This is a genomic window from Algibacter pacificus (assembly GCF_008033385.1).
Lineage (GTDB): Bacteria > Bacteroidota > Bacteroidia > Flavobacteriales > Flavobacteriaceae > Algibacter > Algibacter pacificus.
Window position 1 is genome coordinate 1 of record NZ_VOGY01000002.1, and the last position, 57,671, is coordinate 57,671.

47 protein-coding genes and 1 pseudogene (1 of these 48 running past the window's edge) are annotated in these 57,671 nt (G+C 33.0%); 31 read left to right on the top strand and 17 right to left on the bottom strand.

What is annotated here, in order from left to right; all coding sequences use genetic code 11:
* Positions 1 to 266 (bottom strand): hypothetical protein (locus tag FQU21_RS17540; protein ID WP_222707988.1); only part of this gene is annotated, 266 nt, incomplete at its 3' end.
* 40 nt (positions 267 to 306) lie between these two features.
* Between FQU21_RS17540 and FQU21_RS03170 the strand changes: the two genes are divergently transcribed.
* The 11 genes from FQU21_RS03170 to FQU21_RS03220 all read left to right on the top strand — a co-directional run bounded on the left by FQU21_RS03170 (position 307) and on the right by FQU21_RS03220 (position 14,512).
* Positions 307 to 972, top strand: a complete 666-nt coding sequence (locus FQU21_RS03170; protein ID WP_147676585.1) for a response regulator transcription factor — start codon at positions 307 to 309, stop codon at positions 970 to 972.
* Between the two features lie 428 nt (positions 973 to 1,400).
* Positions 1,401 to 2,819, top strand: a complete 1,419-nt coding sequence (locus tag FQU21_RS03175; protein ID WP_147676586.1) for an MFS transporter — start codon at positions 1,401 to 1,403, stop codon at positions 2,817 to 2,819.
* 133 nt (positions 2,820 to 2,952) lie between these two features.
* Positions 2,953 to 6,474: a nitrate reductase gene (locus tag FQU21_RS03180; protein ID WP_147676587.1), complete on the top strand. Its 3,522-nt coding sequence runs from the start codon at positions 2,953 to 2,955 to the stop codon at positions 6,472 to 6,474.
* Positions 6,475 to 6,476: 2 nt separating this feature from the next.
* Complete coding sequence (locus tag FQU21_RS03185; RefSeq protein ID WP_147676588.1) at positions 6,477 to 7,901, top strand: rubredoxin domain-containing protein; 1,425 nt, start codon at positions 6,477 to 6,479, stop codon at positions 7,899 to 7,901.
* Between the two features lie 476 nt (positions 7,902 to 8,377).
* Positions 8,378 to 8,788: a response regulator gene (locus FQU21_RS03190; RefSeq protein ID WP_147676589.1), complete on the top strand. Its 411-nt coding sequence runs from the start codon at positions 8,378 to 8,380 to the stop codon at positions 8,786 to 8,788.
* A complete protein-coding gene (locus FQU21_RS03195) occupies positions 8,789 to 9,331 on the top strand; it encodes a heme NO-binding domain-containing protein (RefSeq protein WP_147676590.1) in 543 nt (180 codons plus the stop codon).
* The gene (locus tag FQU21_RS03200; protein WP_147676591.1) at positions 9,328 to 11,295 is read left to right on the top strand and encodes a PAS domain-containing sensor histidine kinase; all 1,968 of its coding nucleotides are present in this window, start codon (positions 9,328 to 9,330) and stop codon (positions 11,293 to 11,295) included. The genes FQU21_RS03195 and FQU21_RS03200 overlap by 4 nt, the downstream gene beginning before the upstream one ends.
* On the top strand, positions 11,292 to 12,425 hold the full coding sequence (locus FQU21_RS03205; RefSeq protein WP_147676592.1) for an FIST signal transduction protein: 1,134 nt from the start codon (positions 11,292 to 11,294) through the stop codon (positions 12,423 to 12,425). Before FQU21_RS03200 ends, FQU21_RS03205 begins: the two co-directional genes overlap by 4 nt.
* Entirely contained in the window at positions 12,425 to 13,474 is a 1,050-nt protein-coding gene (locus tag FQU21_RS03210) for a sensor histidine kinase (protein WP_147676593.1), read from the top strand. Before FQU21_RS03205 ends, FQU21_RS03210 begins: the two co-directional genes overlap by 1 nt.
* Entirely contained in the window at positions 13,475 to 13,792 is a 318-nt protein-coding gene (locus FQU21_RS03215) for an Hpt domain-containing protein (protein ID WP_147676594.1), read from the top strand.
* 6 nt (positions 13,793 to 13,798) lie between these two features.
* Complete coding sequence (locus tag FQU21_RS03220) at positions 13,799 to 14,512, top strand: LytR/AlgR family response regulator transcription factor (RefSeq protein WP_147676595.1); 714 nt, start codon at positions 13,799 to 13,801, stop codon at positions 14,510 to 14,512.
* Positions 14,513 to 14,536: 24 nt separating this feature from the next.
* Here FQU21_RS03220 and FQU21_RS03225 read toward each other — a convergent pair whose 3' ends face one another.
* A complete protein-coding gene (locus FQU21_RS03225) occupies positions 14,537 to 16,936 on the bottom strand; it encodes a T9SS type A sorting domain-containing protein (protein WP_147676596.1) in 2,400 nt (799 codons plus the stop codon).
* A 457-nt stretch (positions 16,937 to 17,393) separates the two neighbouring features.
* Here FQU21_RS03225 and FQU21_RS03230 point away from each other — a divergent pair, with 457 nt between their 5' ends.
* The 8 genes from FQU21_RS03230 to FQU21_RS03265 all read left to right on the top strand — a co-directional run bounded on the left by FQU21_RS03230 (position 17,394) and on the right by FQU21_RS03265 (position 29,975).
* Positions 17,394 to 17,945, top strand: coding sequence for a sigma-70 family RNA polymerase sigma factor (locus FQU21_RS03230; RefSeq protein WP_147676597.1), 552 nt, complete (start codon positions 17,394 to 17,396; stop codon positions 17,943 to 17,945).
* Positions 17,946 to 18,067: 122 nt separating this feature from the next.
* Complete coding sequence (locus FQU21_RS03235; RefSeq protein WP_147676598.1) at positions 18,068 to 19,009, top strand: FecR family protein; 942 nt, start codon at positions 18,068 to 18,070, stop codon at positions 19,007 to 19,009.
* 85 nt (positions 19,010 to 19,094) lie between these two features.
* On the top strand, positions 19,095 to 22,454 hold the full coding sequence (locus tag FQU21_RS03240) for a SusC/RagA family TonB-linked outer membrane protein (protein WP_147676599.1): 3,360 nt from the start codon (positions 19,095 to 19,097) through the stop codon (positions 22,452 to 22,454).
* 13 nt (positions 22,455 to 22,467) lie between these two features.
* The gene (locus tag FQU21_RS03245) at positions 22,468 to 23,955 is read left to right on the top strand and encodes a RagB/SusD family nutrient uptake outer membrane protein (RefSeq protein WP_147676600.1); all 1,488 of its coding nucleotides are present in this window, start codon (positions 22,468 to 22,470) and stop codon (positions 23,953 to 23,955) included.
* Between the two features lies 1 nt (position 23,956).
* Positions 23,957 to 25,141, top strand: a complete 1,185-nt coding sequence (locus FQU21_RS03250; RefSeq protein ID WP_147676601.1) for a hypothetical protein — start codon at positions 23,957 to 23,959, stop codon at positions 25,139 to 25,141.
* Positions 25,142 to 25,502: 361 nt separating this feature from the next.
* Positions 25,503 to 26,354, top strand: a complete 852-nt coding sequence (locus FQU21_RS03255; protein ID WP_147676602.1) for a tetratricopeptide repeat protein — start codon at positions 25,503 to 25,505, stop codon at positions 26,352 to 26,354.
* Between the two features lie 35 nt (positions 26,355 to 26,389).
* Positions 26,390 to 28,000 (top strand): metallophosphoesterase, encoded by a 1,611-nt coding sequence (locus FQU21_RS03260; RefSeq protein ID WP_187269310.1) that lies wholly within the window; start codon positions 26,390 to 26,392, stop codon positions 27,998 to 28,000.
* A gap of 103 nt (positions 28,001 to 28,103) precedes the next feature.
* Positions 28,104 to 29,975, top strand: a complete 1,872-nt coding sequence (locus tag FQU21_RS03265; RefSeq protein ID WP_147676604.1) for a cytochrome-c peroxidase — start codon at positions 28,104 to 28,106, stop codon at positions 29,973 to 29,975.
* Between the two features lie 127 nt (positions 29,976 to 30,102).
* Here FQU21_RS03265 and uvrA read toward each other — a convergent pair whose 3' ends face one another.
* A complete protein-coding gene (gene uvrA, locus FQU21_RS03270; RefSeq protein ID WP_147676605.1) occupies positions 30,103 to 32,886 on the bottom strand; it encodes an excinuclease ABC subunit UvrA in 2,784 nt (927 codons plus the stop codon).
* 234 nt (positions 32,887 to 33,120) lie between these two features.
* Here uvrA and FQU21_RS03275 point away from each other — a divergent pair, with 234 nt between their 5' ends.
* Together FQU21_RS03275 and FQU21_RS03280 are read left to right on the top strand one after the other, a co-directional pair.
* A complete protein-coding gene (locus FQU21_RS03275; protein WP_147676606.1) occupies positions 33,121 to 33,705 on the top strand; it encodes an RNA polymerase sigma factor in 585 nt (194 codons plus the stop codon).
* Positions 33,706 to 34,111: 406 nt separating this feature from the next.
* Positions 34,112 to 34,639, top strand: a complete 528-nt coding sequence (locus FQU21_RS03280; protein WP_147676607.1) for a DUF5004 domain-containing protein — start codon at positions 34,112 to 34,114, stop codon at positions 34,637 to 34,639.
* 98 nt (positions 34,640 to 34,737) lie between these two features.
* On the opposite strand, the gene fahA is transcribed toward FQU21_RS03280, so the two are convergent.
* Positions 34,738 to 36,021, bottom strand: a complete 1,284-nt coding sequence (gene fahA, locus FQU21_RS03285; RefSeq protein WP_147676608.1) for a fumarylacetoacetase — start codon at positions 36,019 to 36,021, stop codon at positions 34,738 to 34,740.
* A gap of 204 nt (positions 36,022 to 36,225) precedes the next feature.
* On the opposite strand from fahA, the gene glyA reads away from it, so the two are divergent.
* The 6 genes and pseudogenes from glyA to FQU21_RS17650 form a co-directional block, all read left to right on the top strand.
* A complete protein-coding gene (gene glyA, locus FQU21_RS03290) occupies positions 36,226 to 37,497 on the top strand; it encodes a serine hydroxymethyltransferase (RefSeq protein ID WP_147676609.1) in 1,272 nt (423 codons plus the stop codon).
* Between the two features lie 199 nt (positions 37,498 to 37,696).
* Positions 37,697 to 37,957 (top strand): hypothetical protein, encoded by a 261-nt coding sequence (locus FQU21_RS03295; protein ID WP_147676610.1) that lies wholly within the window; start codon positions 37,697 to 37,699, stop codon positions 37,955 to 37,957.
* A gap of 127 nt (positions 37,958 to 38,084) precedes the next feature.
* Positions 38,085 to 38,483 carry a hypothetical protein gene (locus FQU21_RS03300; RefSeq protein WP_147676611.1) on the top strand — a complete coding sequence of 133 codons (399 nt, stop codon included), beginning with the start codon at positions 38,085 to 38,087 and terminating at the stop codon, positions 38,481 to 38,483.
* A gap of 81 nt (positions 38,484 to 38,564) precedes the next feature.
* A complete protein-coding gene (locus FQU21_RS03305) occupies positions 38,565 to 42,902 on the top strand; it encodes a CusA/CzcA family heavy metal efflux RND transporter (RefSeq protein ID WP_147676612.1) in 4,338 nt (1,445 codons plus the stop codon).
* 10 nt (positions 42,903 to 42,912) lie between these two features.
* Entirely contained in the window at positions 42,913 to 44,058 is a 1,146-nt protein-coding gene (locus tag FQU21_RS03310) for an efflux RND transporter periplasmic adaptor subunit (RefSeq protein WP_147676613.1), read from the top strand.
* A gap of 42 nt (positions 44,059 to 44,100) precedes the next feature.
* A pseudogene (locus FQU21_RS17650) lies at positions 44,101 to 44,223 on the top strand (VIT1/CCC1 transporter family protein); the annotation flags it as partial.
* A 65-nt stretch (positions 44,224 to 44,288) separates the two neighbouring features.
* Here FQU21_RS17650 and FQU21_RS03320 read toward each other — a convergent pair.
* From FQU21_RS03320 to FQU21_RS03365, 10 genes are all read right to left on the bottom strand, one after another.
* Complete coding sequence (locus tag FQU21_RS03320) at positions 44,289 to 44,786, bottom strand: CIA30 family protein (protein ID WP_147676614.1); 498 nt, start codon at positions 44,784 to 44,786, stop codon at positions 44,289 to 44,291.
* A 52-nt stretch (positions 44,787 to 44,838) separates the two neighbouring features.
* Entirely contained in the window at positions 44,839 to 45,126 is a 288-nt protein-coding gene (locus tag FQU21_RS03325; RefSeq protein WP_147676615.1) for a TIGR03643 family protein, read from the bottom strand.
* Positions 45,127 to 45,133: 7 nt separating this feature from the next.
* Positions 45,134 to 45,535 carry a DUF2452 domain-containing protein gene (locus FQU21_RS03330; RefSeq protein ID WP_147676616.1) on the bottom strand — a complete coding sequence of 134 codons (402 nt, stop codon included), beginning with the start codon at positions 45,533 to 45,535 and terminating at the stop codon, positions 45,134 to 45,136.
* A gap of 10 nt (positions 45,536 to 45,545) precedes the next feature.
* Positions 45,546 to 45,710: a Lacal_2735 family protein gene (locus FQU21_RS03335; protein ID WP_147676617.1), complete on the bottom strand. Its 165-nt coding sequence runs from the start codon at positions 45,708 to 45,710 to the stop codon at positions 45,546 to 45,548.
* A 153-nt stretch (positions 45,711 to 45,863) separates the two neighbouring features.
* Entirely contained in the window at positions 45,864 to 46,922 is a 1,059-nt protein-coding gene (locus tag FQU21_RS03340) for a PAS domain-containing sensor histidine kinase (RefSeq protein WP_147676618.1), read from the bottom strand.
* A gap of 223 nt (positions 46,923 to 47,145) precedes the next feature.
* Positions 47,146 to 48,711 carry a choice-of-anchor Q domain-containing protein gene (locus tag FQU21_RS03345; protein WP_147676619.1) on the bottom strand — a complete coding sequence of 522 codons (1,566 nt, stop codon included), beginning with the start codon at positions 48,709 to 48,711 and terminating at the stop codon, positions 47,146 to 47,148.
* Between the two features lie 32 nt (positions 48,712 to 48,743).
* Positions 48,744 to 49,472, bottom strand: a complete 729-nt coding sequence (locus tag FQU21_RS03350; RefSeq protein ID WP_147676620.1) for a DUF6048 family protein — start codon at positions 49,470 to 49,472, stop codon at positions 48,744 to 48,746.
* Positions 49,438 to 49,983: a DUF6452 family protein gene (locus FQU21_RS03355; protein WP_147676621.1), complete on the bottom strand. Its 546-nt coding sequence runs from the start codon at positions 49,981 to 49,983 to the stop codon at positions 49,438 to 49,440. Before FQU21_RS03355 ends, FQU21_RS03350 begins: the two co-directional genes overlap by 35 nt.
* Positions 49,984 to 50,044: 61 nt before the next feature.
* The gene (gene rlmD / locus FQU21_RS03360; protein WP_147676622.1) at positions 50,045 to 51,457 is read right to left on the bottom strand and encodes a 23S rRNA (uracil(1939)-C(5))-methyltransferase RlmD; all 1,413 of its coding nucleotides are present in this window, start codon (positions 51,455 to 51,457) and stop codon (positions 50,045 to 50,047) included.
* A 219-nt stretch (positions 51,458 to 51,676) separates the two neighbouring features.
* A complete protein-coding gene (locus tag FQU21_RS03365; protein ID WP_187269311.1) occupies positions 51,677 to 52,846 on the bottom strand; it encodes a mechanosensitive ion channel in 1,170 nt (389 codons plus the stop codon).
* 216 nt (positions 52,847 to 53,062) lie between these two features.
* Between FQU21_RS03365 and rocD the strand changes: the two genes are divergently transcribed.
* Positions 53,063 to 54,307, top strand: coding sequence for an ornithine--oxo-acid transaminase (rocD, locus tag FQU21_RS03370; RefSeq protein ID WP_147676624.1), 1,245 nt, complete (start codon positions 53,063 to 53,065; stop codon positions 54,305 to 54,307).
* Between the two features lie 70 nt (positions 54,308 to 54,377).
* Here rocD and FQU21_RS03375 read toward each other — a convergent pair whose 3' ends face one another.
* A complete protein-coding gene (locus FQU21_RS03375; protein WP_147676625.1) occupies positions 54,378 to 54,710 on the bottom strand; it encodes a CCC motif membrane protein in 333 nt (110 codons plus the stop codon).
* Between the two features lie 16 nt (positions 54,711 to 54,726).
* Positions 54,727 to 55,014, bottom strand: coding sequence for a DUF2752 domain-containing protein (locus FQU21_RS03380; protein ID WP_147676626.1), 288 nt, complete (start codon positions 55,012 to 55,014; stop codon positions 54,727 to 54,729).
* Between the two features lie 184 nt (positions 55,015 to 55,198).
* Between FQU21_RS03380 and FQU21_RS03385 the strand changes: the two genes are divergently transcribed.
* Both FQU21_RS03385 and FQU21_RS03390 read left to right on the top strand, forming a co-directional pair.
* A complete protein-coding gene (locus FQU21_RS03385) occupies positions 55,199 to 55,387 on the top strand; it encodes a hypothetical protein (RefSeq protein ID WP_147676627.1) in 189 nt (62 codons plus the stop codon).
* A gap of 11 nt (positions 55,388 to 55,398) precedes the next feature.
* Positions 55,399 to 55,962: a Smr/MutS family protein gene (locus FQU21_RS03390; RefSeq protein WP_147676628.1), complete on the top strand. Its 564-nt coding sequence runs from the start codon at positions 55,399 to 55,401 to the stop codon at positions 55,960 to 55,962.
* Here the strand turns inward: FQU21_RS03390 and FQU21_RS03395 are convergent.
* Complete coding sequence (locus FQU21_RS03395) at positions 55,955 to 56,857, bottom strand: hypothetical protein (RefSeq protein ID WP_147676629.1); 903 nt, start codon at positions 56,855 to 56,857, stop codon at positions 55,955 to 55,957. The two genes, FQU21_RS03390 and FQU21_RS03395, sit on opposite strands and share 8 nt — an antisense overlap.
* A 225-nt stretch (positions 56,858 to 57,082) precedes the next feature.
* On the opposite strand from FQU21_RS03395, the gene FQU21_RS03400 reads away from it, so the two are divergent.
* Positions 57,083 to 57,671 carry the 5' portion of a cysteine desulfurase family protein gene (locus FQU21_RS03400; protein WP_147676630.1) on the top strand. 560 nt of this gene lie beyond the right edge of the window, so the window shows 589 of its 1,149 coding nt (coding positions 1-589); it begins with the start codon at positions 57,083 to 57,085; the stop codon falls past the right edge of the window.

Below are 57,671 nucleotides of genomic sequence, written 5' to 3' on the forward strand. Positions count from 1 at the left end.
TTTCTCCTATCGTCGAAATGACAAAGTTGGGTTGTTTGAAGTTTAACGATTGTCATGTCGAGGAATCGAGACATCACATTAGAGTGCGTTTTTTTGGTTAGTATGATGAGATTTCTCCTATCGTCGAAATGACAAAGTCGGTTTGTTTGAGGTTTAGTGATTGTCATGTCGAAGTATTGAGACATCACATTGGAGTGAGTTTTTATGTTTGTATTATAAATTTCTTCCAAAACGTAATCAACAATCAAATTCAAATTACGTAGCATTACTTAAAAATTAGTATTTTTGTACTTCTAATTATTATGTATGGATATTATTAATGTTGTATTGGCAGATGATCATGTTTTAGTTCGTGATGGCATAAAAGCACTTTTAGAAGATCAATCTGGGGTTGTTGTTATGGATGAAGCATCTAATGGAAAAGAAGCTTTAGAAGTTCTTAAAAAAAACAAGCCACATGTGTTAATTATTGATATACGTATGCCTGAAATGAATGGTATTGATGCGGTTAAAGAAGTTAATAGGTTGTACACCGATGTACGAACACTTGTACTATCTATGCATGATTCCGAAGAATATGTGTTACAAGCTATTCAAGCAGGTGCCGATGGTTATTTATTAAAAGGCGCTAGTAAAGATGAGTTTTTAAAGGCTTTGAATAACGTCGCTTCCGGTGGGAAATATTTTACAGGAGATGTGTCGGCTATAATCATGAATAACTTTGTTAATGGCAATACTAACAAAGCGGTTGCTCCTAAAGTAGAACCTATTAAAGATCCTTTCAAACTTACCAAACGCGAAAAACAAATACTTAATTTAGTACTGCAACTTAAAAATAATAAAGACATTGCGGAGGAACTAAATATAAGTAAGCGTACTGCTGAAGTGCATCGTTTTAATCTTATGAAAAAATTAGAGGTTAAAAATTTGATGGAATTATCAAATAAAGCTAAGGAATTTGGCTTAGCCTAATAGTCTAGTTCTGTTTTTTTATTTTAAAATTATAGGGTTTATGTGTTTTTGAGCGTTTAGCTACGAATTCGAAAATCAATTAGTATGGTTTGGTTTTGTGTATTTCAATAAGTACACTTTTAGTATGAAGGGGACGAAAGTCTTAAATTTTCAAATTCATCGTGGTTTATTTTCAGAATACTTCTTTTAAGTATATTGTACGTAATTATAGAATAGGTATAAGGTTTGTGTTTACGTAATTACGTATAATGCTTAATAGTCTTATTATGAAAACCCAATATTTCTTCTTAAATATTAACCAAGTATTAGCATATCCTCAAAAAGATTATTCTAAAATTGTTAATCTAGTATTAATTTGTTAATACGTAATTTTAATACGTACAAATTAAGTAATTATACTTAGTTTTGTAAGTATAAAATTATCAATTATGGCAAATTTAGCACAAGCAAAGTCAACAACACTAAGTTTATTAGATTTTAAAAGCGTGTCTACACGTACATTTTGGATCACGTCTATATCGTTTTTTATGTGTTTCTTCGCATGGTTCGGTATTGTTCCATTTATGCCCGATGTGGTTAAAGATTTAGGTTTAACACCAGATCAAAAATGGAATTCTATTATTCTAGCTGTTTCGGGAACCGTATTTGCACGTTTACTTATTGGTAAATTATGCGATAAATATGGACCAAGATTATGTTATACATGGTTATTAACTATTGGTGCAATACCTGTTATTTTATGTGGTTTGGTGCAAACGCCAACCCAGTTTTTAATTTGTAGATTGTTTATAGGTTTTATTGGGGCATCATTTGTAATTACGCAAGTACATACCTCTTTAATGTATGCACCAAATATTGTTGGAACAGCAAACGCAACTTCTGCCGGATGGGGAAACCTTGGTGGAGGAGCAAATAGATTAGGGATGCCGTTAATTGCAGCTGCTGTTGTTAGTTTTGGAGTTGCCGATGCTGATGCATGGAGATACTCGATGGTTATTGCTGGTATTGTTTGTTTCTGTATGGGTATTATTTATTTTTTCTTTACTAAAGATACGCTTTACGGAAACTTTAAAGATTTAAGAGCTTCTGGCGAAATGGTTTCAACTAAAAAAGATCAAATTGGTTTTTTAGAAGTGTTGAAAGATTATAGAGTTTGGATTTTATTTGTAGTCTATGCGGCTAGTTTCGGAATTGAATTAACGGTTTACGGAACGATGGATGATTATCTTCAAAACACTTTTCAGTTAGAGCGTGTTACAGCGGGGAATATCGTGTTATCATTCGCATTAATGAATATTTTTGCAAGAACACTTGGTGGTTTCTTCGGTGATAAATTTGGAAAGTTAAAAGGCTTAAGAGGTCGGGTCTTATTCTTAGCATTCATTTTAGCGATACAAGGTTTAATGTTGGTGACTTTTTCAACAACAACCAGTATCATTGTGGGTGTTACATTCTTAATATTATTTAGTTTATCCGTTCAAATGGCAGAAGGCGCAACGTTTTCGGTAGTGCCATTTATTAATAAAAAAGCTATTGGTTCGGTTTCAGGGATTGTTGGCGCAGGCGGTAATGTAGGTGCTTTTTTAGCAGCTATGTTATTAAAGTCACAGTCGGCCGTAGCAGAAAAAAGCGCCATAATGGCCAGTCAAGGCTTAGGCGAAGAGGCTATTAAAGCCGCTCAATCAGCAGCATCAGCTACCGCAGTTTCTAGTGGCTATTTCATAATTGGTGTCACTGTGGTTGTTACTGCGGTAGTTTCTTTAACCATTCGTTTTTCATTAGAAGATGAAAAAATAGCGAAAGGGGAATCTATAGTTAATCCAGAAAATTTAATTCTGGCAGAATAAAAGGCAGAGTTACAAAGGATGCTTTTAATATTTTTTAAGTAAAAGCATCCTTTTTTAAAGTATTCAGAATAATAAAATTTCTATTTGTTTTCTGAAGTTAAAAGATGTTACTTAGTGTAAAATATGAATCTCAATGATTAAAAACGAAGTAAAAACAACGTGTTCATATTGTGGTGTAGGCTGCGGAATTATTGTTAAAAAAGATAGCAATGGTAAAGTATTGGTGGAGGGGGATAAAGACCATCCAGTAAACAAAGGTATGTTATGCTCAAAGGGCATGAATTTACATTACGTTGCCAACGATGTTTCCGATAGAATTCTGTATCCAGAAATGCGTTGGAGTCGTTCGCACCCCAGAGAGCGTGTTACTTGGGACGAAGGTTTAGATCGTGCAGCAAGTGTTTTTAAGTCCATTATCAAAAAGCACGGTCCAGATAGCGTGGCATTTTACGTATCGGGACAAAGTTTAACCGAAGAATATTACATTGCCAACAAACTTACCAAAGGATTTTTAGGAACTAATAATATTGATACTAACTCTAGACTTTGCATGAGTTCTGCCGTAGTGGGTTATAAAAAAACATTTGGTGAAGATAGCGTGCCGGTGTCTTATGAAGATATTGAATTGGCCGATTGTTTTCTTATCACGGGAGCTAATCCAGCTTGGTGTCATCCTATTTTATTCCGAAGAATTGAGAAACGTAAAGAAGAAAATCCGGAGGTTAAAATTATAGTTATTGATCCGAGAAAAACGGACTCTGCAAATTTTGCGGATTTACATTTACAACTCCTTCCGGGAACCGATGTTATTTTATACAATGCCATTGGAAGATGTTTATATAAAAGAGGTTTAATAGACGAAAAATTTATTAAAGAACATACTGAGGGTTTTCAGGATTATAAAGAACTCATATTTAAAACTTCATTAAAACAAGCCTCCAAAATTTGTGGTGTTGAAGAAAAAGATATCCGAAAAGCAGCCGATATTATTGGTGTTTCAAAAGGATTTATAAGTATGTGGGCCATGGGACTCAACCAAAGTGTTGTGGGGACCGATAAAAATGTGTCTTTACTTAATTTATCTTTAATAACTGGCCAGGTTGGGAAACCAGGTTCGGGACCATTCTCATTAACGGGGCAACCTAATGCTATGGGAGGTCGTGAGGTTGGAGGTATGGCTAATTTACTTGCCGTCCATAAGGATTTAGGAAATGAAGAACATCGTCGTGAAGTGGCTCAGTTTTGGGGTGTCGATAAAATTTCGCCTAAACCGGGTTTAACAGCAACGGAATTATTTGATGCTTTAGATAGCGGAAAATTGAAAGCCGTTTGGATTGCTTGTACCAATCCGTTGGTGAGTATGCCAAATACCCACAAAATTGAAAGTGCCATGAAGAAGGCGAAATTTGTAGTGGTTCAAGAAATTTCACATAAAGCGGATACTTTAGAATATGCCGATTTAGTATTACCAGCAGCAGCTTGGTTGGAAAAAGAAGGTACGATGACGAATTCTGAGCGTCGTATTTCATATTTACCAAAAGAAATAGAGGCGCCCGGAGAGGCAAGACCAGATGTTGAAATATTTTGCGATTTTGCGCAGCGTATGGGTTTCCGCGGATTTAATTTTAATAATGCTTCGGAAATTTACGATGAATATGCCTCCATGACCAAAGGAACCAATATTGATGTATCTTATTTAAATTACGATAGATTAAAAACGGAAGGTACTTTTCAATGGCCTGTTCCCGAATACCGCCATAAAGGAACACCACGTTTATTTGAGGATAAAAAATTCTATACACCTTCGCAAAAAGCGATATTTAATTTACCATCAACAATAGAGAATACTTCGGTGCAACCTAATGGAGACTATCCTTTAATTTTAACAACAGGTAGAGTGCGCGATCAATGGCATACCATGACCAAAACCGGGAAGGTGTCTCGATTAAAAACACATTACCCAACACCTGTTTTAGAAATTAATCCGGTAGATGCCTTTTTAAATAAAATTAAAGATGGCGATATTTCAGAAATAAAAAGTGCGAACGGTGTGGTTCGTGTACGTGTAAAAATTACAGATACCATCAAAAAAGGCGTGGTGTTTTTACCCATGCACTGGGGTAAACAACTTGAAAGTAATTTAAACCGTGCGAATAATTTAACCAATACACATGTAGATCCGGTTTCTAAAGAACCCGATTTTAAATTCACTTGTGTATCCGTTAAAAAATATAAAAAACCAGTCGATAAAATTATTATTGTTGGGGCTGGAGCAGCCGCTTTTAGGTTTGTTCAAAATTATAGAGAATCTAACGAGGTTGATGAAATTCATGTATTTTCTAAAGAACCTAATTTATTCTATAATCGGGTATTATTACCAGAGTACATTACCGAAGAGTTAACTTGGCAAGCTTTATTAAAAATAAAGGAACTCGAGTTAAAAAAACTTAAAATAACGGTGCACCCGGAAACCTCTATTTCTAATATAGATTCTAAGCATAATGTAGTTACAGATAGTAATGGCGAAGCGCATAGTTATACCAAACTTATTTTAGCAACAGGAAGTCGTGCTTTTATACCAAACGGTGTTCAAATAGATTTACCAGGGCGTTTTACTATGCGAAACAAGCATGATGCCGATAGTTTTAAAGCGTATTTAGAGGCCACAAATTTACCTCCAGAAGAGCAGCATGTTGTAATTGTGGGTGGTGGTTTATTAGGTTTGGAGTTGGCAGCTGCCATGAAACATAAAAATGTAAAAATTACTATCATTCAGCGAGCATCACGCTTAATGGAGCGCCAGTTGGATAAGGTTTCTAGTAAACTTTTGGCACTAGATGTTCAAGAACGTGGTATTCAAATTTATTTTGATAACGAAGTGAGTACCGTTTTTGATGATGATGATACGGGCGAGATAAACATCACTCTTAAAAGTGGTAAATCTTTAACAGCAAACGCCATTGTATATGCTATTGGTACGCGTCCAAATATAGAAATAGCTAAAGAAAACGGTATTCTTTGCGGGCGCGGTGTTAAGGTAAATCAGCATTTACAATCATCAGTTCCTAATATATTTGCCATTGGCGAAATTGCAGAATTCAACAATCAATTATTCGGGATTACATCGGCGGCAGAGGAGCAAGCCAATATTTTAGCAAACTTTATAGCAGGTGATATTAGTGTAGCCTATAACGGTTCTGTTTTAATGAATATTTTAAAATTCAACGATTTAAACCTGTGTAGTATAGGAGAAATTAATATTCCCGAAAACGATTTAAGTTACGAGGAAATTATATTCACGGATATTTCTAAGCGCTATTACAAAAAATGTATTGTAAAAGATGATTTATTAGTTGGCGCGGTTTTAATGGGTGATAAAAATGAATTTGCCGAGTTTAAAACCATGATTGAGAGTAAAATTGAAATGGCCGATAAGCGAAATACTTTGCTTCGTGGCGCTTCAAACGATGTGCCGGTTATTGGTAAATTGGTATGCTCATGCAGCCAAGTAGGCGAGGGGAATATAGTAGAAGCCATACAAAAAGGCTGTAACGATTTTACCGAACTTTGTAACAAAACAGGAGCAGGGTTAGGTTGCGGAAGTTGTAAAACTGAAGTGAAAGAAATTTTGAATAACACCAAAGTATTAGCGTAATTATGGAACCATATAGACTTAGAATAAACGGTGGTGTTTTATCGCCAGGTGAGTTAAAATATATTTGCGAAGCCGCAGAAGGTTTAGGTTTAGATGCCATTTCATTTGGATCTCGACAAGATATTATTTTTCCCGAACAAATCGATAAAGATAAGTTCACGCAATTTGATAAAATTCAGTTTATAAAACCCAAACGCGATGGTATAGAAAACATCGTGTCGTCCTATGTGTCGGCCGATATTTTACCTAGTACCTCATGGCTTACCAGCGATCGTTATTTATATATTTTAGAACAGTTTAAACACAATTTAAAATTACGAGTAAACATAATAGACCCAAAGCAACGCTTAGTACCTTTATTTACAGGAAATGTAAATTTTATAGCCTCAGAAAATGAAGATTATTGGTATTTGTATGTGCGTTTACCAGACTGGAAAAAAACAGAAATGTATCCTGCTTTAATTTACAGTTGGGATATGGATAAAGTAGAATTGGCCATAGAGCAGGTTTTACAAGAAGAGCCAGAAACCATAGAAACGCTTTTCGATTTAGTAAACGATGCAGTAGAAACCAATAATCGCACCGTAGATAAACCTTTGGAAGTGCCATTTTACCCCTTTCCATATTATGAAGGCATGAACCGGTTTGGCGATAAATATTGGCTAGGATTATACTGGAGAAATAACCGCTACGATTTAACTTTTTTAAAGGATTTATGCGATTTATGTGCCGAAAGTAAAATAGGTAAAATATGTATCACACCCTGGAAATCCTTTATTGTAAAAGGCGTTCCAATCCATTCAAAATTACAATGGGAAAAGTTTTTAGGTAGTTACGGGATTAACGTGCGTCACTCCATGTTAGAACTCAACTGGCATTTACCAGTAAACGATATAGACGCGCTAAACCTAAAAAAATATTTAGTAACCAACTTCGATCAAAACGATATAAGTACCTACGGATTAACCTTTGGAATTTCAAATTTCGAAAGTAAAGCCTATCATTTTACATCGGTGGTTATTGAAAAAAATAAAAAACCCGAACTTTTAGGCGATTTTGTAGTTCGTGACACCTATAATTTACTCTATGCTAAAAATTTCGATCCCAATACTGGCGAATACATTATGCATGTTCAAGATGTAGATAAAGTGGAGCTTCCTGGGCTTTTAATGGAGTTAAGTAAACTCTATTTTAAGCAATTAGGCACTCAAAACGAAACGGTTAAACCTAAAGAAATTAAAAAAGAAACCACCCAAGAAAACGTCTATCAATGTCAAGATTGTTTAACTATTTATAACGAAGTTTATGGAGATATTACTCAAGATATCCCACCAAATACACCCTTCGAAAAGCTCGAAGATACCTATCAATGTTCTCTATGCGAAGCACCTAAAAGTAATTTTAAACAAAAAGTATTGGTTAAATAATGTATAGTTTAGAAGCTATTTCCTGTAACCCACTATATTTTTTTATAGATAATTTTAGGGGCAGTTTTATTATAAAAAATACTTTAAAAACTAGAGTTACCACGATCTATCAATTCAAAAAAGGATGCCGATTCTATCGGAGATAAATTACCTAAAAACAACTTTTATATTGCTTAATAATGTTTTATTTGTATTTTTAGCTATATAAAAATTGGAAAAAGTTAAAAAAGAGTTTTCAAAACGATAGAAATGAAAAATTTATTTAACTGTTCCTCTTTGATAAGAATCTTTTTTAATCATTTAATATTAAAAATATTTAAGTAAGAAACGCCAAGTTTAATTACTAAAAACCATTCGTCGATACTTAATAGAAATTCAACTATATTAAAATTTAATTGAACGAATTAGATTTTTAAAGCATTATTATAAGGACTATTTTTATATATTAAAACTTAAGATTTAAGAAAGGGATGCTAATGAAAACTCTAAATATACTATTAATAGAAGATGACATGATTGAAGTTATGAAATTTCAGCGTACCATTTCGTCTCTTCAGCTAAACCATAAAATTATTGAAGCGAATAATGGAGAAGATGCTTTAAAAATTTTAGAGCGTAAGGATGAGTTGCCAGATATCATTTTGTTAGATTTAAACATGCCTAAAATTAATGGTATTGAATTTTTAAATATTTTAAAAGCCGACGAAGTATTAAAATATATTCCGACTATAATTTTAACAACCTCACAGAACCAAAAAGATTTGTTGGAGTGTTATAAAATTGGTATTGCAGGTTATGTTTTAAAACCATTAAAGTACGAAGAATACGTGTCTAAAATGGATAAACTTTTGGCGTATTGGAGTATTAATGAATTAAAACATATATAAATGAAAGGCATTGTTTTTACTGAGTTTTTAGATTTAGTTGAAGATAAATTTGGGCTAGAAATGGTGGATAGAATTATATCTGCCTCCACTTTAGATTCAGAAGGCGTTTATACCGCAGTAGGAACATATAGTTTTTCTGAAATGTTACAGTTACTGCAACATTTAAGCGAAAATACAGGGATTTCTATTGATAATTTATTACTAGTTTATGCGGAGCATTTTTTTGCTGTTTTAAAGAAAAGTTACCCCGGACTTTTAGAAGCTTATAAAGATCCTATTGAAATGATTTCATCTATAGAAAATCATATTCATATTGAAGTCAAGAAAATATATCCAGATGCCGAATTACCAACTTTTGAGGTTGTTGATAAAACAGAAGATTCATTAATTCTTATATACAAATCAAGCCGAGCTATGCATCATTTCGGACTTGGGTTAATGAACAAGACTTTCGAGCATTTTAATTCTAAAGCAACCATTGAGCTAGAAAAAATAAAAGCAGATGGAACCGAAGTTCGATTTGTTATTCAAAAGGTTCAATGAGTCAAAAGCAAATAGAAATATTACAACGCGCTCTAATTAGAGAAAAAGCTGCAAGAAAAGTTGCAGAGTCTATTCTTGAAGAAAAATCAAGAGACCTTTATGATACCACCCAAAGATTAAAAAATTTATTGGATGAGAAATCTTCGCAATTAGAAGGTGTTTTTGAAAATATTTTAGATGCCTATATGGTCATGGATGTTAAAGGAAATATTATAAAACTGAATGAGGCAGCGATAAAGCTATTTGGTTATGATATTAATGCTGAGGATGTTAATGTTATGTCCCTTATTTATAAGGACGATTATCAATATGCTATAAAGGCCTTTGCAGAGTTAACTGATAAAGGTTTTTTTAAAGATTACGAAGCCAGGGTATATACAAAATCGAAAGAGGTTAAATGGGTGCATATTAATGCAAGCATTATTTTAGATAAAAATAAAAAACCCGTTGCAGCACAAGGTGTTGTTAGAGATATAACCGACCAAAAAAAATCAGAAAAAAAGTTAGTTGAATCAGAAAAGCGATTAGCCACCTTAGTTTTAAATCTGGATAGTGGAATTGTTTTAGAAGATGAAAATAGAAACGTATTACTTACTAATAATAAGTTTTGCGAGCTCTTTAATATTAACGTAGACCCTAAAGATTTAATAGGGATAGATTGTAAAACGGCAGCAGAACAAAACAAAGTATTGTTTAAAAACCCCGAGGCATTTTTACAAAGAATGCAAGATATTGATAACGCAAAAAAAACCGTTATTGGAGACGAACTAGAAATGCTTGACGGGAAGATACTAGAACGTAATTACATGCCAATACAAATTGAGGCCGAAAATAAGGGGTATTTGTGGACCTTTACCGATGTTACATTAAAGAGAACTTATCGAAAAAGCCTAGAAGTTCAAAAGCAAAAGTATTATAATATTATTGCCAATATGAATATAGGTTTAATTGAACTTAATGAGGATGGTGAAATTTTAATGATAAATCAGAGTTTTTCTGAAATGTCTGGTTATAATGAAGCAGAGCTTTTAGGAAAAGTAGGAAAACTTATTTTTCCTATAGATAGAGAAAATAGTGATATTTTAGAAACAGAAATTAACAACCGCAAGGCAGGAAGATCCAACTCTTATCAGATAGAAGCAAAAACAAAATCGGGAGAGCAAAAACATTGGTTAGTAAGTGCGGCACCCAATGTAGATTTAAAAGGAAATACATCCGGATCTATTGGGGTTGTTCTCGATATTACCGATTTTAAAAACTTACAAATTCAAAAAGAAAACCTACTAAATAAACTTGGTAAAAGTAACGACGAGTTGCAAGAATACGCTCATATTGTATCTCACGATTTAAAATCACCATTGCGTAGTATTAATGCTTTAGTAAGTTGGTTAAAGGAAGATAACACTGGTAAACTGGACGATTTAAGTCTTAAAAACTTTGAGCTTATTGAGACAACTTTAGAAAAAATGGAGCAGCTTATTACAGATGTTTTAAATTATTCTAGCGTAAGTGCAGATGTTACAGAAAAACTCGATGTGGATTTAAATGTTTTATTAAGTGAGTTAATTACTATTTTGTATATTCCAAAACATATAAAAATAGAATTTGTAAAACCATTACCCATGGTAAAAGGTTACAAAACTAAGCTTCAACAATTATTTCAAAATCTTATAAGTAACGCTGTTAAGTTTATAGACAAAAAAGAAGGCCAAATAAAAATAGATGTAGAGGAATTAAAAACTCATTATAAATTTTCAGTTCAAGATAATGGAATTGGTATCGATAAAAACTATCATCAAAAAATATTTAAAATATTCCATTCACTAAGAAAAAGTAAAGATTCTTCGGGAATAGGATTGTCTATTGTTAAAAAAATAGTGAATTTGCATGAGGGCGAAATATGGTTAGATAGTGAATTGAATGTAGGAACCACTTTTTATTTCACATTAAAAAAACAACAATGAAAACAGTACAACTCGTTAAACATAAAAATCAGGATTGGAAATACGTTATAGAAAACCAAGCTTTAAAAGCTCCATTGGTTTTAGTCTTCGGTAATAGACTTATGTTGGAAGATGATTCTATTTATGAAACTATTAAACAGTTGTTTCCCGATGGGCATATAATATTTGGTTCTACATGTGCAGAAATATCAGCTAATACAGTGAACGAAGAGAGTATTACGGTAACAGCGATAGAATTTGAAAAAAGTACATTTGAAGTAAAAACAAGTAATACCTTAAATACAGATTTAAATAGTTTTAAAACAGGTAATCACCTTATTAATAAATTTAATAAGAGCGGTTTAAAATATATATTTGTAGTTTCCGAAGGTAGTTTTATTAATGGAAGTCAGCTTAGCAAAGGAATGAACGCCGCTTTAAACGGTAATTTATTAATTACAGGTGGCTTATGTGGTGATAATAGACGATTTGAAAAAACCATAGCGTCATACAATGAAAACCCAAAAGAAGGTGAATTGGTGGCCATAGGATTTTATGGAGAAACATTAGAAATCTCGTCGTCTATCCATGGTGGATGGACCCCTTTTGGGCCCCAACGTATTGTAACAAAATCTGAAGGAAATGTACTTTATGAATTAGACGGCTTACCTGCTTTAGATTTATATAAAAAATATTTAGGAGAGAAAGCCAAAGATTTGCCAGGGGCAGCATTGTTGTATCCGTTTAGTGTAACCATAGAAGGAGATAGGCAATCTATAGTGCGATCAATATTAAATATTGATGAAGAAAAACAAGCCGTAATATTGGCCGGTGATATTGTAGAAAATGCCAAAGTGCAACTCATGATGACCAACGTAGACAACATTGCAAACGCATCAGAACGTGCCGCAAGACAAGCTATAGAGTCTAGGATAAACAAGCCTCAATTAGCCATATTAATAAGCTGTATTGGTCGAAAAATAGTATTAGATCAACGTGTAGAAGAGGAAGTAGAAGAAGTTATAGAGGTTATAGGGGAAGACGTCGTTATTTCTGGTTTTTACTCCTATGGAGAAATAGCGCCTTTTCATGGAGAATCTGCTTGTCAATTACATAATCAAACGATGGCAATAACATTATTAAGTGAATAATGAATTCATTATTAAAAAGACAAATACGTAAGTTTTTAAGTGAAGATTTAAAAAACAATAAAGATCTAACAGCTTTTTTTAATGCTGTAGATTTGTCTTATAATAATTTTGAAGATCAATCACGAATGATTCAAAGAGCCTTGACCATTAGTTCTGAGGAATTATATACGGCTAATAGAAAGTTGCAAAACGAAACAGAAGAGCAAAAGGAAATTATTGAAAAGTTGAAAAACGTTATAAATACTTTAAAATTTTATAATTTAAATGAAAATGAAAAACCTGAAAATATAGAGTTAACAGGCGCTAATTTAGCCGATTTTATAGATCATAAAACCAAAGAGATTGTTGAAATGAATAAACAAAAACAATCCCTTTTAAATGAGTTGTCTATTCAAAATCAAGAACTTAGTGATTATGCTCATATGGTATCACACGATTTAAAATCGCCTTTACGAAGTATGCATGCATTAACCACTTGGTTAGCGGAAGATTATAAAGATGTGGTGGATGCTAATGGAAAAAAAACGCTAGATTTACTTAGAAATAATGTAGAAAAAATGGATCGTTTGATTAGTGATATTTTAGATTATTCTACTATTGGAAAAAATCAAATTCAAGTTTATGATGTGGATTTAAATAAACTTATTAACGACATTTTAGAAATAACTCCAATTCCGCAACATATACATTTCAATAAGGTAAATTTACCAATAATAAAAGGCGATAAGCATAGATTAAAGCAGTTATTTAATAACCTAATAAGTAACGCTTTAAAATATAACGATAAGCCAAAAGGATATATTGAAATAAATGTTGAAAACCAGACCGATTATTGGAAGTTTTCTATAAAAGATAATGGAAAAGGTATTGAAAAAGCTTATTTTAATAAAATATTTAAAACTTTTATAAAATTAGAATGCCATTCAGAATCTGCCGGAATTGGTTTGTCTATTGTAAAAAAAATTGTAGAATTGTATAAAGGAAAGATATGGCTTGAGTCTCAAGTTAATATTGGAACTACTTTTTATTTTACCTTAAAAAAACTGTAAATGGAACAGCCTAACCAATCCTACATAAATACCTTATCCGGAAACGATGAAGCTTTTAAACAAAAGCTAATTGGTATTATAAAAAAAGAATTTCCAGAAGAGAAACAAGTCTATTTTGATAATTTTAAAACAAAAAACTTTAAACTAGTAGCTGATAACGTGCATAAACTTAAGCATAAAATTAGTATTTTAGGGCTTGAACAAAGTTATGAAGTCGCTGTAGCATACGAGAATAATTTACTAGAAGGGTCTACCAAACTTAAAGAAGAGTTTGAAGCCATCTTAAATGCGATTACAGCTTATCTTGAAGAAATTTAAGGATTTATGAATTGTATAGTTATAGATGATGAAGCGTCGGCAAGAGCAATAATTTCTCAATTATGTTCCAATGTGCCAAGTTTACTGGTGTTAGATGAGTTTCCTAATGCTATGCAAGCCATTAAATATTTAAATCAAAATGAAGTAGATTTAATATTTTTGGATATTCATATGCCCGATTTTACCGGGTTCGATTTTATTGAAACTTTAAAAAACCCACCAAAAATAATTTTAACAACATCAGATACTAAATTTGCAATTCAAGCCTTTGAGTATAGCTGTATTGTAGATTATTTAGTAAAACCAATAACACAGGTACGTTTTGATAAAGCCATTAAAAAGGCAGAAACAAAAGAAGTTACTTCCGTAAGTTCTATTTCAAAAACGGATAAAAACACCTTACTTTCAGACCACCATTTGTATATTAATATTGACAGACGTTTAATTAAAATAGATATCCCAAGCATTTATTTGGTAGAAGCAAAAGGTGATTATATTCAAATAAAAACCGAAGATAAAAATTATACGGTGCACTCCACATTAAAAAAAATAGAAGAAAAACTACCCGATAGTTTATTTTTAAAAGTTCACCGATCTTATATCATAAATATTAAAAAGATTATTGATATTCAAGATAACAGTGTACTTATAAAAAAAGATGTTATTCCTGTAAGTCGTTCTAATAGACCAGAACTTATGAAACGTTTAAACCTACTTTAATCGGTTTTCGATAAAACGTAACGTTTAAAACTCTTTTATAAATTTTAAAATTTTATAAGCTCCAGATTCATGTTGTATTGATAATACATATATGCCATTTGTTTTAGGTAACTGATAGTTCGTTAACTCAAGAAAAGGGTTTTCAGTGCGTACCAAAACCTCTTTATTATAAATTGTTTTTCCTAACATATCTTTTATTACCAAATTATTTTTCCCAGTCATTTCAAAAGGAAACTTTATATGCAATGTTTCATTAACTGGGTTTGGGTAAAATTCAATGTTATCAGCATTTAAAATAGATCCATCAGTATGTATTATTTCGGTTGGTTTTCTTTCAGCAGATTTTGCCATATTCGATGGTAATGCATATCCATAAATAATAATTTCATTAACGGCCGCATAAACATTTTGATACATAGAAAAACGTAAATATCGGGTTGAAATATCGGTTTCATGTGTACTCCAAGTTTTAAACCTATCACAAGGATCTATAAATAGTGTGGACCAATTAGACGCCGAGCCATATTCAACGGTGAAATTATAGGTGTCATGCATGTCGTGTAAATTTATTTCGGATATATGATATTCCGCTCCTAAATCTACCACGGTATGATAAGCCGTTTCATTCATGATATAATCGGGTTTCCAAGAGGTGCTTGTCGCATGGTCGTCGGTTTCAATATTTAAATGTTGTTCATCAAATAAAAATAAGGGGGAGTTTATACTTCCGTTTTCAGTAAGGTCGGTTATCATATCCGAAGTAACGACAATTTGTTCTGTTTCTTTAATAACTGGATAGCCATAAATTATGATTTCATTTACAGCGGCATAAACATTTTGATACAAAGAAAAACGTAAATATCGGGTAGAAATATCCGTTTTATGTGTACTCCAGGTTTTAAACCTATCGCAAGGATCTGTAAAAAGTGTGGACCAATTAGATTCCGAACCATATTCAACTGTGAAATTATATGTATCATGCATATCGTGTAAATTTATTTCGGATATATGATATTCATTTCCTAAATCGACAATGACATGATAAGCCGTTTCATTCATTACATAATCGGGTTTCCAAGAGTTACTTGTAGCGTGTTCATTGGCTTGAATATCTAAATTTTGTTCGTCAAATAATAAAGATGGTGGATTTATACTGCCACCTTCAACTAAATCTGTAATGGTTATCGGGGTTATTATTTGGGGAAGCGTCATTGGTTCTTCTTCTGGTTCAATATCAAAATATTCCGGCCCACTTGGCGCACCCATATTTTGATATTCTATGGGGGTTGTACTTTTTAAGGCGTAATTATTACTGGAAGGATCTGTAAATGCTATCTCAGGAATATTTGTTAACGTATTGTTTTGTTCTGTAAAGTTATATGAGTTACCAGATTGGTTTAAAAAAAATGTAATATCAGTTTCATAATTATTATCCTGAACGGTTACATAATTAATTTCGTTATAATTTTTTATAATTTGATTGCCTTTTATGGCTCTAAAATAATTTTGTTCAATGTTTATAGGCGTTAAACTATCAGTAAAAATGCGGTTATCGACAAACATGCCCATATTCGATGATAAATAGTTATTTGTAAAAATACAAGGACCTTTTCCGTATACCGCAATACCTGTTGTTGGAGCCTCTATAAGAATATTGTTATAGACGTTTGCAACACTGTTGTCCCCAATTTGCAGTAGACTGGTTTGGTAGATCATATTTTCCAATCCAGCATTTAAGAGCGTGTTATTATAAATCTCAACATCTTCAATCATGTTGGCAATTTGTATAGATTCTCTTAAGGTGTTTCTAACGATATTATTGTAAATTTTAACGTGCTTAAAATCCATTCCAGGGGATTTAGTTTCTCCTAAATACATGCCTTCGGATACATTTTCAATAAAGCAATCATGGATTATTAAATTTTCAAAAAGTGGGTGAGGTGAAGGCGGATTCCCTTCGTAATTTTTTTTAGCCATGATACCAAAAAAGCCGTCATGACTAATTTTTACGAATTCGGCTTCACAATCGGAACTTAATTCAGAAAAAGCTAAGCCACATTGATCCGCCGATAATTCAAATCCGTATTTATAATTTGGATGTCCCGCGCCGCTAATTTTAATGTATCTACAGTTTTCAAAAGTGATAGCGCCCCAGCTGTAACTATTTGGACTTTCAATTTTTACTTGACCGCCTTTATTGATAATGACTAAAGGATTATTTATATCTCCATTGGTAAATTGAAATTTTAACGGTTTTGTTCTAAGTGAAGAAATAAAAATGGTATCGCCACCAATGGTTGCTCTGCCTAATGTTTCGTTATTTACGTAATACGGAAAACTGTCGTCAATTATAACATTTTGGTTTTGAGACCAAGCGATACAACTAATAAGTAAGGCGAAAATAAGGTGGTAGTTTTTTTTCATTTTAAAATAAATATTTTATTAGGTATCATTAAAGATGCCCTAAATTTTAGCCCGAGTGATTTTAAAATAAATTCAATTTATAATTTCTGAATGATGATTATTCATGAATAAACTTTTGTATTATTTTGAAATCGTATTTTAGATTAAAATTGATTTTATGCCGCTTATTCAGCTAACATATTAAGAGTTTTGAACTCTAAAGATAAATGTAATCTTATTTGGTTGTACATATTAATTACATTTATTTTGGTTTAACTATAAAAATAGTAGGTTTTTTAAACAAAAAAGTTTGAATGCGACTTGAAATATTAGTCTTTTATAAGTTGTTTGTTGTATAATTCCCGAATTTCAAATGTAATTTAACGAAATGGTAATACGGATTTATAATTCACCTATTTTCAAAAGCCTTTATTTTGTTATTCTCTTATAAGGGTAATGGGATTTCGATTTATTTATTATGGGTAAGAAAAAGGAGTACGATAAAGCCTACAACGATTATTGGTATCAATTATATGTCTATGCAAATAATATATTAAGATCTCACGAAGCCGCAGAAGATGTTACACAGGAAGTTTTTCTAGATTTATGGAATAGGTTAGATAGTTTAACAATAGATCATTATAGGGCTTATTTGTTTAAAGCTGTAAAATTTCAGTGTGTAAAAAAGTTACGTAAAATGCCTTTTACCGAGGTGCATTTAGAGAAAGTAGAGGCTGTTTTATCTTTAGATGATAGCGAGTATAATTTAGCTTTGGAAGAGAACAAAATATTATTGGTTAAAAAAATAGATGCTACTGCAAACGATTTATTGCCAGAACGCTGCCTTCAGATTTTTAAACTTCGTTTTAAAGAAAATTTAAGTTATAAAGAAATAGCAAGTATGTTAAACATATCTACCAGTACCGTGGATAATCAAATAAATAAAGCTTTAAAAACCTTAAGAGAATCCGGGCTTTATAATTCCGAAATGGTACTTCTACAAATTATTTTAATAGGTGTTGCTATGTAGATGTGTTAATAAAGTGTAAACTAAGTTAACAAAACTTTAAGTCCTTAAAAATAGATAGGGGCTTTTTATTTTTCTGGTACTTAATAGTAAAGGGATGTTATTTCTCTAATTAAATAAGTATTATGAAAGAGCATAGGTTTAAGGCTATTTTAAAAAAGTATGAAAAAGGAATCGCTTCTAAACAGGAAGTTGATATAGTTGAGTCCTTTTTTAATGAGATGCAAAAGGAGGCAGATCATAAACTAGATGTTAAACAAAACCTAGCGCTTAAATATCGGATATATAAAGCGGTTGAGAAAAGGAAAAGTAACTCTAAAATTTGGTTTTGGCCAGTTGCCGCTTCTATACTTTTATTGGTGAGTCTTGGTTTTTATACATCAATGACTGACGACGGTTTTTTTAATGCATTTGGCAACACAGAAATGAGTCAAATTATCAATAGGACTAAAAAGGGTGAACAAACTACGATGACTTTACCTGATGGATCTTTAGTGATTTTAAACGGAGAAAGCTCTATATCTTATCCCAAACAGTTTAATGATACCATTAGAGCTGTTACGCTTAAAGGGCAAGCCTTTTTTGATGTGACTAAAAACCCTAATAAGCCATTTGTAATTCAGTCTGGAAATATATCTACTAAAGTTTTGGGGACGTCTTTTAATATTCGGGAGACCGATTCTGTAGTTGAGGTTATTGTTAGTACAGGACTTGTTAATGTGGTATCTCAATCAGATTCTATATACCTAAATCCAAATCAAAAAGTAACGTACAGAAGTACTTCAAAAGAACTAGATAAAACCAATACCAACGCTGAAATAACAAACTTATGGTGGAAAGGCGATGTGGTATTAGCCAAAATAAAAATACAAGATTTAGCGAATGAACTTCAGAAAATATATGAGATCCCCTTCATATTTAAAAATGATGAATTAAAAAGTGTATATCTCTATTCCTTTAGATTGTCTAAAAAGGAAAGCTTAAGAGAGTTGATAGAACGAATAAATTTTATAACAGAAGTAAAACTAATAAAAACAAAAAATATGGTGGAGATTACTAAAAAGTAAAAAAAATAAAAGGGATCTGCTCCAACAGACCCCCTAATAATAAGTATTGAATTAAAACATAATTATAAAACAAACACTTAATTAAATGAAACAATTATTTAGGAAACACTTCCATTTAATAATCTTTATATGTTTTTTTAGCGCGTATAATAGCTACGCAAGCTCTCAAAACATTAATACTACAACTGTCACTTTAAATGAACAAGGCGTTACACTTGTACATATTTTAAACAAAATATCGAGTAAAACAGATTTTAATATTACTTATGGTGATTTTATTGCCAACAATAATAAAAAATATAATGCAGTTTACAAAAATGTATCATTACGTTTAATACTAAAAGATTTGGGTAAACGTGCTCAGTTTAGTTTTAAAGTTAAAGGTAATGAGGTTTTAATAGGGAAAGCGTTAAACGATAAATTAAATGTAGGTCAAGTTCAAGAAAAATTTACTTTAACAGGGAGTGTAAAAGACAAAACAGGAGTGTCTTTACCCGGCGCTAGTATTGTAGAAAAAGGAACTTTTAACGGTGTTACTGCTGATTTTGATGGTAACTTCTCTTTAAATCTCTCTAGTGATACTAGGGTCATTGTAATTTCTTATGTCGGTTATGTTACTCAAGAAGTAGCTGTAAACGGACAGTCTGATATAAATATAGTTTTAGAAGAAGATTCTGCTAAGTTAAGCGAAGTTGTTGTTGTTGGCTATGGTACACAGGTAGATCGAGAAGTAACAGGTTCTATTTCAACAATAAAGAATGGATCGGTTGGAAGAATACAAAGTGCAAATTTTGGAGAGTCACTTGTAGGTGTGTCTCCTGGAGTTCGGGTGTCTCAACCTACAGGCCAACCTGGCTCAACTCCTTCTATTTCTATTCGAGGTAATGGTTCAATAACAGCAGGAAATGAGCCACTATATGTTATAGATGGATTTCCTGTAGGAAGTGATGCCCTTAATACTGTAAATAATTCTGATATTGAATCTATTACTGTATTGAAAGATACGTCATCGGTTTCTATTTATGGTTCTCGTGGTTCCAATGGAGTTATATTGATTACTACTAAACGTGGTAAGGATGGAGCTCCAAGTATTTCGTATAACTCATATATGGGCTGGCAGAAAGTAACAAAAAAAGTTGATGTATTGTCGCCCGAAGAGTATGTCGAACTAAAACTAGATGCATCTAATAATGGATGGGAATATAAAGGTGGTAATGCCAGTGATCCCAATGAAATTCGTCCTACTTTTTATCAAAACTCTCCTTATTTATTTGATAAAGATAGTTGGGTGATAACTGATTGGCAGGATGAAATATTCCAAACGGCACCCATTTATAACAATGAACTTTCTGTTTCAGGAGGTAGTGATAACTTGAAGTATAGACTTTCTGGAAGTATTTTAGATCAAGATGGAATTATAAAAACATCAAATTTTAAAAGGTATTCTATTCGTTCAAATATAAATTTAAAAGTAACGGATAAGCTGCGTTCTATTGTTGATTTGAACTACACGCAGAGTGATGAAGCCATAGTTGATGCAGAAGGAACTTGGGGAAAAAGTATTATTGGTTCGGCTATAGGGCTTCCTGGTTTTTTTGCTACTCAAAATGAAGATGGGTCTTATTCAGATTTTCAGGGTTTTGGTTACGGTGTTTCTGCCGCTACTAATCCTATGATTTATATAAATGAAAAATCGTTAGAAAAAGAAAAGTCACGTATTCTTGGAAAGTTGGCTTTGGAATATAATCCAATAGAAAATTTATTATTAAAGGCTTCTTTTAGTTTAGATAATATTAATACAAATAATAATTATTTTGCAAAATCTTTTGAACGTGCGTTTTCAAGTACCTATGAGGCTTCTGGTTCATATTTTGGTGTTAAGAGTAAAAATTGGCTGTTTGAAGGAACAGCAAATTATACTGTTAGTCTAAATAAACACCATTTAAATGGTTTAATAGGGTATACTGCTCAAAAACAAACGGAGCAAGTGGCTACTATAGCATCTAATAATTTCCCTAATAATCTTGTCACTACACTTAATGCAGGGGTGGTAACAGATGCAGGAACCTCTATAGAAGAATGGTCTTTATTGTCTTATTTAGCTAGGCTAAACTATTCATTCGATAAAAAATACTTTGCAACTTTTACAGTAAGAAAAGATGGTTCATCTAGATTTGGTAGTGAAAATAAATGGGGTGTTTTTCCATCTGCTTCTGTAGGTTGGATAGCTTCAGATGAACAATTTTTAAAACATGTAGATGCTATTAATTTTCTTAAATTAAGATTAAGTTATGGTGTATCCGGTAATAATGCTATTCCTAATTATGGATCTGTTGGTCTGTTAAAAGGTGTAGATTATGTTTATGGAAATAACTACACAACTGGTTTGGTACAATCTACTAATTCAAATTCAGAATTAAGTTGGGAAACGTCCAAGCAATGGGATTTAGGTTTTGAGCTTCTATTAATGAACAATAGGGTTTCTTTTACAGGAGATTTGTATCAAAAAACTAATGAAGATTTACTTTTAGAGGTTAATATTCCAACAATTTATGGGTTTAACACTGCATTGCAAAACATTGGAAAGGTAAGGAATAGAGGTGTAGAATTAGCGCTTTCCACGGTGAACACTACGGGTGAATTTCAATGGAAAACAGATGTTAATTTTTCTCTCAATAGAAATAAAGTATTAGCCCTTGGGCCTAGTGGAGATGCTATTATTTCAACTACTTATGGAGGGTCTCCTACACATATTACACAAGTAGGAAGTTCTATAGGTGAGTATTTTGGGTATATATGGGAAGGGGTATATAATACAAAAGAAGAAATTGAAGCACACCCTTCGTTACCAACAGATGTTCCTGGAAGCCCTATAATTAAAGATGTAAACGGAGATGGAGAAATTAGTACAGAAGATAGAACAGTTATAGGAAACAATAACCCAGATTTCATGTATGGTTTCAATAATAAATTTAAATACAAGAATTTCGATTTGAATATCTTCTTACAAGGGGTAGAGGGGATAGAAATTATGAATATAGGCAAAAGGCAAACAATGATCTTAACTGCTAGAACGAATCAATTAGGGGAAGCAAGAAACAGGTGGAGATCTCCTGAAGATCCAGGAAATGGTGTGGTTCCAAGTGCAAATATTGATATCTATGGGGTAAGGCGAGATGTTTCTACCTTTTATGTGGAAGATGGTTCTTATTTCAGGGTTCGAGATATTACATTAGGGTATACCCTGAAAAAAGAATTGATAAATAAATTAGGTGTTAGTCAGGCACGACTTTATTTATCTGCAAACAATCCCTTTATAGCATCAAAAAACACAGGGTATAATCCAGAGGTGAGTACTTATCATAATAGCTTGACACCTGGGACAGAAGATTATAATTATCCAACAAATAAGTCATACGTTTTTGGTATGTCATTAAACTTTTAAATCATTATTTAAAATGAATAAAATTAATATTAAAACCAATGTTTATAAATTGTTATTGTTAGTTACATTAATACTAACCAATAGCTGTTCTGAGGATTTTATTGATCTTTCACCAAAGTCGAATGCAAATGTTGAAACATTTTTTAAGAATCAAGAAGATATAGAAAGAGCAATTAACGGCAGTTATTCTGCCCTTACATTGAGTGGAGTATATGGTACTAGTATGCCGATATTAGGAGAGTTACGTTCTGATAATGCTGAAATGGGATCGACTGCTAGTTCGAGAGCTAATTATTATGCGCTTTCAGAGTTTCGTACACAGGCTACATTTTCTTTATATGAAGATACTTGGGATGATCATTATGAAGGAATTTCAAGAGTTAACCTTATTCTTTCTAAAATAGAAGATATTAGTATGGATGAAAATGATAAAAAACGTATTAAGGGTGAATGTACATTTTTGAGAGGGATATTCTATTTTAATCTAGTTCGGGTATTTGGTGCAGTACCTCTTGTAACAAAAAACCTGACATCGATAGAAGAATCTTATTCTTATGGAAGAAATGAAGTTCAAGAGGTGTATGAACAAATAGTTGAAGATTTTAGTTATGCTAAAGAAACACTTCCCGTTTCTGTAAATGAAGATGAAATTGGGCGAGCAACCCAAGGAGCAGCATTAGCTATGTTAGGGAAAGTTTATTTAACTATTGGTAACTATAATTCAGCTAAGGAAAAGTTGATAGAACTCATACAAACCGGAAGATATAAACTTTTGGATAATTATGCAGATTTATGGGATGTAAGTAAGGAAAATCATGCCGAATCTATTTTTGATGTACAAATGGAGGCTAGTGACACTTATGATACTGCTTCTAATTATGCCGAACGTTTTTTTCCTTATGGATATGTTAATATGGGGGTTATCACAGCTAGTGGAGGATATAATATCCCTACTGAAGATATGATCGCTGCATATGAAACAGGAGATATTAGAAAAAACATATCTATTCAAGAAAGTTGGACATCTGGCGATGATGAGATTACTGGTCTTGAGGGGAGGTTTTGTACAAAATATTCAGATTTCCCAGCAAATACAGCTTCTGGTTCGGATGATAATTGGCCAGTTATAAGATATGCAGATGTATTGTTAATGTATGCAGAGGCTCTAAATGAAATAGGGTATCAGGCAAATGGAGAAGCCTTTAAGTATCTTAATTTAATAAGAAATCGAGCAGGATTATTAGATAAAACATCTAATAACTCTAATCCAGAATTATTAATCAGTAACCAAGAAGAATTCAGGTTAGCTTTGGAGCAAGAAAGAAGAGTCGAACTTGCTTTTGAAGGACATCGGTGGTTTGATTTGGTTAGAACAAAACGTGCTATTGAAGTGATGTCTTCCCAAAATGGTGGCATAAGTAATTATCAGCTTTTATATCCTATTCCTCAGTCACAAATAGATGTAAATCCAGATAAAATAAAACAAAATCCAGAATATTAAAATGGTAATACGTACATGTTTTTTACAGTTATTTTTAGGTATTTGTCTTTTTAGTTGTGAAAAGCAAAAAAGGCCAATTATTATTGAGGTTAATCCAGTATTTGAGGTCGGGCAACCAGATCCTACTAACGACAAGCCTCAATCAAAAATTTGGTATTCAAAGGCTGCTTGGTGGGCGCTACTTCCTGATAAAAAAGGGCCGAGTTTGTGGAAAAGGACGAGTAATGAATGGACAAGTGAACCTGTATTAAGTGAAGAATTCTTGGGGCAGCCTGGGAAGGCAGATGTTTATGCCAATAAGGGAATAGCTATGGCTGTTTTGGTAGAGAATTGTCAAATAAAAGTTTTAAAACTTAGATCTAATAATAAATCTGTTTACAAACAGGAAGATGTTATAACATTGAAAACTCCTAAATCTTGTCTGTCTATAGAAACAGCCACAATTACTTGTGATACTAACGGTGTATGGTGGGTTGCTTCGGATATGAATAACCAAGTTTTAGTTTGGTCATCGATAGATGATGGAAAAACATGGTCCTCTCCTATAGTTTTGGCAGAAAATATAAGTGATGATGATATTTGTATAGTTTCTAAACTCAAAAATACGGTTTCTGTAATTTGGTCCAATCAAAATAATGAAAGTATTGTAGAACGTATTCATCATAATGATAAAGACTTAAGTTCTTGGTCTTCTGAAATAAGTATATCTAATGGAGAAAAAACGGCAGACGACCATCTTAATACAACCGTTTTATCTGATAATACTTTAGTTTTAGTTTCCAAAAATAGTTTGGATCAATTAGATAGGCCTCAATTTGTTTTACGAATTCGAAGACCATCTGGGGAATGGTTAAATATTCCATATTGTAATCTTACAAAAACAGAATCCCCAACACGTCCTGTGGTGACGCATTTGCCTAATGGGAAATTAGTAACATTGCATACCGTAGCAAGCCCTAATCATAGCTCTTATATTTCTATTTCTACGATTAATGTAGATGGTAACAAGTCAAAAGTGACTGAAAAATTTCGAGTAATAGCAAAAAATAGGATTGAGATGAATAATGTTACCGTAAGTAAATCGGATTTTTATAACTGTACTCAAGGACCATGGATCGTTTTATTTTCAAATAAATTAGGGCAGGTTTTTGAAATAGATCTATATCGTTATAAGGATTTATTATAGAATATTATTCAGGTTTTAATGATTGAGTTTTATTTTTTTGAGTTTAAATGATATTCGTATTAGAATAGTTTTAAGAGATTCTTAGTTGTTAATTTAAGAATCTCTTTTTTTGTTTTTTTAGAACAATCTTTTTTTGATTGTTATTAATTTATAGTGGTTTAACTTATTTAAAAAGTTCTATTTTGTTTAATGTTAATAAAAATTTAACTTAAAAACTTAGAAAAGGAAGTGAGATATCTATTTCTTCGTTCTATAAATAGTTTTTAATCAAATTCACTATATTGAGAAATATACAGAGGAAGATGAAACAACAAATAATATTAAAGCATTACTTAAAAATAAATATATCCAATAGCAACGCATGTGTAATAAAAAATATATAGCCAATAATATTAAAAACCTGCTACTCATAACAGCGTTTTTACTTCTAGCTATACCTGTTTTTGCACATGGCGATTTAAGCATACAGATTGCAGAAAAAACAAAAGCAATCACAAAAAGCCCAAACAATTTTGAACTATATTATGAACGTGGTTTGTTATATCAGCAACATGTTGAATATAATAAAGCTTTAAACGATTATATAAAATCTGAATCCTTAGGGAATACAAATAACGATTTAAAATATAGCATGGCTGAGGTTTATTATTTAAGCGAAGACTACAATAAAGCCTTAAAGTTTATTTCGAATTATTTAGAAATAGATTCCATTAATGTGAAAGCTAAAAAATTGGAAGCTCAAATATTATTCAATTTAAAAGCCTATAAAAAGTCATTAAAAGCTTACCGATATGTTATAAATCAGATGGTTGATACACGACCAGAAGATATACTTGAATACAGCAATATCATCTTAGCCGAAAACCCTAATAACTATCACGATGCTCTGGAGGCTATCGACTATGGTTTAAAGCAACTTGGGTTGAATACATTATCTCTTCAACTTAAAAAATTAGAGTATTTGGAAGCGTCTAATCAGGTAAAAAAAGTATTAGAGCAATACAATTATTTTATTCTTCAATATAAAAGAAAGGAGTTTTGGTATTACAAAAAAGCAAAATATTTACAGAAAATAAACAAACCAAAAGACGCCAATATCGCCTTGCAATTAGCTGCCATTTCTATTGAGCAATTGGATGCTAAGTTTAAAAACACCAATTCAATAATAAGATTGCAAACACAAATAAAAAATTTAGAAACCACCCTTAATTAATACCTATTATGATAAAAAAAACGACGCTTATAATAATGCTGCTTTTCACAGCTTATTCCTTTTCACAAACGGCAACAACTAGTTTAGTGAGTTCTACTAAACCCGTAAAACCAACTGTTTTAGTAGAAAGAGGACCATATTTACAAAGTGGTACAGCAACGCGTGTTATTGTAAAATGGAGAACAAATTTGGCAACGGAATCTGTAGTTAATTACGGTACCGAATTGGGGGCATTAGCTATGAATAAAACAAGTTCTAATGTAACAAAGGAACACGAAGTTACCTTATCTGGTTTAAAAGCAAACACAAAATATTATTTTAATATTGGTAACAAAAAAGGCGTATTATCCGAAAGTGTTACGGGCGATATGTATGTGATAACAGCTCCAAATATAGGAACAAAACAATTTGTTCGTGCTTGGATTTTAGGCGATGCTGGTACAGGAAATAATAACCAAAGAGCAGTGCGCGATGCGTATTATAATTATGTGGCTACTAGTCCAGAAAATACTGGCAAGACCGATATGATGTTGTTTTTAGGTGATAACGCTTATGGCTCTGGAAAGGATGATGAATATCAAAAAGCATTTTTTGATATTTATGATAATATGCTAAAAAAATCGGTGGCATGGTCGTGCTTAGGAAACCATGATGGCAAAAGTGCAGATTCTGAAAAACAATCGGGTCCATATTATGATATATTCACCTTTCCAACCAAAGGACAAGCAGGTGGTATACCTTCTGGAACCGAAGCTTATTATTCTTTCGATTATGCCAATATTCATTTTATTATTTTAGATTCTCATCATACCAATCGTGAGATTGGTGGTGCTATGTATAATTGGGCAGAAAACGATATTCAGAATACGACTCAAGATTGGATTGTAACCTTATTCCATCACCCGGTTTACACCAAAGGATCTCATGATTCGGATACCGAAGATCGACTTATTGAAATGAGAGAAAATTTTATGCCTATGCTAGAGGCTAACGGGATAGATCTTGTTTTAAATGGACACAGTCACTCTTACGAGCGTTCTTATTTCTTAAATGGTCACCATGGTTTTTCCAATACATTTAATGGCGATGAAATGACCAAAGGCGGACATACTGTTGGGACAAATGGGCATGGAAATGGCAAAATAGATAGCGATGGCGCCTACCAAAAAACAAATGAAGCTACAGAAGGCGCGGTATATATTACTACGGGCTCTGCAGGGAAAATATCGGGTGGCGACTTAAATCATCAAGCTATGTTTTTGTCGTTAAATCAGCTAGGATCTTGCGTTATGGAGGTTGCAGATGATGGTAAGGGTGGACAAAACTTAACCGTAAAATTTATAAGCGAAAATAATGAAATTGAAGATTATTTTACCATTAATAAAACAGGTTTAGCATTTAATGCTGATGATAATAAACCTGAACAAAACAGCTCGATGGTTTCTTATGAATCTCATTTGAAAACGTTAAATATTACAGTAAATCCTAATGAACGTTTAAAGAAAGTTAAATTCTATAATAGCATAGGTAAATTAGTAAAGAAAAGCCGAAAAGAAAGTATTTCTGTTAGCAAACTTTCAAAGGGCTTATATGTTGTCGAAATTATTACGAATATAAACACATATAGCGAATCGATTAAATTATAATAGTTTAATTTTATAAGTCACTGTGTTATTAACTAGTTGTTTTTATTTGAAAAAAGACAATATAAAGTTGTTAAAGTAGAAGTATGTGTAATGTCCGTTACAAATGAAAAAAGCAAGTATTATTGTAGGTGTAATTGTTATTTGCTTTTTTGTTTTATCTGGAAAAAAGGCAACCATTCAGTATCAATTTGATGGAGTTCCAGAAAAAGTAGGGGCATTATATATCGATAATTTTAAGAACTTTCAAACTGAAGTACACACACTAGCATCTCTTGTTAATCGTTCTATGGTTTCAGACGAATTAAAGCTGAAAAATCAAGTTGAAAAGACGCGGTTGGCATATAAAAAAATCGAATTTATTTTTGATTATTATCAAACCAACTATAATGGTACCTATATTAATGGAGCGCCCGTTCCTAAAATAAGTGAATATTTTGAAGCAGAGCAGGTTATCGAACCTTGTGGTTTACAAGCTTTAGATGAAGCGGTTTTTGAAAATCTAACTCCTGAAAATTTACAGCATATAAAAACCTTGGCAAATAATCTTAAGGAACGGGTCGATTTTATTTCAAAAATACATTTACCGATTCATTTAAAATCGAGTCAGATTATAGAATGTATGCGTTCGGGGATGGTGCGTATTTTTACGTTGGGAGTCACTGGTTTTGATACGCCCGGTTCTGCAAATGCCTTAAAAGAAAGCTATGCCAGTTTACAAAGTATGAAAACCACATTTTTGTGTTTTGAAACCGCTATGAATTTAGAGACTAAAACTAAATTTGAATCCATCAAGACACATTTTGAAAAAGGCGAAACCTTATTAAAGCCCGAAACACATTTTAATGATTTTGATAGATTACTGTTTTTAAAAGAGGTTGTTAATCCTATATATTCAGAGTTATTAGAGTTTCAAAATTTGAATAATATCAAATTGGAACCTTATAAAAAACATGCTCAAAATTATCAAGCAAAAAACATGTTTGATGTTAATTTTCTCGATCCCGATTTTTATTCAGAATTAGTATATTTACCATTAAATAACCCTAAAACCATTCAATTAGGGAAGTTGTTATTTGAAGATCCTCGACTTTCAAATGAAAATAAAATGTCCTGTTTAAACTGTCATAATCCCAATAAAGGATTTACCGATGGTTTGCCAAAAAGTATATCGAATCAAAAAGGCATGTTTACGGCAAGAAATTCGCCAACATTAATTAATGCAGGCTATTCCACACGTTATTTTTGGGATATGCGCGCTTTCGATCTGGAAAAACAAGTGGCTCATGTTATTGATAACGATTTGGAGTTTAATACAAATTTCGATGAGATTACCTCTAAACTCAATAAAGACGCTAATTATTTAAAATTGTTTAAAGATGCTTATGGCGGTATTAGCAAGCAGGATATCAACGAGCGTTCTATTAGTAATGCTATTGCTGCTTATGTAAATTCTTTAAAATCCTTCAATAGTCTTTTTGATAAATATGTAAGAAATGAAACTGCTAATTACCCCGAAAATGCGAAACGTGGTTTTAATATATTTATGGGAAAAGGCGCCTGCGGAACTTGTCATTTTGCACCTTTGTTTAATGGTTCTGTGCCTCCGTTTTACCTAGAATCCGAATCGGAAGTTTTAGGAGTTACTCAAGGTTTCGACTCTATAAACCCCAAGTTAGATGAAGATTTAGGCCGTATGAATAATGGACTTAATAGAGACAAACAGCTCTATTTTAAAAATTCGTTTAAAACGGTGTCTGTTAGAAATATCGCTTTAACAGCACCGTATATGCACAATGGTTCTTTTAATACTTTGGAAGATGTTCTGGAATTTTATAATCTAGGCGGCGGAGCAGGGATCGGCTTAGCGGTAGAAAACCAAACCTTATCTGATGCACCATTGAATTTATCTGAACAAGACATTAAAGATATTATTGCTTTTATGGAAACGCTAACCGATACCACAGGAGTTCACTAATTAAGGATATTGGTTTTTTTAAAACTTGGAAATAGATTTCAAGCTAGATGTAGGTTTTATACTGGTTTACTAATTATAAAATTTTTCTCTTAAACGTAAAACTGAAACAGCAACTGCAAACATATTTTTAAATCTTATCCACCAAATACTTTCCAATCTCCGAAGTTTTAATTTTTACAATATCTTCTGGAGTTCCTGTGGCTACTATGTTTCCTCCGGTTTCGCCACCTTTTGGACCCAGATCGATAATAAAATCGGCACATTTAATAAGTTCAATATTATGTTCGACCACAATAATGGAATGCCCGTTTTCTATTAAAGCATTAAAAGATTTTAGAAGCTTTTGGATATCGTGAAAATGCAGACCCGTGGTAGGTTCGTCAAAAATAAACAGCGCTTTTTCTTTCTTGTTACCTTTCCCTAAAAATGATGCCAGTTTAATACGCTGCGCCTCGCCACCAGAAAGGGTAGAGGAGCTTTGGCCGAGAGTTACGTAACCCAAACCAACATCTTGCAGCGGTTGGAGTTTGTTCTTAATTTTGTCTTGCTTGTTAGTTTCGAAAAACGTGACGGCATCATCAATGGTTAGGTTTAAAATATCGTCTATGTTTTTGTCGGCAAAGGTTACTTCGAGCACTTCTTTTTTAAAGCGTTTGCCTTTACAGGTTTCGCATTCCAAATGCACATCGGCCATAAATTGCATTTCTATAGTGACTTCCCCTTCGCCTTTGCAGGTTTCGCAGCGTCCGCCATCGACATTAAAAGAAAAGTGTTTGGCTTGGTAATTCCTTATGTTGCTTAATTTCTGTTTCGCGAATAGCGCACGAATATCATCGTAAGCCTTTATATAGGTTACCGGATTGGAACGTGAGGAGCGCCCAATAGGATTTTGATCTACAAATTCTATTTGCTTTATATTGGTGAAATTCCCGTCTAAACTAGAAAACTGTCCCGGTTTGTCGCCAAAATCGGTTAATTTTTTCTGTAATGCGGGGTATAATATTTTCTTGACTAATGTACTTTTTCCACTACCAGAAACACCCGTAATTACGGTGAGCATACCCAAAGGAAAACGCACATCTATGTTTTTAAGATTGTTTTCGCGAGCGCCTTTTATATCCACGTAATATTTGGAGGTTCTCCGTTTTTTTGGCACTTCAATTTTTAAAGTTTCATTTAAGTATTGTGCCGTTAAGGAATTGGATGCTAAAATAGCGTTGTAATCGCCGTGGGCAACTACATGTCCGCCAAAAGTTCCGGCTTCGGGACCAATGTCGATAATGTTATCGGCCGCTTTCATAATATCCTCGTCGTGTTCCACAACAATCACAGTGTTTCCTAAATCACGTAAGGATTTTAAAACCATAATTAAACGTTCGGTATCTTTTGGATGCAAGCCAATACTAGGTTCATCTAAAATATACATCGACCCCACTAAGCTACTTCCTAAAGAGGTTGCTAGGTTTATACGCTGACTTTCTCCACCGGAAAGGGTATTGGATTTGCGGTTTAAAGTCAGGTAATCGAGACCAACATTTGCTAAAAATTCTAAACGATTATTTATTTCTTTTAATAAGCGTTTTGCAATGGTGGTATCGTGTTCGTTTAATTCTAAGTTATGGAAAAAATCAGCGAGTTTATCCAATGGTTTTTCTACCAAATCTGAAATACTTGCGCCGCCTACTTTAACATAATTGGCTTCAACGCGTAAACGTTTGCCATTACAGGTCTTGCATTTGGTTTTTCCGCGGTAACGCGATAACATGACGCGGTTTTGAATTTTATAGGCCTTAGATTCTAACTCGGCAAAAAAGGCATTTAAGCCTTCAAAATATTGGTTGCCATCCCACACGAGTTGTTTTTGTGCTTCGGAAAGTTCAAAATAAGGTTTGTGTATTGGGAAATCGAATTTATGCGAGTTGTTTACCAATTGGTCTTTATACCAACTCATGCTTTCGCCGCGCCAAGCAAAAATGGCCCCTTCGTAAATGGAAAGTCCTGTGTTTGGAATCACTAAATCTTCGTCTATACCAACAATATCGCCGTAACCTTCGCAAGTTGGGCAAGCGCCGTAAGGGTTGTTAAAGCTGAATAAATGTACATTGGGCTCTAAGAAATTTAATCCGTCTAACTCAAATTTATTACTAAAAGTCCGTTGTTTATTATCTGAAAGTGTTTCTATGCTACATTCACCTTTACCTTCAAAAAAAGCGGTTTGAATGGCATCGGCTAGACGATTATAAAAATCCTCTTCGTGTTTGGTGATAATTCTATCTACAACTAATAAAATCTTGTCTTTTTTACTAATTTTAGTAGCATCGTCTATTCTAACAACTTGGTCGTTTAGTTTTATTCTAGCGTAACCTTGTTGGTTTAATGCTTTTAATTTATCTTCTATAGTGCGGCCTTCTTCTAAATGAATAGGCGCGAGGAGAAGAAGTTTTTCGCGTTCGGGAAAGGTTTTTAGGTAGTTTAAAACATCGGTTACGGTGTCTTTTTTTACTTCATCTCCAGAAACTGGCGAAATGGTTTTTCCTATTCTTGCAAATAAAAGCTTTAAGTAATCGTAAATTTCGGTTGTTGTGCCCACCGTAGAACGTGGATTGGTAGAATTTACTTTTTGCTCGATGGCAATGGCCGGAGCTATTCCTTTTATATAATCTACCTTGGGTTTATTTAGTCGGCCTAAAAACTGACGTGCATAACTAGACAAACTTTCTACATAGCGCCGTTGCCCTTCCGCGTAAAGCGTATCGAAGGCTAAACTGGATTTTCCAGAACCCGAAAGTCCTGTAATAACAACCAATTTGTTTCTAGGGATAACAACATCTATATTTTTAAGGTTGTGTAGTTTAGCACCTTTTATAATGATATTTTGTTTAGGATCAACTTCGGAAAGATTAATATTCATAAGCTTTTAAAGGAATAATTTACAAATATAACATAAGTCTTTCAGCTATAAAATATATTGTATTGTATTAAATATGTTAAAATAGATATAAAAATTTTTGTTTAATTGGAATGATTGTTGTTATATTTGAAGCAACTAATTAATTATAAATCAACACTTGCCTATAGCATAACATTACTTTAAAAAAAAATTAATTTAAAAGAATCTCTTTTCTTTATAATAAAAGTAATGATTATGAAACACGAACTTATCACAGATGCTAAGCTAATTAGTAACTATATTAACGGCGATGAAAGTGCTTTAGAAGTACTTATAGAAAAGCATAAACAAAGAATTTACAGTTTTATTTATTCAAAAGTATATGATGGCGATGTTGCCGATGATATTTTTCAGGATACTTTTATTAAGGTGATAAAAACCTTAAAACGCGGTGCGTATAATGAAGAAGGTAAATTTTTACCTTGGGTGATGCGTATTGCTCATAATTTGGTTATCGATTTTTTTAGAAAGAATAAACGTATGCCTAAGTTTGATAACACCGGCGAGTTTAGTATTTTTTCGGTGCTTAGTGATAGTACTTTAAATGCTGAAAAAACCATTATTAAAGCGCAAATAGAAACCGATGTACGCCGTTTGGTGGATGAACTGCCAGATGACCAACGTGAAGTTTTATTAATGCGTATTTATAAGGATATGAGTTTTAAAGAAATATCTGAAAGAACGGGAGTGAGTATTAATACGGCATTAGGGCGTATGCGCTACGCTCTAATAAATATGCGTAAAATTATTGAGAAGCATAACATTGTGTTAACCGATTAAATTTTGAAAATACAATAAAGTAAATTTTACTGCGTTTGTCTTTTAAATCAACCTTAATTTAATCGATATGGAAAAAATTTACTCTAAACAACCAAATAAAAATCAAAATAAATTTGAGCCAAAGGTAGATACCATTAATTTCTTGCTCAATTATTCCAAATCATTACGAGTTTTAAAGTATAAACATTTAAAATTTGACACTATTTTAAATTAATATAAAAAGACACCCTTTTATAGGGTGTCTTTATTTGTTTAAAGCATAGATTTTTGTTTGGTCAAAACAAAAAAAGAAATATTTTATATTTTTAAGTTTTTTATAAACAGATAGATACATTTTTTGTTATTTTTTTACGCAACTATTTAATGGTTACCTCATCTAAGAGATAGTTATAAAAAAAAATAAATTATGAAAAAACGTATCTTATTAGTGAAAAGTTTAATGGTTTGTAGTCTGTTATTTGTTAGTTGTAGTGATAATAATGATGACATTACTTGTCCAGAAGCAATTACAGGAGAATTGACAAGTACAGAAATTGATTTTGTAGGAGAATGGACACTTAAAAGTATGGTTTCGGAGGATGAAATTGATTTAACCGATGACGATATTGAAAATCCAAGTACAGATTTATTTTCCCAATATACCGATTGTGCAAAAGATATAATTTACAATTTTGGTGAAAATAGAGAGTACACGTTTACAACAGGAAGTTCTGCTGTAGATTGTGTTAATGCTCAAGAAATAGAGGGCACATGGGCTTTGAGTGAAAATGCCGAATTAAAAACGGTATATAATTGCTCAACTCAATTTACCCAAATTGAGATGAACGATGATAACACCGCATTTTCTACAGAAAACTCTTTGCAGTATATTGATGTCGAAGGTAATACAATTATTACGACTACAACATTTACATATGAAAAGACTTTAGAATAGTCTATTACAAAAACATTTTAACAAACAAAAAATCCCTCTGAGACCATTTCAAAGGGATTTTTTATTTTAAGATTTTTTTTAGTTAAAAAATTGGATTTCTAGTTTTTACAGTAAACAGGTAAGAGCTTTGTTGAGATTTCACCAAAACCAATACGTGTTCCATCTTTCTCACAGTGTGCACGCATAATAACGGTGTCACTATCATTTATAAATTTACGTTCGCTACCGTCTGTCATTTTTAAGGGGTGTTTACCTTGTGAGGTTAATTCTAATAAGGAGCCAAGGCTGTTTGGTGTTGGTCCAGAAATAGCACCGCTTCCCATCATATCACCCGAGTTTACTGGACATCCATTTATAGTATGGTGTGCTAGTTGTTGTGCCATGTTCCAATAGATATACTTAAAGTTTGTTTTAGAGACCACGGTTTCTTTAGCACCTTTAGGCTGTATGGCTACTTCTAAATTTATATCGTAGCTTTTTTTTCCATTATATTTTAAATAGTTAAGCTGTTTTTTTAGAGATTTTGGGCCTTCTACACGGTAAGGCTCTAAGGCATCTAAAGTAACTATCCATGGTGATATTGATGAAGCAAAGCTTTTTCCTAAAAAAGGACCAAAAGGATCACTTTCCCATTTTTGAATATCGCGAGCACTCCAATCATTGAGTAGTACCAACCCAAAAATGTGTTCTTCCGCTTCATTAACCGGAATAGGTTCACCAAAATCGTTAGCATCCGTCGTTATAAAAGCCATTTCTAATTCGAAATCTATAGATTCACTCGGACCAAAGACGGGTTCCGTTACCCCGGTTGGTAAGGTTTGCCCTTGAGGCCGATGTACTGGAATACCCGATGGAATAATCGAAGAACTACGCCCATGGTAGCCCACAGGAATATGTAACCAGTTAGGTAAAAGCGCCTGTTCTGAACCTCTAAAAAAAGCACCTATATTCGTGGCATGTTCTTTACTTGCGTAAAAATTGGTATAATCACCAATTTGAACGGGAAGTTGCATTTCTATTTCATCTAAACGAAAAAGAACCACTTCTTTATGTTGTTTATTACTTTTAAGACTATCGTTTTCGGCATCGAATATCTCTGCAATTCTGTTTCTTACCAAACGCCATGTTTTACGGCCATCGGCAATAAAATCGTTTAGGGTATCTTGAAGAAAAATATCATCGGTTAAAGGAATGTCTTTAAAATATCCTAGTTGATGTAAAGCTCCTAAATCTATAGCTGTATCTCCAATACGGGTTCCAATAGTTATGATATCATCACGGGTTAAAAAGACACCAAAAGGAATATTTTGTATAGGGAAATCGGAATTTTTATCGACATGTAGCCAGGACATTCTTTCAGGGTTGTTCGCTGTTAAGGGCATAATCTTAAAATGTTTTCTAGTTATTGTATTGTTATCAAACGTACATAATTTTTTTGTTTTACAATACAAAATTACTTTAAAAATGAATTTTCTTTATCCGTTAATAACATGGTTAAAAAGTTGAAGGTAAAAAACGATTTTTTACCTATTTTAACTAATCTATTTGTTATTTTTGCGCTTTATTAAAATTATCAAACTCAATATATGCAACGCGACGAACAAATTTTTGAACTAATTGAAGCCGAAAAGGAACGCCAATTACACGGCATAGAACTTATTGCTTCGGAGAATTTTGTAAGCAGCCAAGTTATGGAAGCTGCAGGATCAGTGTTAACTAATAAATATGCAGAAGGGTATCCAGGTAAACGTTATTACGGTGGATGTGAAGTGGTTGATGAAGTTGAACAAATTGCTATCGATAGAGCAAAAGCTTTGTTTGGTGCAGCATACGTAAATGTACAACCGCACTCTGGAAGTCAAGCCAATACAGCTGTATATCACGCTTGTTTAACTCCGGGAGATAAAATTTTAGGATTCGATTTGTCGCACGGTGGGCATTTAACACACGGGTCTCCTGTAAATTTTTCTGGTAAATTATACAACCCAGTATTTTACGGAGTAGAGCAAGAAACAGGTGTTTTAAACTACGATAAAATACAAGAGGTTGCTACTAAAGAACAACCAAAATTAATAATCGCAGGAGCTTCGGCATATTCTCGTGATATCGATTTTGAACGTTTTAGAGTCATTGCAGATAGCGTTGGCGCTATTTTAATGGCCGATATATCGCATCCAGCAGGTTTAATAGCTAAGGGTATTTTAAACGATCCTTTACCACACTGTCATATTGTAACGACTACAACACATAAAACGTTACGTGGCCCAAGAGGTGGTATGATTATGATGGGGAAAGATTTTGAAAACCCTTTCGGAATTAAACTTAAAAACGGAAACTTACGTAAAATGTCGTCTTTATTAGATTCAGCTGTTTTTCCAGGGAATCAAGGTGGTCCATTAGAGCACATTATTGCTGCAAAAGCGATTGCTTTTGGTGAAGCTTTAACCGATGATTTTTTACAATACCAATTACAAGTTAAGAAAAATGCTGCGGCCATGGCAAAAGCATTAGTTTCTAAAGGATATAATATTATTTCCGGAGGAACAGATAACCACTGTATGTTAATTGATTTACGTAACAAAAACTTATCTGGTAAAGATGCTGAGCAAGCTTTAGTAAAAGCTGATATTACGGTAAATAAAAACATGGTACCTTTTGATGATAAATCGCCGTTTGTAACTTCAGGAATTCGTTTAGGGGTTGCTGCAATTACTACACGTGGTTTAAATGATACCGATATGCTTGCTATTGTAGAGCTGGTAGACGAGGTTATTAATAACTTTGAAGATGAAACTGCTTTAGAAGCTGTAAAAGTAAAAGTAAATGAGATGATGCATAACAAACCTTTGTTTGTATAAGTATTATTAAAATATATTATATTGAAAGAATCCTGCTTTTTAAGCGGGATTTTTTTGTTTTTAGAATCTCAATTTTTCATATTGCTTTAAGAAGAAAACAGGGGAATGTTAAGAAATAAAAAGTTTTAGTTATTTTTTAACAAATTAATTTAGTGGTAATTATGATATTATGCTTAATATGCTTTTTTAATTTTTAAAATTGATTATTATTTTACGAAAGGTTATTTTGTTAGCCGTAGTTTTTCCTTTAGTACTTGCATTTGGCTCTAATATAAAGCTAGTAAAGCCAGCAGTGGTTTTGGTTAAGCCAAATGGTTTATATTCTAATTCTAAAGGTTGTTTTGGACAAAATAAGCGTTTAGACCCATTAAATAGTAAAGATGATAAAACCCTTAAAACTTATTTTAATGCTATGGTTCCTGCACCATCGCGGTCTAGTTTTTTTATAAAACGAAATTAAACAACTTATGGTTGCTAGCATAAGCCTACGTTATAACCGGAGATACTAATGGTATTTTAAATGATGCTATAAGAATAATTTATATTAATAAATATTTTGAAAGTTTTAAATTATTATCTTTGTATTAATGAGTAAAATATTTTCCATAGCGTTATCTTTCATTATTCTAATTCAAAGTTTTGGGATAAGTCTAGGTGATATTGCACAAATTGATGAGCTTATTCAGCATGCGCAATATCATAATCAGCGTTATGGTGATAATGTTTTTGTGTTTATTTCTAAGCATTACGGAGAATTAAAAGCAGATCACGATAAGGAACATCAAGAAGAAAGGGAAGAGCACGAGCAATTACCTTTTCATCATCAATCTCATATATCTTCAGTTATTGCAGTGGTGTTAAATACTCCTAAAACGGAATTAAAACCTATTGAGTTTTCAGAATTAAACACACATAAATTTTATTATCAAGCATCTTCTTCTTCACTACATTCAGAAGGGCTTTTTCAGCCACCAAGGCTTTCATAAGTAATCACAGGCTTTTAGTTTTTTTAATTCCTTAATCGTTTGTTGGTTTTGGAATGTTCACTCAGATTATTATATGAAAAAATGTTATCACATATTATCAATTTCAGTATAAAGAATAAGTTTATTGTTCTTTTATTTACAGGCTTTATTATAGGTTTCGGACTGTATTCATTATCTCAAATACCTATTGGTGCTGTGCCCGATGTAACAAATAATCAGGTACAAGTTATCACAACATCTCGTAACCTATCTACCCAAGATATGGAGCAATTTATAACCTATCCAGTCGAATTGGAGATGGCAAATTTGCCGGGTGTAATCGAGATTCGTTCTATTTCAAAATTCGGACTTTCCGTAGTTACCATCGTTTTTGATGAGGCTATGGGAACCTTTTTACCCAGACAGCTTATTGCTGAAAAAATTAAGTCGGCTTCCGAAAAGATTCCGAAAGGTTTTGGTACACCGGAAATGGGCCCTATTACCACGGGCTTAGGAGAAATTTATCAATATATTCTTGATGTAAAACCCGAATTTAAAGACCGTTATTCTGCTCAAGATTTACGAACCATACAGGATTGGGTGGTAAGACGGCAGCTTTCTGGGATTCCTGGTGTTGTGGAAGTTAATACCTGGGGAGGTTTTTTAAAACAATATGAAGTCGCTATAGATACTGAAAAACTAAATGCTATGGATATTTCCGCGCGTGATGTTTTTACAGCTTTAGAAATGAATAATAGTGTTTCTGGTGGCGGGTATATCGAAAAGGTAAATCAGGCCTTTTTTATTCGAGGGGAAGGTTTGGTTACTTCATTAGAAGATATCCGAAATATTGTTGTTAAAAATACCAATGGTTTACCCATTTATATTAAAGATGTAGCTAAAGTAGGCTTTGGAAGTGCCACACGCTTTGGTGCTATTACAGGAAATGGCGAAGGCGAAAAAGTGCTAGGTCAAGTGATGATGCTTAAAGATGCCAATTCTAAAAAAGTAATTGAAGCGGTAAAAGAACGTGTTTCCGAAATTTCAAAATCGTTGCCAGAAGGGGTTTATATTAATGCTTTTTTAGACCGTAGCGAACTTATTGCAAAAACTACGTTTACCGTAACTGAAAACCTGGTTTTGGGGTGTTTAATTGTCATATTTGTGGTGGTTTTACTTCTCGGTAATTTGCGTTCTGGACTTGTGGTTGCATCGGTTATTCCATTGTGTTTGCTCTTTGCACTGTCTTTAATGTACATTTTTGGGGTAGATGCTAACTTGATGAGTTTAGGCGCCATAGATTTTGGGATTATTATTGACGGCGCTGTTATTATAGTGGAGTTCATCGCTTTTCAAATCACTCAAAAGAAGGACAAAATTAATGCTTTATCAAAAGAGGGACGTCAAGAATTTAGAGATGATATAGCTATTTCAGGTGCTTCAAAAATGATGAATTCTGCCATTTTTGGTCAGCTTATTATTTTAATTGTATTCATTCCAATTTTATCACTTTCCGGTGTAGAAGGTAAAATGTTTAAACCTATGGCATTAACGTTTAGTTTTGCACTCATTGGCGCCATGGTTTTTTGCTTTACTTATGTTCCTGTGGTGGCTTCTTTATTTTTAAAACCGTCTAATGCCTCTCATAAAAATGTATCTGTAAAATTAATGAATGAGCTTAATAAAATTTATGAACCAACCATAGATTGGGCGCTACGAAGTAAAACGTTAGTTTTAGGGATTGCAGGAACTTTTTTAGCAATTTCAATGTATTTATATACTACTATGGGCGGGGAATTTGTTCCCACTTTAGATGAAGGTGATTTTGTTATTCAGCCTATTTTAAAAACAGGAACAAGCTTAAGTAATACGGTTAAAACGGCTACCGAAATTGAAAATATTCTTTTAAATCAGTTTCCGGAAGTAAAACAAGTGGTCACTCGTATAGGTGCGGCAGAAGTACCAACCGATCCCATGTCTATGGAAGAAAGTGACGTGATTATTGTGCTTAAACCTAAAAGCGAATGGACTTCGGCATCGTCTAAAGATGAATTGGCCGATAAATTTAAAGAAGCACTAGCTATTATTCCAGGGATGGAAGTGGAATTCACGCAGCCTATAGAAATGCGTTTTAATGAATTAATTACGGGTGTTCGGGCAGATATCGCCATCAAGGTTTTTGGAGATGATTTGGATATTCTGGCAGAAAAAGGAAGTGAGATTGGTGCTTTAATAGAAAACGTAAAGGGTGCCGCAGATATTTCAGTTGAAAAAATTGCAGGATTACCAGAAATGAGTGTAAGATACAATCGAGCTAAAATTGCCAGATACGGACTTAATATTCAAGAACTGAATGAGATGGTTTCTATGGGGTTTGCTGGAAAATCGGCAGGTAGTGTTTTTGAAGGTGAAAAACGATTCGATTTAGTCGTACGGCTGGATAAAGAAAAGCGACGAGATATTGATAATTTAGAAAATTTGTATATCGATTTACCTGCCGGTGGAAAAATCCCGTTAAGTGAATTGGCAGATATCAGTTACCGAAAAGGAGCCGCCAAAATATCTCGTGATGATACTAGACGTCGAATAGTTGTGGGCGTTAATGTACGTAATCGGGATTTACAATCTGTTGTAGACGATGTTCAGAAATTAATAAATGAAAACATCCATTTGCCTGTAGGGTATTCTATTACTTATGGCGGTCAGTTCGAAAATTTACAAAGTGCAAAATCCAGATTAATGGTTGCCGTTCCTATTGCATTAGTATTAATATTCATACTGTTGTATTTCGCTTTTAAATCGGTAAAAGAAGCTTTAATTATTTACTCGGCAATTCCTTTAGCGGCTGTTGGTGGGGTGCTCTTATTATGGCTTCGCGGTTTGCCTTTTAGCATATCGGCAGGCGTAGGGTTTATCGCGTTATTTGGTATTGCAGTACTTAATGGTATTGTGTTAATAGAGCATTTTAAAGAATTAAAAAATCATGGGTTTGAAAGCATGGAAGCTTTAATAAAACAAGGAACTAAAGATAGATTACGTGCCGTATTATTAACGGCTACTGCAGCGGCGTTAGGGTTTTTACCGATGGCTATTTCTACTAACGCAGGTGCCGAAGTACAACGTCCGTTAGCTACTGTAGTTATTGGTGGTTTGGTTACTGCAACCTTTTTAACCTTAATAGTTTTACCGGTGCTTTATGCTTTATTTAATCGTTTTAACAGGGGTAAAAGTAAACTTAGAGGGAAACCTTCAAAACAAGTTTTAGGTGTATTGTTATTATTGGTGTCTTTTAATGGAGTTGCACAACAAAGAGCAGGTGTTAAATTAAAGGACCTTATCCCTATGGCTATTGAAAATAATGCCGGATTAGAAGCTGGGAGATTACAAGTAAAACAATCGGATGCTTTAATTGGGACTGCTTTTAGTTTTGATAAAACACATGTGTATTATGAGTATGATGAGAATAATTTAGCTAGTAATAATGAGCCATTAAAGGTCTTTGGAATTCAGCAAGATTTTAAATTTCCAACGCTATATTTTTCCGAAAAGAAAGTTAATAAAGCGCGATATGGTTTAATTTCAAGTGGTTATAATATTCAGAAAAAAGGAATTGCTCGGCAAGTTACAGCGGCTTATTATGCGTATCAAATTGCTAAAAAGAAGGAAGGTGTTTATAAGCGCTTAGATAGTTTGTATAGTAATTTTGAAAAATTGGCGGCAAGACGTTTTGAACTTGGCGAAACCAATTATTTAGAAAAAATTACAGCGGCTTCGAAACAAAAGCAAATCAGTCTTAAATATAGCGAAGCTCAAAAAGAGGTTTTACTGGTTTATAATGGCTTGTTAAAAATAATTCAAGTAGATGAGCCTATTAAAATCGCTAAAGCATCTTCATTAAAAGCAGTTTTAAATATTTTAGATATTGAAGACAGTGAAGAATTGACATATTATAAAAACAGGGTGTCTCTTAAAGAAGCAGAACGGCGTTTTGAAAATTATAAACTGTTACCAGATATTAGTGTTAATTATTTTCAAGGGACTAATTCTGGGTTGGGAGCAACCCTTTCGGGATATCAATTGGGTTTAAAAATTCCTATATTTTTTAGTGGACAAGCTTCTCGAATTAAAGCCGCTAGTCTTGCAGAGGATGTGGCAGTTTCAGAATCTAAGGCGTATAAAATTCAATTAAATGAAAAGTTTCAAGCGCTTAAAATTCAGTTAGCACAGCTTCAAGAGGCTTTGGACTATTATGAAAATGAAGGCGATAAACTTTCCGAAGAAATTTTAAAAACAGCTAAAGGAAGTTTTAGAAACGGCGAGATTGATTTCTACCAATATATCCAGAGTTTGGAAAGTGCTTATGAGATAAAACTAAGTTACTTAGATAAACTTAATGCCTACAACCAAACCATTATAAATATTAATTATTTAACTTTATAAACATAACGTGATGAAACGTAATATATATATCATAGTCGTATTCAGTCTTCTTTTTACTTTTTTTAGTTGCGGTGAAAAAAAGAACCAAACAACCGAATCTCAAAATGAAAATAATACCATACAGGATAGTAGAATCCAGGTAACGCAAGCCCAGTTTGACCATAGTAAAATGACTTTAGGTGGTCTAGAAGACAAACAATTTCCTAATACAATAAGTGTAAATGGAATGATTGATGTTCCTCCAGAAAATAGAGCGGTTGTTAATGCAACCATGGGGGGATATATTAAAACAACTCCTTTGTTAATAGGGGATAAGGTGAATAAAGGACAAGTGCTTGTTACTATTGAAAATCCAGAGTTTGTGACTTTGCAACAGAATTATATGGAAGTGCATGAACAGCTTACCTATTTAAAAGCGGAATATGACAGACAAGTAACCATGAAAGCTGAAAATATTACCTCGCAAAAAAGCTTTTTAAAAGCAGAGAGCGACTATAAAATGGCCGTTGCAAAACATAACGGGTTAGAGAAACAATTAATTATGCTTAATATATCACCAGCTAGAGTTCGCGCCGGGAATATAACGTCTGTGGTTAGTATTTTAGCGCCAATTTCAGGAAGTATTACCATGGTGAATGTTACAAAGGGCGCTTATGTTTCGCCGGCGTCGCCCATTTTAGAAATTATCGACAACGATCATATTCATATTGAACTTTCGGTTTTTGAGAAGGATATTATGGCGGTTAAAAAAGGGCAAAAGATAGATTTTAAAATACCCGAAGCTTCAAAGGAGACTTATAAAGCCGAAGTTCATCTGGTTGGAACCTCTATAGAACCCAATAGAACTATTCATGTTCATGGGCATTTAGAAAATGAAACTGGAAATAATTTCTTAGTAGGGATGTTTGTAGATGCTCAAATTATTACCGGTGTTGTTTCCGCGAAAGCGTTACCAAATACATCTATTATTGAAGTGGATGGGGTGTCATTTGTATTAGTTTTAGATGAAAAAGTTGGTGATATTTATTATTTCAGAAGAAAAAAAGTAGTGGTTAAAGATCATTATAAAGGCTATGCGATTATAGAAAATACGGAAGGTTTTGAAGTGAATACCAAATTTTTAACGAAAGGAGGGTTTAATTTATTAGGAGAATAATTATGGACAGACAAACAGCAGAAAAGCACTATATAAACAGAAATGGTGGCAGGAGTATGGTCCATGGCGGCTGGAGAGTACGTTTCTGTGAGTTCCCAAACCGAGATTGAAAAATGGGATTTAGCTCGTGAAAACCATGAACGCATTGATACCTCGGAAGAAGAATTTGGGCACAAGACTTATTTTTGACTAGATGCCTTTATTGGGCTTTATTAGGTGTTAATATTGTTTTACTTCAAGGAAATAGAATCTATTTCGAGTTTAAAATGCTCCGCTTTTTTATTGGCTATTAAAAAGCCAATTTCTTCAATGCCATCCGCATCGTAATTTGGCATGTCTAGTTTTTTTCCTCTAAAAGTGGGGTGCATTTTGGCTAAAGAAAATTCTATAATTTCCCAATCTTCAGTGGTATTGAAATAGGAGATATAAGCCTGTTTATCGGAGGTTTTGTGTTTTATTCTAAATTGATATCTTTTTCCATCGCCTTTTACTTTCAATCTGATTTTTGAAAATTCTTTGGTACTTATTTTATCAAATTGATATTTTAATGAAGAAAACCCGCCGTTATTTTCTAAAGATACATGACCTTTAAAAACACCTTTTCCTTCTTTATTTAAATAGAATGCTCCCGATGATTTTCCTCCCATAACAACATCGTCAGCATTTTTCCAAGGGGTGATATCGGAAGTTTCATTAAATTCGAAAATACTATTGTGTGCGTTAGTCATCGTGTTATTGTTTGGAAATGGATAAATGTCAATTTTGGTTAAACCTGGTTATTTAGCGTTTACTAATTTTATTTCTAGAAATTGCTTTTTGTCTAGAAGATTTAAAACGTAGAATATCTGGATGGCGTTTTTTTAGGTGTTTTTGACTAACACCACTATTTACACGTTTTCTCCAACGTTTAAAACTGCTTTCTTTTAAGTTGGTGCGCATAAGCTTAATCACTTCTTTTTCTGGTAGACCAAATTGAAATAATATAGCTTCAAAGGGTGTTCTATCTTCCCAGGCCATTTCAATAATACGATCTAGATTTCTATCGGAAAAGCATTTTGTATCTATCATATTTAAACTATATTTTTTCCCAAACTTGGTCGGCATTTAAATAAAAACTTCCTAACGATTGAAAATTGCACTGGTTTGGTGCAATAATAGAAAGAAAAGATTCACCGTTGTCTCTTTTGTAAAGATGATATACTTCACCAATAACAGGTTCGAAAGTAAATTTTGCATTAAAAATGAGTTTGTTGTATTCAAACTCTTCCATCATTTTTTCGTATTCCGCTTTTAGTTCGAGGTATTTAGCTTCAATCTTATGGTTTATTTTGTTAATACTTCTATTTTTCCAGGCTATAGTATCGGTAGTCGTGATTACTGGGGCTCCTACAGAAGTAGCATAGGGTTTAATTGCGGCATCATACGTTTGAGTGTCCTCATTAAAAACGACTTGATCTGGTTTTTTCTCTCTTGTCATTTTTTTAATCTTAATTCAACTGCTCTAGTTGTTTCATGATTTGCTCGGCATCATAGGTTTTTTGATCGCTCATTTTTCTGTTAGTTGTGGATAGGGTATGGGCTTCTTTCATTAGTTTTTCATATTGAAGTTGTAGTTTCTCTTTCTCCGATTTCTTTTTAAATAGTCCAAACATGTTAATATACGTATTGATTATGTGTATAAAAATACAAAATGTTTAATTGTTTTAGGTATTTGTTAAACAAAACATTAATAATTTTTATTTACAATAGGCCTAATAAGTATGAAACTGATGCGTGATACTCACTAAATAGCGCAATTTAAATTTTTAATCTTGAAAACTAATGGTAAATGTAGTGCCTTCATTAACCTTACTTTTTACGCTAATATGCCCACCAAGGCTGGTGACATGGTTGTAAACTAAATACAAACCAACCCCTTTACTGTCTGGATTGTTATGAAACCCTGTGTTCAATTTAAATATAAGGTGCCCTATTTTGTCCATGTCGAAACCGAGGCCATTATCGGTATATTGAAATGTAGATACGTTGGTTTTTTTGAAAGTTTTTATTGAAACAACTAACGGTACATTAGGCTGTGCATATTTTATGGAGTTAGTTATTAAATTTAAAAAGATACTTTCCATATACGATTTATTAAACAGCACACTGTCTAAATTGGAAAAATTTATATAAAATTTAGCCCCCGATTTGTCTATAAGTGCACTAATTAAGCTATGGGTTTTTTGAAAAGAAGCATTAAAATTAACCAGCTCTAAGCGCTCTTTAGCGATGTTTTTATGCTGAAAAGATGCAACGTAGTTGTTTAGTGATGTGTTTAGCCCTTCGGCTGAAAGTTTAATGTAATTAAGTGCTTTTAAGGTGTTTTTATCGGTTATTTTATTTAGATCGATGATATCTATTAAGGAAATTAAATTATTTATAGGTGACCTTAAATCATGAGAGGTTGTGTAATTAAGTTGTTTTAATTTTTCGTTGGTTTTATTAAGCGTATGTAATAAGGTTTGGCGTTCTTGCTCTAATTCTTTTTTATGGGTAATATTTTTAGCTATGGCATATATTAATTGATCCTTTTCAATAGGGATAGATGTCCAATGTAGCCATATAATAGCTCCTGATTTACAACGGTATCTGTTTTCAAAATTAATAAGGGGTTTATTATTTTTTAAGTTTTGTCTATATGCTGCGGTGCGGGCTTTATCTTCTTCATGAATAAAATCTGAAATTAATTTAGAGTATAATTCATTTTCAGAATATCCTAATAAGTTCACAAAAGCAGGGTTAATTTTTACGAAATATCCTTCGTAATTAGCAATGCATAGACAATCCAAAGATATTTCAAAGAAAGGATCTAGTTTAGGGTACATTTTTAAGGATTTACGTTATGGTTAGACAGGGTTAATCTGAGATACCTCATATTTTAGTAAAACTAATCTAAAATAAGTTATACAATATAAATTAAATATTGTGTTTTTTTGTAATGAGTCTATTGATTTTGAATTTTATTACAAATTTCTATAAATAAAGGGGTTATTTTAACCATATAAGTGGTTAATAATATTGATTATCGCAATATCATACCGTCTTTAGTTAATCTTCTTCAGGGAAAGTAATATGTTGGTAGGCACCAATATCGGGAGCATTGGTTCTAGTGACCCCTAAAATATCGGTAGGCGATTGTAGTGAAAAAGTAGGATTTCCGTTGTTTATAGCTGCGGAATCATCGCCAATTATAAGTTGATTTAAGCTGGTGTCTTTGAAATTTGGATCTTCATTAAATATGTTGTTTTCAAAGTGATTGGTATCTGTTAAATCGTAAATAGCTTCAGTATAATTATTGTTATCATCTTGAAAACGCAACAAGCAATTTGTGAATTTAAAGTTGAAACTAACCGATTCATCTTCTATTTGTTCCAATGAAAATTCTGGGTTATCATTGCCGTAAATAATACAATTGTTGAAATTTGCTTCACCTAAATCGGCTAGCGTGGCATTGTTATCTTCATCTAAAATAAAATTATTTAGGAGTATGGCAGGTAATTGTCTAAAACTATGATTCCAATAATTAACTAGTGTCGCATGTGTAAAGTTATAGCGTCCACCAATAGTGCCTGCAAAAGCCGACTGTCCTGCGTTGTTTATAACCACATTTTTACCAGAAATGGAGGTGTTTCTACCCATAATACCAAAATTTGCGGAGTTGTAAATTTGAGTATTATTGATGGTTAATTTGTTGTTTGTTGCATTTGGATTGCCATCGCATAAAATGCCAACATTTGCGTTTTTTATGGTGGTGTAATTTATTTCATTGTTTATACTGCCATCAAACAACCAAATGGTTCCCCATTGTCCTGGTATTTCAGAAAAATCGGGTTCTTGGCGGTCGCCTTCAAAAATCACTTCGTTTTCTAAAATATCTTGGTCGTTACTTAGAGCGCCGTTTATTTTTAAAGAAGCGCCGTTGGTTACTATAAGGCCAGATTCCGAATGAAAATACACGCGAGCTCCCGCATCTATGGTGAGTGTTTTATTCCCGGGTACGGCGGCAAAGCCATAAATTACGTAAGGTTTGCTGTTGGTAAAATGAAGTTCGCTTGGTAATAATTCACGTCCTTGTAAATCGGTATTAACTGTTTCTCCGTCAATATTAAGACTTAAGGTTTCTACAATTTTAGTGGTGTTATCGCGATCTGGATATATAAAAATGGCATCTTTTACTAGGGTTACCAATTCTACTTTTTGTTGGTTGGCACCAGTATCAAACTCAATAGCATCGGTGTATAAAAATTGGTTTGAAATTGCCGCTTCATTTTCAATATCAACCGTGGTTTCTATAAAAATATAGAGACTGTCTTTTGCTAAAAGTTCCACGTTTTCAAAGGTTTTCCCTGTACTGCCATCAACATTTAAACGATAATTTGAGGTTTCGCCTAAAGCTAACTTTACTGTAGGAATAAGAATATCCTTATTACTGTTGTTGTAAACTTTTAAGTTATACGTGCTAGAACCAATTTTTGTAAAAATAGTATCTAAATAAACCGTGTCTTTTGAGAAGGTAAGCTCTCCAGTGCTTCTAGAAAATTCAAAATCCTTTCGGCAGGAGCTACAAAGTATTAAAAATCCTATGGTAAGTAAACAGTAAAAGGCGCGTTTCATTTTAGAGGTTTTAATCGTATTAAAAAAACAGACTATTTATCTTTTTTATAAAGTGGAATTCGGTAAGATAATGAATATCCAAAACCTACACCAATATTATTACTATCGTATGTTTTGTTAAAGCCAGGGATGTAAACATTTGTAAAATTGTCTGGTTCGGTTTCCGATGCTAATAATTTAAGTTGCACGTTTACGCCAGCATAAAGATTATTGAATAGCTCTACCTTCATCCCTAAAATAATTTCTGCCCATACCGCACTTAAGTTGTTAAATTCTTTTAAATCGCTTGAGGAATATTGTGGTAACCAATATTGGTTGGTAGTGTATATTTTAAAACTATTAAGTTCTTGACTAAAAGAACTAAAGCCTAAACGAAACCCCATGTAAACCATATTATCCATGGTAAGCCAGTTTTCATACATATTTACATCGATACCTGCTTTTAAATAGCTTCCTTTTGTGGTGATATCCAAATAATTGGTAACGGTATTTTTATCGTCAAATCCAATTTCGGCAGCGAGGTATAAATGTTTTTTTAATCGGAAATCGGCTTTTAATTCAAAACCACTATAATCATCTTCCGCAAAGGAGCGTGCTAATTTACTAATATCGCCACCTATGCGAATGCCGTATTTTTCTTTTATTTTAATAGAATCGTTTACCGTACTTGGAATACTATCATTTTGCGCGTTTAAAGACACACAAAATAATAATAGCACGACGCTATTAATGAAATAAGTTAAAGTGTGCTTCTGTTTCATCTTCTACAGATTGGTTTGCGTTTAGGGGTGAAATGGATTTTATCCAATTATCTTCATCACTTTCAAGTTGAATTGTGACGTCTTCGAAAATGGTTTTATAACCACAAGCTCGAGAAACGAACACTTCGGTACGGGTGTAATTTATGGTAATAATATCTTCGTTACCTTCATAATAATCATCGGTAGCATCATCTGGAGTATCATTATCATTTACAGTTGCGCCTTCAAGTAATCTATACTGCGTGCTGTTTTCTGTTGTTTTTAAAGGGAGTACTAATTCGTTGCTGGTTACTAGTTCGTATCCGGGTAAAATGGTCTCGCTACCAACGCCAGCAATGACTAATTTAAAAACATTTTTACTACTATCTTCATTAGAGTAATCGAAAAGATCAATAATTAAATCGGGGGTTGTCGAAGTAATTTCCGGACAAATATCATCTCGTTCACAACTTATAGTTATCCCCACGATTAATAAAACTATGGGGATAAAAAGAATTTTAAAATATTTCATATTCCATTAAAATGTATTCCTGTTATCAAGAAAAAGGCGTTGTTAAAGGTCTTTTTTTTGACTAACGTTTTTCTAAAAGCACGACATTTTCCACATGAAAAGTTTGTGGAAACATATCTACCGCTTGTGTTTTTACTACTTTATATTGTGCATCCATAAGCGCTAAATCTCTAGCTTGTGTTGCGCTATTACAGCTTACATACACCACTCGCGACGGCGCAATGTTTAGTATTTGCTGTACCACATCTTTATGCATACCATCCCTTGGCGGATCGGTAATTATAATATCTGGCGTACCGTGGGCAGCAATAAAATCTGCATTAAACACATTTTTCATGTCGCCTACAAAGAACTCAACGTTGTTTATGTTATTAAATTGTGCATTTTCTTTTGCAGCGGTAATAGCATCGGGCACAGCTTCTACGCCAACCACTTTTTTTGCTTGTTTAGCAACAAATTGCGCAATAGTTCCGGTACCTGTATATAAATCGTAAACCAGTTCGTTTCCAGTTAATCCAGCAAAATCTCTAGTAATTTTATAAAGTTCGAAAGCTTGATCGGAATTGGTTTGATAGAACGATTTAGCGTTAATTTTAAATTTTAAACCTTCCATTTCTTCAAAAATATGATCGGCACCTTTATAGCAAATCACTTCCTGATCGTAAATGGTATCATTAGCTTTTCCGTTAATAACGTATTGTAGCGATGTGATTTCCGGAAAGGTTTCAGCTAAATAATCTAAAATTAATTCACGTTTTTCTTTGTTTTCTTTAAAGAATTGAATCATCACCATAATATCCCCCGTACTTGATGTTCTAATCATCATGGTACGTAAAAATCCGGTTTGATTTCTAGTATTGAAAAATTCTAAATCGTTTTCAAGAGCGAATGCTTTAACCGCATTTCTAATCGCGTTAGACGGATCGGCTTGTAAGTGGCATTTTTTTACATCTAAAATTTTGTCCCACATACCCGGAATATGAAAACCTAAAGCATTTCTGTCTCCTAAATCTTCGTCTGATTGTACTTCTTCCAAGGTTAACCAACGGCTATCGCTAAACGAAAACTCCATCTTATTTCTATAGAAATACTGGTTTTTTGCTCCAAAAATAGGAGTGACTTCTGGTAATTCTATATGCCCAATACGGGTTAAATTATTAGTCACTTCTTTTTGTTTGTAAAACAGCTGATGCTCGTAAGCCATATCTTGCCATTTACAACCACCACAGGTTCCAAAATGCTCGCAAGCAGGCGTGGTTCTTTTATCCGATAGTTTATGAAACACCGTAGCTTTACCTTCATAATACGCTTTACGCTTTTTAAAGGTTTGTACATCTACCACATCGCCAGGTACAGCATTTGGTAAAAAAATAACTTTTCCGTCGGGCGCTTTAGCTATGGTTTTTCCTTTAGCTCCAGCATCGATAACTTCGACGTTTTCAAAAACTTGTTTTCTTGTTTTTCTTCTTGACATGCTGCAAAAATACTAATAGCCAGAAATAAATTTCACATTATTTTCAATTAGTTTATTGTAATTTCAATTTCAACTGAAATATAAAGATGTTTTTAGGTTGAAAAGGAGTAAGTTGAGTATTCAATTTCGGTTTAATTGGTATAAAATTTTGCATGAATTCCATAAAAAAAGCTGCTTAGTAAATTACCAAACAGCTTTTTTATGCTTATATTAAATGGGTTATTTTTTATTGAATTTGTTAAGTATTTTATCCATTTGTTTTCCTGCGGCTTCACGACCACCAAGTCCGAAAGATAGGATAATGGTTAGCGCAACGGTACCTAAAGAAATTCCAAAGGCTAGGTTTATAATTTCATCGGCAAGCCCCATAGTTCTTAAACTGATGGCTAAGAAAATAGCGATTATTGCAATTCTAATAATAGAGGCAACAAACGTATTATCATCATTTTTAGAGAAATTAGTGGCTGCAACAGAAGCAATCCAGTTTCCTAAAGCTAAAATTACTAGTCCAAAAATTATTTTTCCAGAATAGTTAGTAATGGTGTATAAAATATCTGTTAAATAACCAAATTCTAGTTTATCAACAGCAGTTGTAAGACCAAACAAAATAATAAAATAATACACTAAGTTACCTATAATTTTAACCAAATTGGTGCTTCCGGTAACGGCTCCTAAACCAGCTTTATTAAAAAAGTTGTTTAGGTTCATACTGTTTAGTAAGTCTTTTATAAGTTCGCTTAAAAAACGGCCCCCAACTACAAAAATTATGATAATAATAGCGGCTAGTATTACTTTTGGAATAGCGCTAAAAAAGTCCTTTAACATAGTTGTTGCAGGTTCCGAAATGGCATCCATATTTAAGATATTAAAAGCTGAGATAAGTAGCGGAATAAAAATAAATATGAAAACAATTTTTTTAATAACATTAACGATATCAATGTTTTCAGGCAGCTTTAATTTAGGTGTTAATTTTTGAATAGAATCTCCCGAAAGTTCCACCAGTTCTGATACTATAGTGGCTAACATATAGCCAATATAACTTACCAAGCCCGCTCCAATAATATTAGGAATAAAACCAGTAAACTCACTAAGCATATTTTTTAAAGGGTCCAGTACGTTACTCATACCAAGTTTCTCAAGGGCTAACAAGAAAACGAAAATCATTATTAAAAAGTAAATTAACTTGCTAATAAATTTTGAAAGACTAAGGTTGGAGTTTTTTAATTTATTATCGATTCCTGTTTTTTGTAATAATTTAAAAATAAGTCGTTTTAGTAATCCGGCAACAAACCATCCAATAATAAGAATGATTAGTGCGGCTATGGCTCCAGATAAGTTTGCACCAACAGTTTCGGTAAAATTGTCCAATACATTTGATAAATAATTCATAATTTTTGTGTTGTTGATTAATAAATAGTTACTGTTTAGACACATAAAGGATTAAAAAGACACTTTTTGAATGAATATTTTATAAATTTGAACTTCTTAGGGATGATTTCTCTCCCACGCTGAATTTTCGAAACCACGAAAGGATAAAGGTAGAGAAGGAATGGTTATTTTATAATATCCATTTTTTTTGGATATCAACATTTAAATTTTTTTAAAATGGCTGTTTTAGAGCAATTAACTTCGCAACAAGCGATAGATTTAGAAAACAAGTATGGTGCACATAATTACCATCCGTTACCGGTAGTATTAAGTAAAGGAGAAGGGGTGTACGTTTGGGATGTAGATGGGAAACGATATTACGATTTCTTGTCGGCATATTCGGCAGTAAACCAAGGACACTGTCATCCAAAAATTGTCAATGCGATGGTACAACAAGCGCAAACATTGGCATTAACTTCGAGAGCATTTTATAATGATATGCTTGGGAAGTATGAAAAGTTTGCCTGCGAATTTTTTGGATTCGATAAGCTTTTGCCAATGAATACCGGTGCCGAAGCGGTAGAAACAGCATTGAAACTATGTAGAAAATGGGCTTACGAAGTAAAGGGTATTGCAGAAAATGAAGCTGAAATTATAGTATGCGAAAATAATTTTCATGGCCGGACTACTACTATAATTTCGTTTTCTAACGATCCTGTGGCGCGTAAAAATTTTGGACCCTATACCAACGGATTTATTAAAATTGAATATAATAATTTAGACGCTTTAGAATCCGTTTTAAAAAACAACCCAAATATAAGTGGTTTTTTAGTAGAACCGATACAAGGCGAGGCCGGGGTTTATGTGCCCGATGAACATTATTTATCAGGCGCCAAAGCATTATGCGAAAAGTACCATGTGCTTTTTATAGCCGATGAAGTGCAAACAGGAATTGCTAGAACCGGAAAATTACTAGCCGTAGATCATGAAAACGTAAAACCTGATATTTTAATTCTTGGAAAAGCCATTAGTGGAGGCGTTTACCCCGTATCGGCAGTGTTAGCCAATAATAGTATTATGGATGTGATAAAACCAGGAAACCACGGCAGTACTTTTGGTGGAAATCCTGTTGCAGCAGCTGTGGCAACAGCAGCATTAGAGGTTATTCGTGATGAAAAACTTGCAGAACGCGCATCGGTTTTAGGCGATTTGTTTAGAAAAGAACTTAATAAATATATTGAAACCAGTAAAATTGTAAACTTAGTTCGCGGTAAAGGTTTACTAAACGCTATTGTGATTAATGATGATGAAGAAAGCGATACAGCATGGAATATTTGTTTGGCTTTACGTGATAATGGATTGCTAGCAAAACCAACACATGGTAACATTATTCGTTTTGCACCACCTTTAGTGATGACCGAAGAACAATTATTAGACTGCGTTTCTATTATTACAAAAACATTATCTCAATTTGAAGAGTAATAGATTTCTAAAAAATAGAGCATAAAAAACGCGACCCAATGGTCGCGTTTTTTATTATTTAAACATTGGGTTATTGTCCCATCATTTCTTGCATTCTTTCTCTAAGTAAATCTTGGTCTTGCATAGTCTCCCATCCAAAAGTAGTTACTAACCACAGTACAAAAAGTAAATATAAAACACTTAATATTACTCCTATAATAGCAAGAATTTTTCCTGTTTTTATATTTTGTATTCCAGAATATTCTTCAGGTGAGGCATTGTAAATAGCGATTGATTTTTTCGCTAAAACAATGGCAACTATACCAAGTATTAAACCAATAATACCATAGCAACAACAGGTGACTATAGATAAAATTCCGAATACTAAAATAAGCGTTGTGTTAGGTAGTTTTTGTTTTTCCATGGTATATTTTTAAGTGTTAATTATAAAAGTTTTTTATGATGTAGCTCGTTACAATAATGACTAAATTTAAAATCCCAAGAGCAACGGTTATTTTATGCGAAAAATTAATTTTTTTAAATAGGGTTAAAACTATAAAGCCAAAAAGTAATATTAAAGTATAAATAGCAGGGTACATTTTAAAAGCTGCTACAAATTCTCCTTGAAAAAGAAGCGAAATAGAACGCTGCATACCACAACCCATACACTCTACACCAAAGAGCTCTTTGTTTAGGCAAGGCAACATGTATTTTTCTAGAGATTGCATATAAAATATAGTTTTGCTACTTGCTAAAATACTAAAAGCCCGCAAACAAAAAAATGCTTTATGCTTTTTTGTTTACAAGCTTTTTAGTTTAATAGGAGAAGCGAGTAGCCAACAATATATTTTATTAAAATTTAAGAACATGTTAGCCAATTTTTTTTGGGTAGAATTTACTTAAATTTGTGGCATGAAGTATTTAAATTATATCTTAATTGTTGTTGGAGCAATAATAGCCATGTATGCTAAGGTTAATGATGGGCAAAACCAATATATATTAATTTCTGGAATTGTGTTTTTAATGATGGGTATTTATAGGGTGTCTAGAACGATACCGAGTAAGAAGGAAGAAGATTGGAATAACAATGAAGACATTTAAAATTAATTGATATGAAATTTAAAGTAAACGATTTTGTTTTAGTTTTAGATGAAAATTTATCTGGGAAAATAAAAAGGATAGAAGGAAATACGGTGTTTATTGAAACAACGGACGGGTTTTTACTTGATTTTGAAGAAGATGAATTGGTTAAAGATACTTCTAAAAATGATTTTAAAACCGGATTATTTTCTCATAAAAGTATCAGTGCTGTTTTGGATGAAAAGGAAAAACCAACGCGCAGAAAATCTATAAAAGTAAAACCAAAAGATAGGTTTGAACCTACTATGGAGGTCGATTTACATATTAATCAATTGGTTAAATCGGCTAGAGGTATGAGTAATCATGATATGTTGACGATTCAATTAGATACGGCAAGGCAAAAACTAGATTGGGCCATAGCAAAACGTATACAAAAAATAGTATTTATCCATGGTGTAGGCGAAGGCATACTAAAAATGGAATTGGAATACCTTTTTGGACGCTATAATAATGTGAAATATTACGACGCGAATTACCAAAAATATGGTTTAGGTGCAACCGAAGTTTATATTTACCAAAACGTAAGTCCTAATTAAAATTTGGTGTTTCAGTTGTTGAAGTCGATAGGCTACTGTCGCTTAAGGTTCCAAAATCAAATTCATCTTGAGATAAAAAGCTTAAACTAATATCAGATAGCGTAACCGTTACCAAATAAGTTTGATAAATAGTATGCGAGCGATACGCTGTTGCAGGTACAGTATTGTTTACTTCTTCGTTTAGATAATCGGGACCAATAAGACTATTTGTCGTGTCGTTTTTCGGGTTTTGATCTTGCAAGTTGTTTTCTTCATCACGTGTTAAAACGCCATCACCATCATCATCATCATCCAAATAATCAGGAGTGCCGTCACCGTCGGTGTCTTGTGCATCATCTAAGTTTCCATTACCATCTGGATCAGGATTTTCATCAGCGGTTAATACATTATCCCCATCATCATCCACATCAATATAATTTGGTATACCATCGCCGTCCGTATCATCATCAGTTAAATCGCCATTTCCATTAATATCTTCTAATTCGGCAGGAACACCATCGTTATCATCTTTGGTAAGTACAGTTAAAAATTTCGCAGTACAGGCATCACTTTCGCTAGAAGAAATAATAACATCTTCAGGAATATCGCTACAGAATAAGCCAGAGGGTAAACTTTCATCTTGATACGTTCTATAATAAAATGTGGCGCTTTTTTCTACCTCTAAGGTGCCATTGTTATCAATTTTTAAAAGTTCGGCTAAAGTATAATTAGAAATTAAAACAGAAATAGATTCCGATGGATCATTTTTCGTTTTAAACAGGACCAAATCAGTTACGCCTTCGCAGGCACTAAAATCATCGTCAAATTCAAGATCTACAGTAATTATATCACCGTCATCACAACTTTGAGTTGAAATAAAAAAAACACCTATAAATATATAAAGTAACTTGCGCATTGCATTCCTTGTTTGCCACAAAAATAGTGGAAATGTTATTGATAACAAATAAAGTTTAAAATTACCGATTAAAATCGTTTTTAGCATCTTTTTAATAAACTGAAATGTTTCATAAAAAAGAATGAATTAACTTAATTTCAAATCTTATAAAATTCATTTAATCTAATAACGAACCATATTAGAAATAATTTTATTTAAAGTACTTTTGTGGTTCAAAACTTTGCTATGAAACCAGTTTATTTTGATAATGCCGCAACAACAGAATTACGCGATGATGTTGTAAATGTAATGACGAACGTTTTGAAGTCGAACTTTGGAAATGCTTCATCCTCACATGGTTTTGGGCGTTCATCAAAAACGTTAATTGAAAAATCTAGAAAAGCGATAGCGCGTGCACTTAACGTTTCTGCAAGTGAAATTATTTTTACATCGGGAGGGACCGAAGCGGATAATTTAATTTTAAATAGTGCCGTTAGAGATTTAGATGTTAAACATATTATTACGAGTAGAATTGAACATCACGCCGTTTTACACACGGTTCAAGCTTTGCAGGACGCTTATAATATTGCGGTGAGTTATGTGAATTTGGATGCCCATGGTAGTATAGATTTCGATCATTTAGAAACCTTATTACAAACTGATCAAAAAACATTGGTGAGCCTGATGCATATTAATAATGAAATTGGAAATATTACCGATATTAAATATGTTGCCAATTTGTGCAAAGTGAATCATGCTTATTTTCATAGTGATACAGTACAATCTATCGGGCATTATAATTTAGATTTACAAGATATAAAAGTGGATTTTATTA

Coding starts and splice junctions, on each gene's coding strand:
- FQU21_RS03170 (WP_147676585.1), top strand. CDS start 307: ATGGATATTATTAATGTTGTATTGGCAGATGATCATGTTTTAGTTCGT.
- FQU21_RS03175 (WP_147676586.1), top strand. CDS start 1,401: ATGGCAAATTTAGCACAAGCAAAGTCAACAACACTAAGTTTATTAGAT.
- FQU21_RS03180 (WP_147676587.1), top strand. CDS start 2,953: ATGATTAAAAACGAAGTAAAAACAACGTGTTCATATTGTGGTGTAGGC.
- FQU21_RS03185 (WP_147676588.1), top strand. CDS start 6,477: ATGGAACCATATAGACTTAGAATAAACGGTGGTGTTTTATCGCCAGGT.
- FQU21_RS03190 (WP_147676589.1), top strand. CDS start 8,378: ATGAAAACTCTAAATATACTATTAATAGAAGATGACATGATTGAAGTT.
- FQU21_RS03195 (WP_147676590.1), top strand. CDS start 8,789: ATGAAAGGCATTGTTTTTACTGAGTTTTTAGATTTAGTTGAAGATAAA.
- FQU21_RS03200 (WP_147676591.1), top strand. CDS start 9,328: ATGAGTCAAAAGCAAATAGAAATATTACAACGCGCTCTAATTAGAGAA.
- FQU21_RS03205 (WP_147676592.1), top strand. CDS start 11,292: ATGAAAACAGTACAACTCGTTAAACATAAAAATCAGGATTGGAAATAC.
- FQU21_RS03210 (WP_147676593.1), top strand. CDS start 12,425: ATGAATTCATTATTAAAAAGACAAATACGTAAGTTTTTAAGTGAAGAT.
- FQU21_RS03215 (WP_147676594.1), top strand. CDS start 13,475: ATGGAACAGCCTAACCAATCCTACATAAATACCTTATCCGGAAACGAT.
- FQU21_RS03220 (WP_147676595.1), top strand. CDS start 13,799: ATGAATTGTATAGTTATAGATGATGAAGCGTCGGCAAGAGCAATAATT.
- FQU21_RS03225 (WP_147676596.1), bottom strand. CDS start 16,936: ATGAAAAAAAACTACCACCTTATTTTCGCCTTACTTATTAGTTGTATC.
- FQU21_RS03230 (WP_147676597.1), top strand. CDS start 17,394: ATGGGTAAGAAAAAGGAGTACGATAAAGCCTACAACGATTATTGGTAT.
- FQU21_RS03235 (WP_147676598.1), top strand. CDS start 18,068: ATGAAAGAGCATAGGTTTAAGGCTATTTTAAAAAAGTATGAAAAAGGA.
- FQU21_RS03240 (WP_147676599.1), top strand. CDS start 19,095: ATGAAACAATTATTTAGGAAACACTTCCATTTAATAATCTTTATATGT.
- FQU21_RS03245 (WP_147676600.1), top strand. CDS start 22,468: ATGAATAAAATTAATATTAAAACCAATGTTTATAAATTGTTATTGTTA.
- FQU21_RS03250 (WP_147676601.1), top strand. CDS start 23,957: ATGGTAATACGTACATGTTTTTTACAGTTATTTTTAGGTATTTGTCTT.
- FQU21_RS03255 (WP_147676602.1), top strand. CDS start 25,503: ATGTGTAATAAAAAATATATAGCCAATAATATTAAAAACCTGCTACTC.
- FQU21_RS03260 (WP_187269310.1), top strand. CDS start 26,390: ATGCTGCTTTTCACAGCTTATTCCTTTTCACAAACGGCAACAACTAGT.
- FQU21_RS03265 (WP_147676604.1), top strand. CDS start 28,104: ATGAAAAAAGCAAGTATTATTGTAGGTGTAATTGTTATTTGCTTTTTT.
- uvrA (WP_147676605.1), bottom strand. CDS start 32,886: ATGAATATTAATCTTTCCGAAGTTGATCCTAAACAAAATATCATTATA.
- FQU21_RS03275 (WP_147676606.1), top strand. CDS start 33,121: ATGAAACACGAACTTATCACAGATGCTAAGCTAATTAGTAACTATATT.
- FQU21_RS03280 (WP_147676607.1), top strand. CDS start 34,112: ATGAAAAAACGTATCTTATTAGTGAAAAGTTTAATGGTTTGTAGTCTG.
- fahA (WP_147676608.1), bottom strand. CDS start 36,021: ATGCCCTTAACAGCGAACAACCCTGAAAGAATGTCCTGGCTACATGTC.
- glyA (WP_147676609.1), top strand. CDS start 36,226: ATGCAACGCGACGAACAAATTTTTGAACTAATTGAAGCCGAAAAGGAA.
- FQU21_RS03300 (WP_147676611.1), top strand. CDS start 38,085: ATGAGTAAAATATTTTCCATAGCGTTATCTTTCATTATTCTAATTCAA.
- FQU21_RS03305 (WP_147676612.1), top strand. CDS start 38,565: ATGTTATCACATATTATCAATTTCAGTATAAAGAATAAGTTTATTGTT.
- FQU21_RS03310 (WP_147676613.1), top strand. CDS start 42,913: ATGAAACGTAATATATATATCATAGTCGTATTCAGTCTTCTTTTTACT.
- FQU21_RS03320 (WP_147676614.1), bottom strand. CDS start 44,786: ATGACTAACGCACACAATAGTATTTTCGAATTTAATGAAACTTCCGAT.
- FQU21_RS03325 (WP_147676615.1), bottom strand. CDS start 45,126: ATGATAGATACAAAATGCTTTTCCGATAGAAATCTAGATCGTATTATT.
- FQU21_RS03330 (WP_147676616.1), bottom strand. CDS start 45,535: ATGACAAGAGAGAAAAAACCAGATCAAGTCGTTTTTAATGAGGACACT.
- FQU21_RS03335 (WP_147676617.1), bottom strand. CDS start 45,710: ATGTTTGGACTATTTAAAAAGAAATCGGAGAAAGAGAAACTACAACTT.
- FQU21_RS03340 (WP_147676618.1), bottom strand. CDS start 46,922: ATGTACCCTAAACTAGATCCTTTCTTTGAAATATCTTTGGATTGTCTA.
- FQU21_RS03345 (WP_147676619.1), bottom strand. CDS start 48,711: ATGAAACGCGCCTTTTACTGTTTACTTACCATAGGATTTTTAATACTT.
- FQU21_RS03350 (WP_147676620.1), bottom strand. CDS start 49,472: ATGAAACAGAAGCACACTTTAACTTATTTCATTAATAGCGTCGTGCTA.
- FQU21_RS03355 (WP_147676621.1), bottom strand. CDS start 49,983: ATGAAATATTTTAAAATTCTTTTTATCCCCATAGTTTTATTAATCGTG.
- rlmD (WP_147676622.1), bottom strand. CDS start 51,457: ATGTCAAGAAGAAAAACAAGAAAACAAGTTTTTGAAAACGTCGAAGTT.
- FQU21_RS03365 (WP_187269311.1), bottom strand. CDS start 52,846: ATGAATTATTTATCAAATGTATTGGACAATTTTACCGAAACTGTTGGT.
- rocD (WP_147676624.1), top strand. CDS start 53,063: ATGGCTGTTTTAGAGCAATTAACTTCGCAACAAGCGATAGATTTAGAA.
- FQU21_RS03375 (WP_147676625.1), bottom strand. CDS start 54,710: ATGGAAAAACAAAAACTACCTAACACAACGCTTATTTTAGTATTCGGA.
- FQU21_RS03380 (WP_147676626.1), bottom strand. CDS start 55,014: ATGCAATCTCTAGAAAAATACATGTTGCCTTGCCTAAACAAAGAGCTC.
- FQU21_RS03385 (WP_147676627.1), top strand. CDS start 55,199: ATGAAGTATTTAAATTATATCTTAATTGTTGTTGGAGCAATAATAGCC.
- FQU21_RS03390 (WP_147676628.1), top strand. CDS start 55,399: ATGAAATTTAAAGTAAACGATTTTGTTTTAGTTTTAGATGAAAATTTA.
- FQU21_RS03395 (WP_147676629.1), bottom strand. CDS start 56,857: ATGCGCAAGTTACTTTATATATTTATAGGTGTTTTTTTTATTTCAACT.